This window comes from Mycobacterium sp. E3251, from assembly GCF_001666835.1.
Lineage (GTDB): Bacteria > Actinomycetota > Actinomycetes > Mycobacteriales > Mycobacteriaceae > Mycobacterium.
This window is the reverse complement of the sequence record NZ_LZJF01000120.1, coordinates 1-57,671: the sequence shown is the minus strand read 5'-3', so window position 1 is coordinate 57,671 and position 57,671 is coordinate 1. Positions and strand designations below refer to the sequence as shown.

Genomic DNA, 57,671 nt, shown 5'->3' with positions numbered 1-57,671 from the left:
TCGACACGTCCGGCCGCGGTGTGCGCCGGCGTCATGTTCGCCATCCTGCCGCGCACCACCTGGGCGGGCATGGAGGCGCGCCCCTACGCCTTCGCGGCCGCGGCGGCGGTCTGGCTGACCGTATTGCTCGTCGCCGCCGCCCGGCGCAACGGACTTCGATTGTGGGTTGGCTACGCGCTGGCCTTGATGCTCGCGATTCTGCTCAATCTGAACATGGTGCTGTTGGTACCGGTTTACGCCGTGATGGTGCCGCTATTGACGCCCGAGAAGGCGCGCAAATCCGCGGTTATTCGGTGGGCGATCACCTCATCCGTGGCGGTCGCGGCCATGGTGCCGTTCATCGTGTTCGCCCACGCGCAGGTATGGCAGGTCAACTGGATTTACCCGGTCAGCTGGCATTACGCGTTCGACATCATCCTGCGCCAGTATTTCGACCACAGCGTCCCGTTCGCCATTCTGTCCGCCGTGCTCATCGTGGCGGCGGTCGCGGCCCGGCTGGCCGGTGTCCGGCCCCCCACCGGCGACACGCGCCGGCTCCTGATCATCTGCTCCGCGTGGCTGGTCATCCCCACCGCGCTCGTGGTCATCTATTCGGCCGTCGGCGAGCCGATCTACTACCCGCGCTATCTGATCTTCACCGCGCCCGCGATGGCCGTGGTCCTTGCCCTTTGCATCGTCACGATCGCCCGCAAACCCTGGCCCATCGCCGGAGTGGTGCTGGCCTGCGCCGTTGCCGCGGTGCCGAACTACCTGTTCATCCAGCGCTGGCCGTACGCCAAGGAGGGCTGGGACTACAGCCAGGTGGCCGATCTGATCAGCTCCCACGCCGCGCCCGGTGACTGCCTGCTGGTGGACAACACCGTGCCGTGGCGGCCCGGGCCGATCCGCGCCCTGCTGGCCACCCGGCCCGCGGCGTTCCGGTCACTCATCGATGTCGAACGCGGCGCCTACGGGCCGAAGGTGGGGTCGCTATGGGACGGACACGTCGCCGTGTGGCTGACGACGGCCAAAATCAACAAATGCCCCGCGATCTGGACAATTACCAATAAAGAAACGTCGTTGCCCGATCATCAATCCGGACCGTCATTGCCGCCGGGACCTGCATTCGGGCGCGCCCCGGCTTATCGGTTCCCGAGTTATCTCGGTTTCCGCATTGTCGAACGTTGGCAGTTCCATTACTCGCAGGTGGTGAAGTCCACGCGGTGATTGCCGCTTTGCCGACGGCGTGAACCGCCAATTGTTGGGTAGTTGAACGGGTATGCAGAGTTGGCTGGCCGCGCCGCTGCTGGGCGGCAACGTACAAGGTGTCCGCCACCTCGTCGAACTGTTCGTCGCCTTCGGGTTGACCACGCTCATCGGCCTGGAACGCACCATCCAGGGCAAGAGCGCCGGATTGCGCACCCAGACGATCGTCGGGACCTCGGCGGCGCTGATCATGCTGGTCAGTAAGTACGGCTTCGCCGACGTCCTGTCGAGCGGCACGATCGTGCTGGACCCGTCTCGCGTCGCGGCCCAAATCGTTTCCGGCATCGGCTTTTTGGGCGCGGGCATCATCATCACCCGGCGCGGCGCGGTGCACGGGCTCACGACGGCGGCCGCGGTCTGGGAGTCGGCCGCGGTCGGCATGGCGGTGGGCGCCGGCTTGCTGCTGCTCGCCATCGCCGTCGTGGCCCTGCACTTCGTCAGTGCGCTGGTGTTCAAGGCGGTCGAGGGCCGCCTGACCGCCCAGCTGCGCGGCACGGTGCGGGTGCAGATCATCTACGAAAACGGCCGCGGCATGCTGCGGGAGGTGTTGCGGATCTGCGGGCAGCGCAACTGGCAGCTCACCGAGCTCGACGCGGATGCCCACGACATCGACGACGGCGAGGTCCGGGTGACGATGACGTTGTCGGGCGCCAAGATCGCGAACGCACGACAAGTCTTCGGCGACGTCGACGGGGTGGTCGCGGTCTTGCAGACCGCCGACAACCCCGACTGAGCTCAGCGCGGGCTAGCCGATCGGCAGCGCCTCGCGCACGCCGCGGGTCGCGCGGTAGGAGACCGCCACACCGGCGGCGCTCAGCGCGGTGAAAACCGTGAACAGCCAGTGCGCCGCCATCCCGTCGCCGCCCTTGGCGGTGTTGACCACCACCCCGGCCAAACCGGCGGCGATCGCCGCGGAGATCAGCTGGACGGTGTTGATGGCCGCGGAGGCGGCGCTGCCCTCGGCCGGATCGTCGACCGAGGCCATCGCGCGCGCCGACAAATGCGGCCAGGCCATACCGATCCCGGTCCCGGCCACCAGCAGCGCCACGGCCCACAGCGCGGCCGTCCAGGGCGACGTGTCGCCGCGCCTTGCCACCGCGGCCAGGGCCAGGCCGGAGGCGGCGACGATCGGCGCCGCCACGATCACCAGCCTGATCGAGCGCGGGCTCTCCAGCGACGCGCTGACGATCTCGCTCACCGTCCAGCCGAGCGCCAGCGCGGCTCCCAGGAACCCGGCCGCGATCGGGGTCAGGTGCGCCAACCGCTGCCCGAACAGCGGCACGTAGGTGTTCACCATCGCGGCGCCCATCAGCGCACCCATGGTCAGGTAGATCCACTTCAACGGCCCCGGACCGAACACGCTGGGCGGCAATATCGCCGCGTGCGTCCGCCAGTCGACGACCACGAACACCCCCACCAGCGCGATGCCTGCGGCGAGCAACGCGAACGTCGCCAGCGTGTTGTGTGGAATCTGGGCGACGCTGACCGCCAGTGCCGCCGCACCGATCAGCAGCAGCGACCGCACCGGCACCTTCTTCGACGGGATGGCGGTGCTGGGCTCGACGCGGGCCAGCGCGACCGGCACCAACATGGCCATCAGGCCCGTGAGCACCGCCATCGCCACGAAGGCCCAGCGCCACAGGCCGAGCTGCGCGAACAGGCCACCCGTCGTGGGGCCGACCACCGTCGCCACGCCCCACATCGCCGACACCAGTGCCGAGCCACGCGTCCACAGCACGCGCGGCAGGGCGGAATTGATCACGGCGTACCCGAGGCCGGCCAGCAGCCCACCGGCCACGCCCTGCAGGGCACGCCCAGCTATCAAAACCTGCATGTTCGGCGCCGCCGCGCAAACCAGGCTGGAGACACCGAACACGGCGAGTCCGGTCAGGTAGGACGAGCGCGCCCCCGCGCGCAGCAGCATCGGATTGACCATCGCCGCGGCCACCACCGACCCGACCAGGTACAAAGTCGTCACCCAGGCGTACAGCCGGCTGCCGCCGATTTCGGCGATGGTGTTCGGCAACAAGCTGGTGGTCAGGAACTCGTTGGTGGCGTACAGGGCCACTCCGCCGGCCAGCAGGATGGAAGTCCTCAGGTACCTGGCTCCCAGCAGCTGATCCCAGCCGCCGGTGACGGTCGCGGTGTCGGTCACCCCTCTACCGTATGGGGTGTCGCGAGAGTGACGATCCGAGATCCGCTGCCAGCAAACTCATTTCAGGCCGGCGGCGTCCATCCCCCGCAGTTCCTTCTTGAGGTCGGCGATCTCGTCGCGGAAGCGCGCGGCCAGCTCGAACTGCAAGTCCCGCGCGGCGGCCATCATCTGCTCGGTGAGGTCCTTGATCAGGTCGGCCAGTTCGGCGCGCGGCATGCTGGTCGTGTCGCGGCCCTCGAACACGCCGGCGCTGACGGCGCGGCCCGGCTCGCCCTGGGCGCGCCGTCCCCGGGAGGAGTTGCGTCCGGAGCCGCCGATCCCCACCTCGGTGGCCCCAGTATCAGCGGCCTCGCGATAGACCTGGTCGAGGATGTCGGCGATCTTCTTGCGCAGCGGCTGCGGGTCGATGCCGTGGGCCTCGTTGTAGGCGATCTGCTTGGCCCGCCGCCGTTCGGTCTCGTCGATCGCCTCCTTCATCGAGTCCGTGATGGAGTCCGCGTACATGTGCACTTCGCCGGAGACGTTGCGGGCGGCCCGGCCGATGGTCTGGATCAGGCTGCGCGAGGACCGCAGGAAGCCTTCCTTGTCGGCGTCCAGGATCGCCACCAGTGACACCTCGGGGAGGTCCAGACCCTCGCGGAGCAGGTTGATGCCGACGAGGACGTCGTAGTCGCCCAGCCGCAGCTGGCGCAGGAGTTCCACCCGGCGCAGGGTGTCGACCTCGGAGTGCAGGTAGCGCACCCGGATGCCCATCTCCAGCAGGTAGTCGGTCAGGTCTTCGGCCATCTTCTTGGTCAGCGTCGTGACCAGCACCCGCTCGTCGGCCTCGGTGCGCTTGCGGATCTCCCCGATCAGGTCGTCGATCTGGCCCTTGGTCGGCTTGACCACCACCTTCGGGTCCACCAATCCGGTCGGCCGGATCACCTGCTCGACGAACTCGCCGCCGGCCTGGCTGAGTTCGTAGGGGCCGGGGGTGGCCGACAGGTACACCGTCTGCCCGATCCGGTCGGCGAACTCCTCCCACGTCAGCGGCCGGTTATCGCACGCCGACGGCAGCCGGAAGCCGTATTCGACCAGGTTGCGCTTGCGGGACATGTCGCCCTCGTACATGCCGCCGATCTGCGGCACCGTGACGTGCGACTCGTCGATGACGAGCAGGAAGTCGTCCGGGAAGTAGTCCAGCAGGGTCGCCGGCGGCGAGCCCGGTCCGCGGCCGTCGATGTGCCGCGAGTAGTTCTCGATGCCCGAGCAGAAGCCGACCTGACGCATCATCTCGATGTCGTAGTTGGTGCGCATCCGCAGGCGCTGCGCCTCCAGCAGCTTGCCCTGGCCCTCCAGCTCGGCAAGCCGCGCGGCCAGCTCCTCCTCGATCGTGGAGATCGCGTGGGCCATCCGCTCCGGCCCGGCGACGTAGTGCGTCGCCGGGAAGATCCGCAGCGAGTCGACCTGCCGGATCACGTCGCCGGTCAGCGGGTGCAGGTAGTACAGCGCCTCGACCTCGTCTCCGAAGAACTCGATGCGCACCGCCAGCTCCTCGTAGGACGGGATGATCTCGACGGTGTCGCCGCGCACCCGGAACGAGCCGCGGGTGAAGGACAGGTCGTTGCGGGTGTACTGCACGTCGACCAGCAACCGCAGCAGCGCGTCGCGGGGCACCTCGGTGCCCACGCGCAGTTCCACGGAGCGGTCCAGATACGACTGGGGCGTGCCCAGGCCGTAGATGCACGACACCGAGGCCACCACGACGACGTCGCGCCGCGACAGCAGCGACGACGTCGCGGAATGCCTCAGCCGCTCCACGTCGTCGTTGATCGAGCTGTCCTTTTCGATGTAGGTGTCGGTCTGCGCGATGTACGCCTCGGGCTGGTAGTAGTCGTAGTACGAGACGAAGTACTCAACCGCGTTGTGCGGCAACATCTCTCGCAGTTCATTGGCCAGCTGGGCGGCCAGCGTCTTGTTCGGCGCCATGACCAGCGTGGGCCGCTGCAGCCGCTCGATGAGCCACGCGGTGGTGGCCGACTTCCCCGTGCCGGTGGCGCCGAGCAGCACAACGTCGCGCTCCCCCGCCCTGATGCGGCGTTCCAGCTCGTCGATGGCGGCCGGCTGGTCGCCGGCGGGCGCGTGCGGGCTGACCACCTCGAAGTGGCCGCCGACGCGCACGACCTCGTCGACCGCGCGGTATTCCGAATGGGCGAGTACCGGATGTTCCGTGGCGAAAGCCATGCCACCAGGGTAGAACCGTCCACCGACAAGTGTCCCGTGCCGGGCGAGCGCAGCCACATCCGTCACATGGGTCACCGAGTTGGAAGGACAAGACGATTCCCGAACTCGATAGCGCGGGCGATATCAAATCCGAGAAGCGCCTATTGGTTCCGACAGCCGCTATCCCGCGGGACGCGTCCAGGTCCGGGTGACGGGGTCGCACTGCAGCAGATAGCCGTCGTTAGAGGTGGTCATCGCGAACACCGAAGTGCCGGGACGGTCGCACGAGCTGCCGGAGGCGTGCACGCCCATGGTGATCGGCGCCTTGGCCCAGCTGTTGCCCTCGCAGACGATCTGCTCGCTGTTGGTGGGGTCGTAGGCCAGCTTGCCGGTGTCGCCGCACAACCCGCCGAGCACTGGCGGCGCCGGGGCCGACGCGGCCGTCGAGGTGCTGATGGCCTGGGCGGGGTCGCTCAGGTTCACGCCGGCCGGCACGTCGCCGACCCGGGTCGCCACCACCGGCACCCGCACCACCGCGCCCTGGGCGCCGCATTCGTTGCTGAGCACGGTCTCGGTCACGGTGCCGCGCAGGGTGCCGTCGGCCTGGGGCGCCAGCGACCAGGCCAGGGTCTCCTGCTGGGTGGCCCCGATCTGGCTGTTGGGTTGGGTGCAGCTCAGCCGGTCCTGCTGGGGGGCGCCCTGCCAGTAGCCGCCGACGAAGTGCAGCGTGTCCGTCTTGCCCCCGTCGGCCGTTTGGTGGGTGGCGTTGTCCAGCCGGGTCCCGGTGGCCGCGCATCCGCTGGCGGTGCACGCCGAACGGAAGGCCCACCAGCCGGTGGCGGGGCCGTCGTGGCGGATGGCGACGCCGTTGGTGGTCCGCTTGCTCTGGTCGTAGTCCAGTTTGTAGCTCCCGTTGAGCACCGGTCCGCCGGGGCCGGCCGGCGCGGCACTCGGCGCGGGGACGGACGGCTTCGACGCGAGGGCCGGGTTGGCCGGCGGGGTATCGGGCTCGAACGAGTACAGCACCGACCAGGTGGCTGCCACGGCGATGAGCATCGCGCACACCAGCCCGACCGCCCACCGCGCCCGTGCGGAGAACCGGTGGTTCATCGCCGCCGCGACGGCGCGCGGGCCGCGCTGCCCGGCCGTCAACGCCGCGGTTCGGGGACCGGCTTCGGCGACGTCGTCAGACCGCTCGCTGACGGCGGCGGCAAACGCGCGGCACCGCTCGAACCTGTCCCCTGGCCGCTTGGCCAGGGCCCGGCGGAACACCTCATCGAGATGCGCCAGCTCCGGGCGGTAATCGCTGAGCCGGGGCGGCTCCTCGTGCAGGTGCTGGCTGATCACCGCGATCGGATTCGAGTGCTGAAACGGCGGCGTGCCGGTGAGTAGATGGAAAGCCGTTGCGGCCAAGGCGTATTGGTCCGCCCGCCCGTCGATGTTGGATCCCGTCAACTGTTCTGGGGCGGCATAGGCCACCGTCCCCACCGCGACATTGGTCTCGGTGATCCCGCTGATGTCGCCCAGGTGACGCGCGACACCGAAGTCCGCCAACAGGATTCGGCGTTCCCCGCCTTCCGGATGGGTGAGCAGGATGTTGGCCGGTTTGACGTCGCGGTGCAGCAGCCCGCGGTCGTGGGCGTAGTCGAGGGCGCCCGCGACGGCCTGGACGATGCCGCACACCTCCCGGATCGGCATCCCGTCGTGATAGCGCTCTTTCACCAGCCGGGAGGCGTCGGTGCCCTCGACGTAGTCCATGGAAATCCAGAGGTGGCCGTTGAATTCGCCGCGGTCGTGCACGCCGACGATGTGGGGATGCCACAGCGTCGCGGCGAGGTCGGCCTCGCGGTTGAACCTTTCGCGGAATTCGGGATCGGCCGTGACCGCCTCCGCCAGCACCTTGATCACGTCGCGACGCGGCAACCGGGGGTGCAGTGCCAGATACACCTCGGCCATGCCCCCGGCGCCCAGCTGCCGCAGGATCGTGTAGCCCGCGAACGGTGCCCCGCCGGTTATCGACGGGCGGGACCCGTCGGCCTGCCGCGCGGCCCCGGGCTCGACGCTCGGGGTCGAGCTGACCGGAGGAACGCGGCGGAACACATGGGAGATCGTCACCGCGGGCAGCGACTGAAAGCCCGCGCGCACCGCCGCACCGGCCTGACGCGGGTTGCTCAGCAGCCGCCGCCCGGCGCCGATGCGCCGGGTAGTCCCCTTGTGTTCATCCATCTATGGCTTCGCCCCCTCGTCCTTCGCCCATCAGGGCTTCGCGATTGGGCCTGCACCCCCTTACGTCTAGATCATGCCGGATCGCGGTGGGGCATTCGTCTCCGCAAGCTATGAACCGGTTATGAGTGGCGGCCTCGAAACATAGCGAAATCACAGGCGATCCCAATAGAGACCACTCACCGGGCGCACCGATACTTGAGTGGTGACCCGACCCGCCCCGCCCATCCTGACGATTAGGCACGACGGGTCCCAACGATCCTTCGCGGCCGGCCACGAGGTGGTCATCGGCCGCGACGTCGAGGCCGACGTGCGGATCGCCGATCCACGGATCTCGCGTGCACACCTGATCCTGCGTTTCGACCAGGGCCGCTGGCTGGCAATAGACAACGGGTCGCTGAACGGCACCTATCTCAACGGCTACCGGATGCCGGTCATCGACATCCACGACGGCCAGAGCATTCACGTCGGCAATCCGCGGGGACCCCGGCTGACGTTCGCCGTCGGACCGCAGCAGGGCTACACCAACCGGCCGGGCAGGACGCGGCCGAGCCCCGAGGCCGGTCCGCCGACGCTGGCGTGGTCGGCGCTTCCCGAGCGGACGAATCCCACGCGGCCGCCGGTCCGGCCGCGACCGCTGCCGCCCAGGCCGGCGGGATCGCCGAATTCGCCGCACAGGCAGCCGATTTCGCCGCCACGCCAGGCGCCACCGCCGCCCCCGAACGTGCCGCGCGGCACACCACCCGACGAGCTGACCGTCGTGCACGCCCCGGCGCCTCAGCCGGTCGCGACGCCGCCGGCCGAACTCACCGTGGTCGACGCCAAGACGGCCGACGTGTCGAACCTCGCTACGCGGTTTGTGAAGTTGCTTTCACCGCGCTCGTCGGCCGCCGCGGGCAGCCCGGGCGCCATGACGATCGGGCGCGCCGCGGAGAACGACATCGTGGTCTCCGACGTGTTGGCCTCACGGCGGCATGCGACGTTGGTGCGGACGCCGCTGGGCACCGAAATCCGGGACAACAGCATCAACGGAACGTTCGTCAACGGCACCCGGGTCGGGTCGGCGATCCTGTCCGACGACGACGTCGTCACCATCGGCAACGTCGACCTCGTTTTCCGCGACGGCACCCTGACCCCACGCAGCGAGGCCGCGACGCGCACCGGCGGCCTGGAGGTGCGCAACGTCCGCTACGTCGTCGACAACGGCAAACAACTCCTGGACGACATCTCGCTGATCGCGCGGCCGGGCACGCTGACCGCCGTCATCGGCGGATCGGGGGCCGGAAAGAGCACCCTGGCCAGGCTCATCGCCGGCTACACCACCCCCAGCTCCGGCTCGGTTACGTTCGAGGGCCACGACATTCACGCCGAATACGCGTCGTTGCGCAGCCGCATCGGCATGGTCCCGCAGGACGACGTGGTGCACCGGCAGCTGACCATCAACCAGGCCCTCGGCTACGCCGCCGAACTGCGCCTACCGCCCGACACCAGCAAATCCGACCGGGCGAAAATCGTCGCTCAGGTCCTCGAAGAGCTCGACCTGACCAAGCACGCCGAAACCCGGGTGGACAAGCTGTCCGGCGGTCAGCGCAAGCGCGCCTCGGTGGCGCTCGAGCTGCTCACCGGCCCGTCGCTGTTGATCCTCGACGAGCCGACCTCCGGCCTCGATCCGGCGCTCGACCACCAGGTCATGATGATGCTGCGGCAGCTGGCCGACGCCGGTCGCGTGGTGATCGTGGTAACGCACATGCTGTCCTACCTGGAGACCTGCGATCAGCTGCTGCTGGTGGCCCCGGGCGGCAAGACGGCCTACTGCGGCCCGCCGGATCAGATCGGCGAGGCCATGGGAACCACCAACTGGGCGAAGATCTTCACGAAGGTGGGCGCCGACCCCGATGAGGCCAACCGGCGCTTCGTGGAGCAACGTGACGCCGAGAAGCGGCCGCAGAAACTGGTGCCGGACAGGGCCGATGAGCCCGGCGCCCTGGGCGAACCGGTGCATACCAGTGTGCGGCGCCAGATTTCGACGGTCGCCCGCCGGCAGATCCGCCTGGTGGTCGCCGACCGGGCGTACTTCGTCTTCCTGGCGTTGTTGCCGTTCATCCTGGGCTCGCTGTCCCTGACCGTTCCCGGCGGCAACGGATTCCATCTGCCCGGCGCGAACGCGGGGACGCCCGACGAGGCGGCGCAGATCCTGGCCCTGCTGATGCCGGCCGCGGCGTTCATGGGTACCGCGCTGACGATCCGCGACCTGGTCGGCGAACGCCCCATCTTTCAGCGCGAGCAAGCGGTCGGGCTGTCGACCACGGCCTACCTGCTCGCGAAGACCGCCGTGTACTGCGGGTTCGCGGTCCTGCAGTCGGCGATCATCACCGCGATCGTGGTGATCGGCAAGAGCGCGCCGGCGCGCGGCGCCGTCCTGCTCGGCCATTCCACCCTCGGGGCGACCGTCGAACTGTTCGCCACCGTCGCGGCGACCTGTGTGGCCTCGGCGATTCTCGGCCTGGCGATTTCGTCGCTGGTCCGCTCCAGCGAGCAGATCATGCCGCTGTTCGTGGTGACGGTCATGGCCCAGCTGGTGCTGTGCGGCGGAATGGTTCCCGTGACCGGCCGCCTCGGGCTGGACCAGCTGTCGTTCGGGATGCCGGCGCGGTGGGGCTACGCCGCGGCGGCGTCGACGGTCGATCTGCGGCACCTGGTGCCCGATTCGCTGCTGTCCCAGGACCGGTTCTGGCAGCACACGTCGAAGGTCTGGCTGCTCGACATGGGCATGCTCGCGGCGTTGTCGCTGTTCTATGCCGGTTTTGTGCGGTGGAGAATCCGCCTTCGGCGTTAGAGTGGCAGCATCCATCCGCCGAAGCACGAGACGTTCGACCTCATCGCCCGCACCAACACCGATCCCAAAGGCATCGTGCGGGCCGTGGACGACTATGCGGTGCATCCGTGGGGCCTCTACGTGGCCCGGCCCACCCCCGGCCGCGCCCAGTTCCACTACCTCGAGTCGTGGCTGCTGCCGTCGCTCGGCTTGCGCGCCACGGTCTTTCACTTCAACCCCGGCCATGAACGCGACCACGACTACTACCTCGACGTCGGCGAATACACGCCCGGCCGCGACGTCTGGCGTTCCGAAGATCACTACCTCGACATCGAGGTCCGCACCGGCGACGGCGCGGACCTGACCGACGTCGACGAGTTGCTGGATGCGGTCCGCCACGGCTTGCTGGCCCCCGAGGTCGCCGAGCGGGCGGTGCGGCGCGCCGTGGACGCCGTAGCGGGCCTGGCCCGCAACGGTTATGACCTGTCCCGCTGGCTGACCGGCCACGGGATGGAGCTCACCTGGCGCCAGCGGTAAGCCGCGGCGACGTTCGAACCAAGGTCTAACGGCCCTACCCCCGGCGCGCCCGCGGCCCTAATTTCGGCAGTGCCAAGCCACACCGCATAAGTCCGTCATGCGAACGGATTCGAGGAACCCGTGACCTTTTTCCAAGTGATAGCGGTCGACCTCGACGGCACGCTGACCTCCGACGGGCAGCTGTCACCTCAAACGCTGGACGCCATCTACGGGGCCCGGCGCAATGGCTTGACCGCCGTACTGGTCACCGGCCGCATCGGGGCGGAACTGCAGGCGGAATTCCCCCACATCGCCGACCATTTCGATGCGCTGGTACTGGAAAACGGCGCCGTGATGGTGGTCAAGGGGCACACCTGCAGGTTGGCCGAGCCGGTGGACAGCAGCCTCGACGGTGCGCTCGGTGAACGGTGGGTGCCGTCCCGCCGGGGCGAGGTCATGGTGGCCACCGACGGTGAGCATGCCGCGACCGTCGTGGAGGTGATCGGCGAACTAGAGCTGGACTGCCAAGTCATTCGGAACCGGTCCGCACTCATGGTGCTGCCGGCCGGTGTCACCAAAGGCACCGGCTTACGTGCGGTCCTGGCCGAACTGAATCTGTCGCCCCACAACACCGTCGCGATCGGAGATGCGGAGAACGACTTGTCGCTTTTCGGCATCGCGGAGATCGGGGCAGCGGTGGCCAATGCCATCTCGTCCGTGCGCCGGCGGGCCGACCTCGTGCTCGACGAACCGGACGGCGCCGGCGTCGCCGGGTTGCTGACCGGACCGTATTTGAGTGGGGCGCAACGCTGGTGCCCGCCGCGGCGGTGGGTCGACATCGGCACCTTCGACGACCACACTCCGACCCGGGTGCCGGGAAGCCAGGGCCGCATCCTCGTGACCGGCCCCGCCGCGTCGGGGAAAAGCTATCTCGCCGGCCTGCTGGCGGAGCGATGGATTTCTGCCGGCTATTGCGTCCTGGTCATCGATCCCGAAGGCGACCACGTGCAATTACGGGAGCTCAGCGGGGTCGAGGTGATCGATGGCCGCCAGCACCTTCCCGAACCCACCGAACTGGTCAACGGCCTCAGCCCGCGTTCCAGCGTGGTGGTGGACATGTCCGGGATCGCCGAGCCCGAAAAGGCCGAGTATTTGCACCTGCTGCGGTCGACCGCCGAGGCGCACCGCGAACAACACGGATTCCCGCACTGGGTGATCTACGACGAGGCGCACCTGCTCGGCACCGAGGAGGAAGCACGCTGGGCGCGACGCGGCGGCTACGTGTTGTCGTCGTTCGCGCCGGCCGCACTGCCCGCCCAGGAGATCGACAACAGCGACGTGGTGCTGACCCTCACCGCCAGCGCCGACGCGGCAACCCTGCCCCCGGTGCGCCGAGCCACGGTCAGTTTCGGCGGCGGCCCGTCTCGCGCGTTCACAATCGCCGACCGCCAGACCGGCCACGTAAGGCACCGCCACAAATACGCCGATGTCCGGCTGCCGGACGAGCGCCGGTTCTACTTCCACACGATCAATGGAAGGCCGGTCCGGCCGGCCGCAACGATGCATGAATTCCGTTCTGCGATAAGTCATATCGATTACCGAGCGCTGCAATACCATCTCGAACGCGGGGATTTCTCACGCTGGCTGGACTCGACCATTACCGACAGGGACTTGGCAAAGCAGGTCGCGGCCTGGGAGGACGAGGTGCTTGCCCGGCGCGCCGCCGACGTGGAACACATCCGGCACGAACTCATCCGCGCGGTGGAAGCCCGGTATCTGCTGCACGACGCGGCCGAGGGTCGCTAGCCACCCGCTCGAGGAGCGGCTAGTCCGGCGTGACCGGGAGGCCGGGGCAGACCGTGATGTAGGGGACATCGGGTGAGACCCAGTCGTTCCACTGCCGGTGGCTCATGTTCGCGGCGAGCTTGCCACATAGCAGCGAGGACCAGTCCGCCTCGGGCGGTGCGGGCCACAGCCGCAACGTCTTGTCGTGGCTGCCGGAGGCAATGCGCTGCCCGTCGGGGCTGAACGCCACACCGAACACCGCGTCGGTGTGGCCGGTCAGCGGGGCGCCGATGGGCTTGCCGGTGGCCGCGTTCCACAACCGCAGCGTCTTGTCTTGACTGCCGGACACGACGCGCTGCCCATCCGGGCTGAACGCCACGCTCCACACCATGTCGGTGTGGCCGGTCAGCGGGGCGCCAATGAGCTTGCCGGTGCCGGCATCCCATAACCGCAGCGAGGTGTCGGAGCCGCCGGACACGATGCGCTGCCCATCCGGGCTGAACGCCACAGTTCTCACCAAGCCGGTGTGGCCGGTCAGCGGGGCGCCGATCGGCTGGCCGGTGCCGGCATCCCACAATCGCAGCGTGGTGTCGAGGCTGCCGGAGACGACGCGCCGCCCATCCGGGCTAAACGCCACACCTTCTACTGCGCCGGTGTGTCCGGTCAGCGGGGCGCCGATCGGCTGGCCAGTGGCCGCATCCCACAACCGCACCGTCTCGTCGTCGCCGCCGGAGACGATGCGCTGCCCATCCGGGCTAAACGCGACGCTCCGCACCCAGTCGGTGTGGCCGGTCAGCGGGGCGCCGATCGGCTGGCCGGTGCCGGCGTCCCACAACCGCAGCGTCTTATCCCAGCCCCCGGAGACGATGCGCCGCCCGTCCGGGCTAAACGCCACGCTCCCCACCGCGTCGGTGTGTCCGGTCAGCGGGGCGCCGATCGGCTGGCCGGTGCCGGCATCCCACAACCGCAGCGTCTTATCCCAGCTGCCGGACGCGATGCGGCGCCCGTCCGGGCTGAACGCCACGCTGGTCACCACGTCCGTGTGGCCGGTCATGGACTGCTCCGCGTCTGGATCCCATAACCGCAGAGTGGTGTCGAGGCTGCCGGAGACGATCCGCCGCCCATCCGGGCTGAACGCCACGCTCCACACGTATGCGGTGTGGCCGGCCAGTGGCCTGCCGATCGGCGCACCCGTGCCGGCATCCCACACGCGCAACGTATCGTCCCAGCTCCCGGAGGCGACGCGCCGCCCATCCGGACTGAACGCCACAGACTCCACCGGGCTGGTGTGGCCTCTCAGCGGCGCGCCGACCGGCGCGCCGGTGCCGGCGTCCCACAACCGCACCGTGGTGTCGAGGCTGCCGGAGACGATGCGCCGCCCATCCGGGCTGAACGCCACAGACTCCACCGTGCTGGTGTGGCCTCTCAGCGGCGCGCCGGCCGGCGCGCCGGTGCCGGCATCCCACAACCGCAGCGTCTCGTCGTCGCTGCCGGAGACGATGCGCCGCCCGTCCGGACTGAACGCCACGCTGTTCACCTTGTCCGTGTGGCCGAGCAGGGGTGCGCCGATCGGTGCGCCGGTATCGGCGTCCCACATTCGCAGCGTGCGGTCGTCACCGCCGGAGACGATGCGCCGCCCATCCGGACTGAACGCCACACTTCGCGCCGCGTCGGTGTGGCCGAGCAGGGGTGCGCCGATCGGCTGGCCGGCACCGGCATCCCACAACCGCACGGTGCCGTCGCCGCCGCCGGAGGCGATGCGCCGCCCATCGGGGCTGAACGCCACACTCAACACCCCGCCGGTGTGCCCGGTCAGCGGCGCGCCGATCGGCGCGCCCGTGCCGGCGTCCCACAACCGCAGCGTCTTATCGCGGCTGCCGGAGACGATGCGCCGCCCATCCGGGCTGAACGCCACACTGATCACAAAGCCGGGAGTCTGGATGATCTTGGTAGTGCTCCGCTGCGCGACCACCCCGGTGAACAGCGCGCCCGTGTCGGCATTCGGGGAGATGTGCGGCGCGGCCAGGATCTGCTGCAGCGCCCGCACATCACCGCCACCTTCGACACCGGCAAGCATGGCTTGTCCTTGCGAGGTCAATTTGAGTGCTATCGCTTGGTTGCGTTGGGCTATCGCCTGATTGCGCTGAAGTAGGGCTTCTTGTCGTTGGTGATTCGCTTCTTGTTGCTTCACGACCGCGATTGACGCCGCCACCACCGCCAGGATGGTGAGGAAAACCAGTCCCGCGATGGCCGCTCGGCGAAAGCGCCGGAAGCGCCGCTGTTCACGGAGGTCGTCGCTGGCCAGCTCATACTTGGACTTCCCGTGGATGGGGGCGGCCAGATCGGTGACCTTGTCCCGGAAGGCGTGCCCGTGCGGATCCCATGGCGCGTCGCCGCTGATGTCGACATAGAGCGGTTCCGCGGGCAGCACCCCAGGAGCGGTCAGTACCGGCAACGCGACATCCGACCGGGCGGGATCAAACCGGCGGTTGTCGCCGTCCCAGCACAGGTGGCCCTCCACCACTACGACCAACAGCTGGTCGGGACCGCGTCGCTCCAACCAGTAGGCGACCTCCTGGTTGACCCAGTGAGAGCCTGCCGCCGACGACGAAAGCACCACGATCAGATAGCGCGACTGGTCCATCGCGTTGCTGACCTTGCCCCACAGGTTCGGATTGGCGGCCAGTTCGGTGCTGTCCCGAAACACCCGCAACGCGTTCAACTGGCCGACGCGACGGCCGATGTGGTGCAAGCCCTTCTGGATGCCGGCCACGGCCTCCCCGTCCTGGTGGCTGTAGGACAGGAAGGCGTCGTAGGTGAACGACGTTTCACGACGCCGAATTGGTGGCTCTGCACGTAGTGCGCTGCCGGTGGGCATTCGGACCCCCAATATCGACTGGTTGCTGCTGTATGTTCGATCGCATCGACCGATCGAGAACAGGGTCTTTCGACCCAAGTACGCCGGTCTGAGTACCTGATCAGAGGGATGCGCGACGCAAGGACGGAACATGGCTGCTCCGGAATGGGGTTTGCCCGAGGACGTTCGAAGCCTGCTGCACGACGAGCCGGTGCCCGACTGGCGATCTCCCACGCTGGCCACGCTGACCGACAAGCGGTTCTCCGATCCGCGGTGGGTCTTCGAGCGCAAGTTCGACGGGATGCGCTGCCTGGCCTTCCGGGACGGCGCCCGGGTGCGGCTGCTGTCGCGAAATCGCCAGCCGCTCAACGGGACCTACCCGGAACTGGTCGACGCGCTCGCGGCTCAGCACTCCACCCGCTTCGTGCTGGATGGCGAGGTGGTGGCATTTGAAGGCCGCCGCACCAGCTTCGCCCGGCTGCAGGGCCGCCTGGGCATCACCGACCCGGAGGCGGCCCGGGCATCGCCGGTCCGCGTCTTCTATTACGTCTTCGACCTGCTGCACCTCGACGGCAAGTCGACGGTCGGCGCGCCGCTGATGTGGCGGAAGCGGCTGCTACGCAACGCGATTGAATTCGGCGGTCCACTGCGCTACACCCCGCACCGGGTTGCCGAAGGCCTGGCCGCCTACCGCGCGGCCTGCGAGCGCGGCGACGAGGGGGTGATCGCCAAGCTGGCCGAATCGACCTACGACGGCGGCCGCTCGAAGAATTGGCTGAAGTTCAAGTGCGTGCGCGACCAGGAATTCGTGGTGGGCGGCTACACCAGCCCCAAGGGCAGCCGGGTCGAATTGGGCGCGCTGCTGCTGGGCTATTACCAGGGCCGCGACTTCGTCTACGCCGGCAAAGTGGGGACGGGCTTCGACGAGGCCACGCTGCACCGCCTGCACGAGCGGCTGTCGGCGATCCCGCGGGAGACGCCGCCCTTCACGCGTGGCCTGGTGCGCCAAGCCGGCGCCCATTGGGCGCGCCCCGAACTGGTGGTGCAGATCGGTTTCACCGAGTGGACCCGTGACGGGAAGCTGCGCCACCCGCGTTACCTCGGCGTCCGCACCGATAAGGACGCCGGCGACGTGGTGCGGGAGAGCGGGTAATGTCAGCGACTATGAGCTGCACCGGCCGCAGGCTGCTGCCCATCATCGCGGTGACGATCATCGCCGTTGGCTCCCAACTGAGTCCGGCGACCGCGCGGGCGGACCTGCACAACATCACCTACCGTGCCCGCATCGACGCGCTGACGACCGGCAGTCAGGCCACCTTCATCATCAATGGCGGTCAGACGAACACCACCAACCTTCCGTCCATGCCCGGCAACGCATTCGAGGCCAACACGGTGCTGCCCGACCCGCAGCAGGCCGGCATGCGGATAGTGCTTCGCTTCCCGTATTCGGCGAACGTGCATTGCGAGATCGACGTCGACGACAACGTTTTCACCCAGACCGACCAGGTGGTCAAACCGGCGCCCGGGAATGCCGACCCCAACAACGGCGCGCTGCAGTGCGGTGCACCACTGCCCGCCTGAGATCGATCGCCCGACCCCCACGAGGATCTCGCAGACCTTCGAGGCGTCGAAGACGAGAGCGTCGACCTGTTACCGGCTATCTAACAGGGCGTCCAGGTCGGCGATCGCGCGCAACGTGTCGTTGAGGTGGGTGCAGGTGCTGGTGCCGACGAATTCGCCGCGGATGCGGTCGCGTAACTCGGCGAGAGTCATACCGCGGATGCGGGACGCACTACCGATCGCCCCCGGGCATTCCTGCCAGGGCAACACCCGTACTTCGGCGTTCACCTCGGTGATTACCCGCCTCGAGGTGTCAAGCGTGCCGGCGACCGTGTACTCGTGCACGATCGTCTCCACCAAGTCGTCGTCCATGTGAGAGTCGCGGAAGTGGGCCTGGAAGTGCGCCGACCCGGTGTCGACTTCCGCCAGATCCAGCCGTCGGTACCTGCGCATCCCGCGCGCTCGGAGCGGCTCCACTTCGTGCAGCCCGTTCAGCGGCGGCGCCGACGGGCCGCGGCCCGTCGGGATGACATCGTGCCGTCGGGTGTACGCGATGAGCGAAGCGTCAGGTGCGAAACCGGCGCAGATGCCGGCCATCCGGTCGGCGATGCCCAGCGGCATCTTTTCTTCGACGCCCTCGATGATCGCCGCGTACTGGGTGGCGTATCCGGACACCAGCGTTGCACCGACCCAGTCGTCGAGCAGCAGATGCAGCAAGCTGGCGCGCTCTGCTTCCTCGGGGAACAGCCGGCCGACCTTCGCACGGAATCCGGCCCCGACACGACAGCCCAGCAGTGCGTCGAGACCGGCGGGGGAAGTGATGTCGTCGACGACCTGATCGGTGAGATGTGCCCGCATTCGGATCTCGCCGAGTACCTCGACGCGTCCGCCCTCGGCGCCCACCACGTCGCGTGCCCGCAGGTCGGCCAGGGAGCCGCCCGCCTCATCCGGATGGGTGTCGATGGTGCTGGTGCGCCGCCGTCGTCCGGCCGCCAGCTGCGGCGCCTCGTCCACGAAGGGCCGCCGCGGGCCCAGGATGTCGTTGACGAACGGCATGGCGGATCAGGGCTTCCAGCCAGTGGCGTCGGCCCATTCCCACGATCGCCGGTAGGCGTCACCAAACCACGGCTCTTTGGCGGTGGTATAGCGCACGGTGTCGCCGTCGGCGCCTGCATCCGCCTCCCGCTTGACCCGCCAATACTGCTCGCGCACATCGGCGTTGGCCGACAGCCAGTCGACGAACAACAGCGCGAACTGTTGGTTGGGCCAGCCATCGACCCGGATATGCACGTTGGTTGGGCGACCCGGATCGGCCGAGGCATGAAGCCGCTTGCCCCACAGCTCCGCATCGTCGCTGTGGTCGTAGCGCTCGACGGTGCTGCGCGCATCGGGCCTGGCGACGTCGGAGGTGATGCGCTCGATGCGGGGGTAGCCGGCGGCCAGCAGGGGCTCGACGAGTTCGTCGGCGGCAGCCAATGATTCGACGGTGATCTGCACGTCGATCACGTCCTTGGCGGGAAGGTCCGGCACGGCGGTCGAACCGATGTGGTCCACGCGAATCGCCCGGTGGCCACAGGCGGTCTGCAACCGGTTGACGATCCGCCGTGCCTGATCCGGCCAACTCGGATCGGGCGGCACCACCCGCGCCGGCGCCAGGGCGACCTGATGCCGAGTCAGGTTGTGCGCGAAGGGCAGTATCCGGTGGTCCCACACGTCATGGGCCCGCTGCACCAGGTCCTCCGGGGTGCCGGAGTTGTCCACCCAGATGTCGGCGACGGCACGGCGCTGCTCGTCGCTGGCCTGCGCGGCGATCCGGGCCCGGGCATCGGATTCGGGCATGCCCCGCTGATCGACCAGCCGTCGCAGCCGCACCTCGACGTCGGCATACACGATCACCACGACCGGAAACAGCGGCGCCATCCCCGACTCCACCAGCAGCGGGATGTCTTCGACGACAACCGAATCCTCGGGCACCGAGGCGATGATCTCGGCGCGGCGCTTGCCGACCAGCGGGTGGACGATGCCGTTCAGCCGTTGACGCGCCTCGTCGTCCCGGAAGGCCTTGGCGGCCAGCGCGGGACGATCCAGCGACCCGTCGGGCAGCAGTATGTCGTCACCGAACGCCTCGACAAGCGCCGCCAGCCCCTCGGTGCCCGGCTGGACCACCTCGCGCGCGATGACGTCACCGTCGACGATGACCGCACCGCATTTCGCGAAGGTGGTCGACAGCGCCGACTTGCCGGCGCCGATGCCACCGGTCAACCCGATACGCAGCATGCGTGAACGCGCTTAGGCGTTGCCGGCGAGCTTCTCCCGCAGGGCGGCCAATTGAGCGTCGCTGGCCAGCGACCCGCCGGCCGCCTTCTCCTGCGGCGCACCGCCGTTGCCCGACGACTGCTCGGCGTGCCCGGCCGCCTCGGCCGCGGCGAACTTCTCCATCTGCGCGGTGTGCATCTTGTGGCGGCGTTCGGCCTCGGCGTAGCGGGCCTCCCACTCGGTGCGCTGCTTGTCGAACCCCTCGAGCCATTCGTTGGTCTCGGCGTCGAAGCCTTCGGGGAAGATGTAGTTGCCCTGCTCGTCGTAGCTGTCGGCCATGCCGTACTTCGCCGGGTCGAACTCGTCGGTGTAGTCCTCGTTGGCTTGCTTGAGCGACAACGAGATTCGGCGGCGCTCCAGGTCGATGTCGATGACCTTGACCATGGCGTCGTCACCGACGGCCACCACCTGGTCGGGCACCTCGACGTGGCGCTCGGCCAGCTCGGAGATGTGCACCAGGCCCTCGATGCCCTCCTCGACGCGGACGAACGCACCGAACGGCACCAGCTTGGTGACCTTGCCGGGCACGATCTGGCCGATGGCGTGCGTGCGGGCGAAGTGGCGCCACGGGTCTTCCTGGGTTGCCTTGAGCGACAACGAAACCCGCTCGCGGTCCATGTCGACGTCGAGCACCTCGACGGTGACCTCGTCGCCGACCTGGACTACCTCGGACGGGTGGTCGATGTGCTTCCAGGACAGCTCGGAGACGTGCACCAGGCCGTCCACACCACCGAGGTCGACGAACGCGCCGAAGTTGACGATGGACGAGACGACACCCTTGCGGATGGCGCCCTTCTGCAGCTGGTTGAGGAACTCGCTGCGCACCTCGGACTGGGTCTGCTCCAGCCAGGCCCGGCGCGACAGCACGACGTTGTTGCGGTTCTTGTCCAGCTCGATGATCTTGGCCTCGATCTCCTTGCCGATGTACGGCTGCAGATCGCGGACCCGACGCATCTCGACCAGCGACGCGGGCAGGAAGCCACGCAGGCCGATGTCGAGGATCAGGCCACCCTTGACCACCTCGATGACGGTGCCCTTGACGGCCTCGTCCTTCTCCTTGAGCGCCTCGATGGTGCCCCAGGCGCGCTCGTATTGCGCGCGCTTCTTGGACAGGATCAGGCGGCCCTCTTTGTCCTCCTTGGTGAGAACAAGGGCTTCGACCTCATCACCGACGGAAACGACCTCGCTGGGGTCGACATCGTGCTTGATGGAGAGCTCGCGGGCGGGGATGACGCCCTCTGTCTTGTAGCCGATGTCGAGGAGCACCTCGTCCCGGTCCACTTTGACGATCGTCCCCTCGACGATGTCGCCATCGTTGAAGTACTTGATCGTTTTGTCTATTGCGGCAAGAAAGTCCTCGCTGGAGCCAATGTCGTTGACGGCTACTTGGGGCGAGGTGACGGTGGGACTCGGCATGTGGTGGGTTGCTCCGGACAGGTTGGGTCGTAGGGACAAAACTGGGATTTATCTATTGAGGTTACTCGACTGCGTACACGCTGGCCAAACCCGGGCGGCGCGCCACTTGCGCGACACCGGGTGAATGCCCACGGCGAAAGTGACCGCAACGCGAATTTCGCGATAAATTTTCTCTCCGCTAGATCATCCTCGGCGACTGACGCCCCCGTCAATGCGCCGCCGCGTCCCAGGAACGGCCGTAGCCCACCGAGACCTCCAACGGCACGTCGAGCGGATAGGCGCCGCCCATCTTCTCGCGGGCCAGCGCCTCGAGCTGGTCGCGCTCGCCCGGAGCGATTTCGAACAGCAGTTCGTCATGCACCTGCAGCAGCATCCGGGACTTCAGCCCGGCTTCTTTGATCGCCTTGTCGACCTCGATCATCGCGACCTTGATGATGTCGGCGGCGCTGCCCTGGATGGGCGCGTTGAGCGCCGCCCGCTCGGCCGCCTCCCGCACCTGGCGGTTGCTGCTGTCCAGCTCGGGAAGGTAGCGGCGGCGGCCCAGCACCGTCGAGGTGTAGCCGTCCTTGCGGGCCTGCTCCACGATGTTCATCAGGTAGTCGCGCACCCCGCCGAACCGGGCGAAGTAGGCGTCCATCTGTTCCTTCGCCTCTTCGGTGGAGATCTTCAACTGCTGCGACAGGCCGTAGGCGCTCAACCCGTAGGCCAGCCCGTACGACATCGCCTTGACCCGGCGGCGCAGCTCGCCGGTGACCTCCTCGATCGGCACGCCGAATGCTCGGGACGCGACGAACGAGTGCAGGTCCTCCCCCGTGTTGAACGCCTCGATCAGGCCCTCGTCCCGCGACAGATGCGCCATGATCCGCATTTCGATCTGGCTGTAATCGGCGGTCATCAGCTCGCTGTAGCCGTCGCCGACCACGAACGCGTCCCGGATCCGCCGGCCCGCCTCGGTGCGGATCGGGATGTTCTGCAGGTTCGGCTCGGTCGACGACAGCCGGCCCGTCGCCGCGATGGTCTGGTTGAACGTGGTGTGGATGCGCCCGTCGGAGGCCACCGAATTCAGCAAGCCGTCGACGGTCACCTTGAGCCGGGTGGCGTCGCGGTGGGTGAGCAGGTGCTGCAGGAACGGATGGCCGGTCTTGTCGAACAGCGACTGCAGGGCGTCGGCATCGGTGGTGTAGCCGGTCTTGGTGCGCTTGGTCTTCGGCATCTCCAGCTCGTCGAAGAGCACCGCCTGCAACTGCTTCGGCGAGCCCAGGTTGATCTGCTTGCCGATCACCGCGTAGGCCGCTTCGGCCGCGTCGCGGATCTGGTGGGCGAAATCGCTCTGCAGCTCGCCGAGCAGATCCAGATCGACTGCGATGCCGGTGTTTTCCATCCCGGCCAGCACCCGCTGCACCGGCAGCTCCATGCCGCCAAGCAGCGACGTGGAGTTGATGCGGGCCAGCTCCTCGTCGAGCGCGTCGGCCAGATCCAGCACCGCCACGGCCCGCAGGATCAGCGTCTGCACCGCCTGGTCGTCCGTCCCATCGGAATCGTCGAGCAGCGAAAGCTGTTGCTGCTCAGGACTTTCCGCGCGAAGCTCCCTGCGTAGGTAGCGCAGCGACAGGTCCTCGAGGGAGAAGCTGCGCTGCCCGGGCCGAACCAGGTAGGCGGCCAGCGCGGTATCGGAGGTGACGCCGGCCAGCGTCCAGCCCCGGCCGGCGAGGTCGTGCATCGCCAGCTTGGCTTCGTGCAGCGCCTTGGGTGGACCCGGGTCGGCCAACCAGGACGCCAGCGCCGCCTCGTCGTCGGGCTCCAGCGTTGAGGTGTCGATGTAGCGGCCCTCACCGTCGGCGGAGACGATGGCCAACGCGGTGGCGTCGGCGTCGTAGGCCAAATGCGTGCCGACGACGGCCAGACCGAACCGCTTGCCCGAGCTGTGCTCCGCCAGCCACACCGCCAGCTCGCCGGGCTGCAGCGCGCCCCCGCGGACGTCAAAACCGGCGTCGACCTCCGGCGCTGCCGCGGCCAGGGTGTCGAACAAGCGGTCGCGCAACACCCGGAACTCCAGGTCGTCGAACAGCCGGTGGATGTGGTCGCGGTCCCAGGGCTGCATGCGCAGCGTGTCCGGGGTCTGCGCCAGCGGCACGTCCTTGACCAGATCGGTGAGCTCGCGGTTGCGGATCACGCTGGCCAGGTTGGCCCGCAGCGCGTCGCCGACCTTGCCGCGCACCGAGTCGACGTTGTCGACCAGACCTTGCAGCGAGCCGTACTCGGCGATCCACTTGGACGCGGTCTTCTCCCCGACGCCGGGGATGCCGGGCAGGTTGTCGCTGGGATCGCCACGCAGGGCGGCGAAGTCGGGGTACTGCGTGGGGGTCAACCCGTACTTTTCGACGACGGCCTCGGGCGTGAACCGGGTGAGTTCGCTGACGCCCTTGCGCGGGTAGAGCACCGTGACGTCGTCGCTGACCAACTGCAGAGAGTCCCGGTCGCCGGTGACCACCAGCACGCGGTAGCCCTGGTGTTCGGCCTGGGTGGCCAGCGTCGCGATGAGGTCGTCGGCTTCGAAGCCCGGCTCGGCGAGCACCGTGATGCCCAGAGCGTTCAGCACTTCCTTGGTGATGTCGATCTGGCCGTGAAATTCGTCCGGCGTCGCCGAGCGATTGGCCTTGTACTCGGGGTACCGCTCGGAACGGAACGTCTGCCGGGACACGTCGAACGCCGCGGCGATGTGCGTCGGGGCCTCGTCGCGCAACAGATTGATCAGCATCGCCGTGAAGCCGTACACCGCGTTGGTGGTCAGGCCGCCGCGGGTCTTGAAATTCTCGGCGGGCAGCGCGTAGAAGGCGCGGAAGGCCAGCGAATTGCCGTCCAGCAGCATCAGCGTCGGCTTGGTCTGCTCCTCGCTGGCGATACTCACGGCTCACACTCTAGGCATCCGGTACGACGGGGCACGCGCCCCAACCACCCGGGGCCGGAACTGCAACACGTTTCAGTTTCGTATTGGGGCTGGGTAGTCTGGCCGAGTGCCAGAGGTCACCAGCCAAGAACCCGCGATCGACGGATGGTTCGCCACCGACGACACCGGAAGCGCCCACTTGATCGGCAGCAAGTGCCCCGAATGCGGCACCTATGTCTTCCCGCCGCGCGAGAACAACTGCCCCAACCCGGCCTGCGCCAGCGACACACTGGAACCCGTCGCGTTGTCGACCCGGGGAACGCTGTGGAGCTACACCGAGAACCGGTATCCACCCCCGCCGCCCTACCCCGCCCCGGATCCCTTCGAGCCGTTCGCCATCGCCGCGGTCGAGCTGGCCGACGAGGGAATCATCGTGCTGGGCAAGGTGGTCGAGGGCACGCTGGCCGCCGATTTGAAGGTCGGCATGGAGATGGAGCTGACCACCATGCCGCTGTTCACCGACGCCGACGGCGTGCAGCGCATCGTCTATGCGTGGAGGATCGCCTGATGCCCGAACCGCTTTACATCCTGGGCGCCGGAATGCACCCGTGGGGCAAGTGGGGCCGCGACTTCACCGAGTACGGGGTCGTCGCCGCGCGCGCCGCGCTGGCCGAGGCCGGCCTGGACTGGACGCAGATTCAGCTGGTCGCCGGCGCGGACACCATCCGCAACGGCTACCCGGGCTTCATCGCCGGGTCGACGTTCGCCCAGAAGCTGGGCTGGAACGGCGTGCCGGTCAGCTCGAGCTACGCCGCGTGTGCGAGCGGTTCCCAGGCGCTGCAGAGCGCGCGGGCTCAAATCCTGGCCGGTTTCTGCGACGTCGCGCTGGTGATCGGCGCCGACACCACCCCGAAGGGCGCGTTCGCTCCCGTTGGCGGAGAACGCAAGAACGACCCCGACTGGCAGCGGTTCCACCTGATCGGTGCGATGAACCCGGTGTACTTCGCGCTGCTGGCGCGCCGCCGGATGGACCTCTACGGCGCGACGGCCGAGGACTTCGCTCAGGTGAAGGTGAAGAACTCGCGGCATGGCCTGCAGAACCCGAACGCCCGCTACCGCAAGGAAGCTTCGGCCGACGACGTGTTCGCCAGCCCGGTGGTGGCCGACCCGTTGCGACAGCTCGACATCTGCGCCACCTCCGATGGTGCGGCGGCCCTGATCGTGGCCAGCGCCGAGTTCGCCCGCAAGCACCTCGGCTCGCTCGACGGCGTTCCATCGGTGCGGGCGGTCAGCACGGTCACCCCCCGCTACCCGCAGCACCTGCCCGAATTGCCCGACATCGCAACGGATTCCACCGCCGCGGTGCCCGCACCGGACCGGGTGTTCAAGGATCAGATCCTGGATGCGGCCTACGCCGAGGCGGGCATCGGGCCCGAGGATGTCAGCCTGGCCGAGGTCTACGACCTGTCCACCGCGCTGGAGCTCGACTGGTACGAGCATCTCGGGCTGTGCCCGAAGGGCGAGGCCGAGGCGCTGCTGCGCGGCGGCGCGACCACCATCGGCGGCAGGGTCCCGGTCAACCCGTCGGGCGGGCTGGCCTGCTTCGGCGAGGCCATCCCCGCCCAGGCCATCGCGCAGGTCTGCGAGCTGACCTGGCAGCTGCGCGGTCGGGCGACGGGCCGGCAGGTGGAGAACGCCACGGTCGGCGTCACGGCCAACCAGGGCCTGTTCGGTCACGGCTCGTCGGTGATCGTGGCGCGCTGAGGCTTTCAGCCTTCGCCCAGTGTGCAACTGCGGCGGCCTCATTCGGCGTGTCGTCTGCCTGAGCTCACACTCGACGGCCGCGACCTACTCGTCAGGTGTGTCGAGGGTTTCCAGGACGACTTCGGCGACCCGCTTCATCGTGGTACGGCGGTCCATGGCGGCGCGCTGAATCCACTTGAACGCCTCGGGCTCGGTCATGCCCTGCTTGGTCTGCAGCAGGCCCTTGGCGCGTTCGACGAGCTTGCGGGTCTCCAGCCGCTCGGACAACGTCGCCACTTCGCGTTCCAGCTCGGTGATCTCACTGAAGCGGCTGACCGCCAATTCGATCGCCGGAATCAGGTCGCTGATCGTGAAGGGCTTCACCAGGTAGGCCATCGCCCCGGCATCGCGGGCGCGCTCGACCAGGTCGCGCTGGCTGAACGCGGTCAGCACCACGATCGGCGCGATGCGCTTGCTGGCGATCTCGGACGCCGCGTCGATCCCGTCGCGGCGAGGCATCTTCACGTCCATGATCACGAGGTCGGGTTGATGTCGTTCGGCCAACTCGACGGCCTCCTGTCCGTCGCCGGCCTCCCCGACGATGTCGTACCCCTCCTCTCGCAGCATCTCGGCGAGGTCCATTCGGATCAGCGCTTCGTCTTCCGCGATCAGGACCCGGCGCGGCACAGCGGCGTCGGTGTCGGTCGTGGGGCCTGTCATGACGGACATTGTCTCGTGAACGTCCGAGGCCAGCGACCTCGGGGCGGTGAGATGGGTGTCTACACCGAATCCTCTATGGTGGGAGGCTGCCTCTAAGGTAGGAGGCCGGCAAGCCCTCGTATCCCAACTGGCAGAGGAAACGGACTCAAAACCCGTCCAGTGTGGGTTCGAATCCCACCGAGGGCACCACAGGCGGGACAGACAATCAACCGCCCGTCAGGGCGTACCGGTGGCCCGGATCGAGTTGCCTCGCATACCGATGCCGGCTGCCGCGACCCCGGCCCGGCATCCCCGCGAAACCGGTGCCTCCAAGCCCCAGGTTTGTTAAATGCGTGAAATCCGTGCCAAAGGTATGAACTCGCCCGAATTTAAATACCGCACGCAATAAAGGGCACAGTTGCATTCAAATAGAATCGCGCCGGTTACACGATGAATTCATGCCATTTTCGGGGCCCGTCGAGGCGCCATCCATCGACCTATGGCGCGCCGGGCGCGGCCGGGTTGCGACTGCCGCGTTAGCGGCTAATGCACACTTGTTCTTCCGAGTGCACCACGTTGACCTGCATCGGATCGTTCTGCATCGAGTCGGTGGCCACCCGCAACAACGAGCCCGCGCCGCCGCATCCGACCCCACAGGCGGGGGTTGCCGCCGCGGTGCACGCCAGCATTAGCGCGATCCCGATCCTGCTGCTGAGACTTGCCACACCGCACCCCCGCATTAGAGGAACACATGACCCACATCACAGCCCGACATATGTTTAATAACACGTCGGATAATTTTGTAAACCCCTTCAGCGGAAAATCTTTTTTTAATTTTCCGATGCCCCGAAGCGCCAGCCGTCGACGGGCATCCGGCGCGTCGTCGGGACCCATTGACTGGCCCACGAACCGAGCTCAGCGGTTACGCTTTTGAATGTGGCGGCTAAGAAGTGCAGCGCCCCACCCGTGTCAGCCGGCTCGGCGAGACGCCCGGACTGCGTAGCCGCAGTGCGGGCGCAGACCCGCGACCGTAATCAGCACTACGCCGCCAGCGCCGCCCGCCGGGCCCGGATCCTGACTATCACCTCGTGGCTGGCCGTGATGGTGAGCGTGAGCTTCGTGCTCGTGCAGATCCTGGGCGGCACCTGGCTGTGGCAGGTCAGCTCGATCAACATCCTCGGCGCGATGATCTTTGCGATGGTCCCGTGGCTGCAGCGCTTCGGCGAACTGGTTGCCCCGCTTACCTTTATGGGCGCGGCCTACGTGTCCGTCTTTGCCAGCTGCGTGGACGTGGGCACCGGGTCGGGGGCCCAGTTCTTCTTCCTGGTGGGCGCCTGCATCGTCGTGTTGTTGCTGGGGATCGAACACATCGTTCTGGCATCCGCGCTGGCTGCCGTCGCCGCCGGCCTCATAGTCGCCGTCGAGTTCCTGGTGCCGCGCGACACCGGGCTGCAGCCGGCCTGGGCCCAATCGACCGGATTCATCGTGACGGCGATTTCCAGCGTGGTGATGGTGGTCGTGACCGTCTGGTTCGCCCTGCGTGACACCGCGCGCGCCGAGGCCATGATGGAGACGCAGTACGAGCGCTCGGAGGCGCTGCTGACCAACATGTTGCCGGCCAGCATCGCCGAGCGGCTCAAGGAACCCGACCGCAGCGTCATCGCCGACAAGTTCGACGACGCCTCCGTTCTGTTCGCCGATATCGTCGGGTTCACCGAGCGGGCCAGCGGCACGGCCCCGGCCGACCTGGTGCGCTTCCTCGACCGGTTGTACAGCGCCTTCGACGCATTGGTGGACCGGCACGGACTCGAGAAGATCAAAGTCAGCGGCGACTCTTACATGGTGGTCAGCGGCGTTCCGCGCGCCCGGTCCGACCACGCGCAGGCCCTGGCGGACTTCGCACTCGACATGGCCAATGTTGCGGCCGGACTGCAGGATCCGCACGGCAACGCGGTTCCGCTGCGGGTGGGCATGGCATGCGGGCCGGTGGTCGCCGGCGTGGTGGGTTCCCGGCGGTTCTTCTATGACGTGTGGGGTGACGCGGTCAATGTCGCGTCCCGGATGGAATCCACCGACTCGGTGGGCCGAATTCAGGTGCCCGAGGCCATGTACGAGCGTCTCAAGGACGAATTCGTGCTGCACGAGCGCGGCCACATCGACGTCAAGGGCAAAGGCCTCATGCGCACCTGGTATCTGATCGGGCGCAAGGCGGCCAGCGAGACCACCGAGGAAACCACCGAGCTGCTCACGAGGGGTTCACGCACGGCCCACGTGTAGCCCAAAGTGCCCTATACCCAAGGCGGGGTTTGTGTCAGACTGCGGCCATGCAAACCACACCTGGACCTTCCCCCGCTCCAAGTTTGTTGCCGCATCTGTGGAAATCGACCCTATTGTCGGGACTCCTGTCGCTGGCCCTCGGCATTCTGGTGCTCGCGTGGCCCGGCATATCCATCGTGGTCGCCGCAACCGCCTTCGGCGTCTATCTGCTGATCACCGGCGCCGCACAGGTGTTCTTCGCGTTCAGCCTGCATGTCTCGGCGGGAAGCCGGATCCTGCTCTTCATCAGCGGTGCCGCGTCACTCATCCTGGCATTGTTGGCATTTCGCCACTTCGGTCAGGGATACGCAATCCTGTTGTTAGCCATCTGGATTGGCATCGGATTCATCTTCCGCGGCGTCGGCACGACGGTCTCTGCCATCCAGGACCCGCACCTGCCGGGGCGGGGATGGGCGATCTTCATCGGCCTGATCAGTCTGCTCGCCGGCATCGTCGTTCTGGCGTCGCCGCTCGAATCGATTGTCACGCTGGCGCTCGTGGTCGGGGTCTGGTTCGTGGTCCTCGGCATCTTCGAGATCGTGTCGTCCTTCGGCATCCGGAAGGCCTCGAAGACCCTTACCCCCTGAGGCGGCTCTGAAGTAGCGCCGCCCCGGGACCTTCTACTACACTTTGTAGTAGCCGCGTCGTGCGGCTCCGCAGTTTCGGGAGATGACAGATGAATGTCGTCGATATTTCGCGGTGGCAGTTCGGTATCACTACCGTCTACCACTTCATCTTCGTGCCGCTCACCATCGGTTTGGCGCCCCTGCTGGCGGTCATGCAGACGGTATGGGTGGTAACGGATAACACCGCGTGGTACCGGCTCACCAAGTTCTTCGGCAAGTTGTTCCTGATCAACTTCGCCATCGGCGTGGCGACGGGAATCGTCCAGGAATTCCAGTTCGGGATGAACTGGAGTGAGTATTCGCGCTTCGTCGGCGACATCTTCGGCGCGCCGCTGGCCATGGAGGGCTTGTTCGCCTTCTTCTTCGAGTCCACCTTCATCGGGTTGTGGATTTTCGGTTGGGGCCGGCTGCCGAAGCTGATCCACCTGGCCTGCATCTGGATCGTCGCGATCGGTGTGAACATGTCCGCGTTCTTCATCATTGTGGCGAACTCGTTCATGCAGCATCCAGTTGGCGCGCATTACAACCCGGCGACCCATCGTGCCGAGCTGGACAGCATCACCGCGCTGCTGGGCAATAACACTGCGCGGTGGGCGTTTACCCACACGGTCGGCGGCGCGCTGCTGACCGCCGCGACGTTCGTCGCGGCCATCAGCGCGTGGTTCCTGGTCCGTTCCCGCCGCCCGGCGACCGCCACCCCCGCCGCGGAATCGGACGCGCGCACCATGTTTCGTCCGGCGGCCATCCTCGGGTGCTGGGTGGTGCTGCTCGCGGCCGTCGGCCTGTTCTTCACCGGCGACCGCCAGGGCAAGCTGATGTTCGTTCAGCAACCGATGAAGATGGCGTCGGCGGAGTCGTTGTGCGGCACCGAGACCGACCCCGACTTCTCGATTCTCACCGTCGGCACGCACAACAACTGCGACAGCATCACCCGGGTCATCGAGGTCCCATACGTGCTGCCGTTCCTCGCGGAGGGCCGAACCAGCGGCGTGACGTTGCAGGGCGTACGCAATATCCAGCAGGACTTCGAGCAACGGTTCGGCCCAAACGACTACCGGCCCAACCTCTTTGTCACCTACTGGTCGTTCCGGGCGATGATCGGATTCCTGGCCGTTCCGATATTATTCGCGCTTGCCGCGTTGTGGCTCACCCGCGGCGGCCGGGTGCCCAACCAGCGGTGGTTCTCCTGGCTGGCGCTGCTGACCATCCCTACGCCGTTCCTGGCGAACATCTCCGGGTGGGTGTTCACCGAAATGGGGCGGCAACCCTGGATCGTCGCACCGAATCCGACCGGCGACCAACAGGTTCGGTTCACCGTCCATGAGGCCGTCTCGCACCATGCGCCCGGCATGGTGGTCACCTCCCTGGTGACGTTCACCCTCGTCTACGCGGTGCTGGCGGTGATCTGGTTCTTCCTGCTCAAGCGGTACGTCACCGAAGGGCCCCGGGAACACGACGCCGAACCGGCTGCCCCGACGGCACCCGGCGACGACGAGGTGGCGCCGCTGTCGTTCGCCTATTAAGGCCCAGCTGGAAAGGAGTTGACCGATGGGACTGCAGGAGTTGTGGTTCGGCATCATCGGGTTGCTGTTCCTCGGTTTCTTCGTTCTGGAGGGCTTCGACTTCGGCGTCGGCATGTTGATGGAACCGCTGGCCCGCGTCGGCATCGGTGAACCCGAGCCCATCCGGCGCACGGCGCTGAACACCATCGGCCCGATCTGGGACGGCAACGAGGTCTGGCTGATCGTCGGCGGCGCAGCGATGTTCGCCGCCTTCCCCGGCTGGTACGCGACCGTGTTCTCCACGCTGTACCTGCCACTGCTGGCCATCCTGTTCGGGATGATCCTGCGCGCCGTGGCGATCGAGTGGCGCGGCAAGATCGATGACACCAAGTGGCGCGGCTGGGCCGATTTCGGCATCGCGGCGGGATCCTGGCTGCCCGGGTTGTTGTGGGGCGTCGCCTTCGCCATCCTGGTCCGCGGCCTGCCGGTGGACGCCGACGGGCAGGTCAACCTCTCGATCACCGACGTGCTCAACGCCTACACCCTGCTGGGCGGCCTGGCCACCGCCGGGCTGTTTCTGCTCTACGGCGCGGTGTTCATCTCGCTGAAGACCTCCGGCGCCATCCGCGACGACGCCCACCGGCTGGCGGTCTGGCTCTCGCTGCCGGTGACCGCACTGGTTGCGGGCTTTGGGATCTGGACGCAGCTGGCCCACGGCAAGGACTGGACCTGGCTGGTGCTCGCCGTCGCGGTGGTGGCACAGCTGGCGGCGGTGTTGCTGGTGTGGCGGCGCGTGTCCGACGGCTGGGCGTTCGCCTGCACGGCCACGGTCGTGGTGGCGGTTGTGATCCTGTTGTTCGGCGCGCTGTACCCGAACTTGGTGCCGTCGACGCTGAACAAGCAGTGGAGCCTGACGATCTACAACGCCTCGTCGACGCCCTACACCCTCAAGGTCATGACGTGGGTGACCGCGTTCATGGCCCCGCTGACGGTGGTGTACCAAGCCTGGACGTATTGGGTTTTCCGGCAACGGATCTCGGCGGACCGGATACCGCCGTCCATCGGCCTGGCAAGGCGGCTGTCCTGAGCGCGAACAATCCGCCGCGCGACTCCAGAGCGCGGGGCCCGCTGGACCCGCGACTGTGGCGGGCATCGACCGCCCTGCGCCGCTACCTGGCCTCGACGGTGTGCTGCGGAGTGGTGATCTCCGGCTGCGCGATCGGCTCGGCGATCGTGCTCGCGGGCGTGGTTGCCCGCGCGGTCGGCGATCGCTCCGCGCACGGCCCGCGTGCCTGGCTCGGGCCGCTGTCGGTCCTATTGGGGCTGTGGGCCATTCGCACAGCGGCGCATTGGTTGCAGGCCCGGTTGAGTCAACGCGGCGCCAGCGCGGTCATCGCCGATCTGTCCGGTCAGGTGCTCACGGCGGTGACCGCCCGCCAGCCCGGTGAGCTCGCCGGCCAACGGGATGCCGCCGCGGTGGTGGTCACGCGCGGCCTCGACGGCCTGCGCCCCTACTTCACCGGGTATCTGCCGACGTTGCTGCTCGCCGGGATCCTCACCCCCGCGACCGTCGCCGTCATCGCTCTCTACGACCTGAAATCGGCGGCCATCGTGGCGATCACCTTGCCGCTCATACCGATTTTCATGGTCCTGATCGGCCTGGCCACCGCCGACCGGTCGGCGGCGGCCCTGGCCGCCATGACGACACTGCAGGGCCGGTTGCTCGATCTGATCGCCGGCATCCCCACCCTGCGGGCGCTGGGGCGCGGTCGGGGCCCGGAGCGCCGCATCGCCGAACTGGCCGCCGCGCACCGCCGCTCGGCCATGGCGACGCTCCGGATCGCCTTCCTGTCCGCGCTGGTGCTGGAACTGCTGGCGACGCTGGGCGTGGCGCTGATCGCGGTGGGCATCGGGTTCCGCCTGGTGTTCGGCGAGATGACGCTGGCGGCCGGCCTCACGGTGCTGTTGCTCGCGCCCGACGTGTACTGGCCGTTGCGCCGCATCGGCGTGGAATTCCACGCCGCGCAGGACGGAAGAACCGCCGTCGACAAGGCCTTCGCCCTCATCGGCGAGCCGACTCCAGCGCAGGCCCGGGACCAGACGGTCACCGCCCGCGGGGCACAGATCCGCCTCGACGGGCTCGGCGTCGCCGGTCGCGACGGCCACGCGCCGCGCGACCTCACCGCGCTCATCGAACCGGGCGCGGTTACGGTGCTGACCGGGCGCAACGGCGCCGGCAAAAGCACTACCCTGCAGGCGATCACCGGGGTCACCGTGCCGTCCTCGGGCCGGATCACCGTGGCCGGCATCGACGTCGCCGATCTGGAGCCGGGCGCCTGGTGGCGGCAGTTGTCGTGGCTGCCGCAGCGCCCGGCACTCGTCCCGGGCACGGTCCGGGACAACCTGGTCCTGTTCGGCGACCTGGACGACCTCGAAACTGCTTGTGCCGATTCCGATTTCGATAGGGTGCTGGCCGACCTGCCCGATGGGCTGGACACGGTGCTCGGCCGCGGCGGCGTCGGCCTGTCGCTCGGGCAGCGGCAACGGCTCGGCCTCGCCCGGGCGCTCGGATCGTCCGCGCCGGTGCTACTGCTCGACGAGCCCACCGCGCACCTCGATGCGCACGCCGAGGAACGCGTGTTGCGGGCCATCGTGGAGCGCGCCCGTTCGGGCGCGACCGTCGTCGTCGTCGGGCACCGCGCACCGGTTCTGGCGATCGGCGACCGGGTGGTCGAAGTGGTCGCCGACAGCGGGGCGCGTTATGTCCCGGCCTGATCCGCTGTTGGCTGCGGTGCCGCTGCTGCGGCCCCGACTCCCCCGGCTGTTTGCGGCCATCGCGCTGGGCGTGCTGTCGCTGGGCAGCGCGCTGGCACTCGCCGGTGTCTCGGCCTGGCTCATCACGAGGGCCTGGCAGATGCCACCGGTGCTGGACCTGTCGGTCGCGGCCGTCGCGGTGCGCGCTTTCGCGATTTCCCGGGGAGTGCTGCACTACTGCGAGCGACTGGTCACCCACGACGCCGCGCTGCGCGCGGCAGGCACCGCCCGGGCGGGGATCTATCACCGGCTGGCGCACGGGCCTGCGGCGGCAGCCGTCCGTCTGCACAGCGGCGAGCTCGTCACCCGCGTGGGCTCCGACGTCGAAGAACTGGCCAATGTGCTGGTGCGTGCCGTGGTGCCGATCGGGGTCGCGGCGGTGCTGGGGCTGGCGGCGACCGTGGTGGTCGCGGTCATCTCGCTGCCGGCCGCGGCGGTGCTGGTGATCTGCCTGCTGATCGCGGGCATCGTCGCACCGCGGTTCGCGGCCAGGGCCGCGGCCGGCCAGGAAAGCCTTGCCCGGCAGCATCATTCCGACCGCGATACCTCGGCGATGATCGCGCTGGAACACGCGCCCGAGCTCCGCGTCGCCGGCCTGCTCCCCCGCGTCATCGCCGAGTCGCAACGCCGCCAACGCGCGTGGGGCGCCGCGCTCGACGCGGCCGCCCGGCCGGCCGCCATCGCCGAGGCCGCGCCCACCGCCGCGATCGGGGCCAGCGTGCTCGGCGCGGTGATAGCCGGCCTCTGGCTTGCCCCTTCGGTCGCGCCAACCACGCTCGCCGTCCTGATGTTGTTGCCGCTGTCCGCGTTCGAGGCGATGACACCGTTGCCGGCCGCCGCGGTCCAGCTGACCCGATCGCGCATCGCCGCCGGCCGGTTGCTCGACCTGACGGCGAGCGACCGCCCGCATCAGCCCGAATCGCCCGCGGCCCCGCCGAACCCGCTCGCCGTGCTGTCCGCCGCCATCCGGTCCGGGCACGCCGGAGCCGCGCGCTCGAACCGCATCTCGCTGGACCTACCGCCGGGTGCCCGGCTGGCAATCACCGGCGCCAGCGGGTCCGGCAAGACCACGCTCTTGATGACGCTTGCCGGGCTGCTACCCCCGCTGGAGGGACGGGTGACGCTCGACGGCACCGATCTGACCGCCTTCCGTGAAGACGACTTGCGCGGCGCCGTCAGCTTTTTCGCGGAAGACGCGCACATCTTCGACACCACGGTTCGAGACAACCTGCTGGTGGCCCGCGGCGACTGCCGCGACGCCGAATTGGCGGACACGCTGGACGCGGTCGGGCTCGGCCCCTGGCTAGCCGGTCTGCCCGAGAACCTGTCGACGGTGTTGACCGGTGGCGCGCAGGCGCTTTCGGCCGGTCAGCGCAGGAGGCTGCTGCTGGCGCGGGCGATGCTCACATCCGCCCGGATCGTGCTGCTCGACGAGCCGACCGAACACCTCGACGCCGCCGACGCCGAACCGATACTCCGCGACCTGCTGGGGCCGAGTTCCGCTCTGATGTCGGCCGATCGAACCGTGGTGGTGGCTACCCACCACCTGCCCGAGGGCATTGGCTGTCGCGAACTGCAATTGGATGCGCTCAGAGGTGTCGCCGGCGCGGCATGAACTCCAGCGACAGCAGCACGATCAGCAACTGGACGATCTGAGTCATGGACACCAGCGCGTAGCGTCGGGTGTCCAGCGCGTGGAACTTGCGCACGTAGCGGTAGAGCGACTCGAGGGCGATCAGCGGGTCAAGAACGTGGATCAACCGATAGAAGACGCGCTGGGTGCGGCTGCGATTCTTCTCGTCGAAGATTTCCGGGAACGCCGCGAACGCGAGGGAAAGCCGTTGGGCGCCATTCTCTTTGCCGGCCATGATCATGTCGACGCTGAGGCGTTCGTCGATGCCGTTGGGGGCTCCGCGCCGGCGCCACGGCACGTCGAGGGTGATGTCGCTGCCGCCGCCGGCCGTCGCGTACCGGTGGAATGCCTGCACCTTGCCCGAGGCGTCCCGGGCGAGGATCAGCTGAATGCCGGGGAACCGGCCCTCCAGCACGCCGTCGAGGTTCATGTGGAATCCGCGCTCGGTGTGGGCCGCCTTGCTCGACGCTCGGACCACCTCGATCAGCTCGGCCAGTTGCTCATCGCCGAGTTCCTGCTCCCCCACGATCTCGGTGGTGATGCCGCAGTTGTGGGAGCGCTTCACCGCCTGGCGCAGGTTGCGGAACTTGCGTCCCACCATGTCGAAACCGGTGACGTCGACGACGACGTCGCGCCCGATCGGCACGGCGCGCAACGACTGTCCGACCACCGCGGCGTCGTTCCACAATTCGAGCCGTCGCTCGCCGCAACCGACCACCGCGATTCGCCAGCCGTGGGTGTGGCACATGGCGGCGAAGTCGGCGACCAGCTCGGGGAATCGAGATTCGTCACCGATCGGGTCACCGCCGACCACGGCGATACCCAGGCGCGTCCGGTAGGCGAGCGCGGCGCTGCCGTCCGCGGTGAAGTGGTAACTCTTGCCGGTCTGCATCGCGAAGGGCGCGAGCGGATCGTCCTGGGTGGCCTGGATCAATTTCCACACCCGGGGCAGATCCTCCGCACGCGCATGCGACGACGTCGGCCACATCAGCACCATGCCGGAGCCGGCGATGACCAGGTCGCCGAGCAGATCGAAAGACAGCACGTGCAGGCCCAGCCCGGCCAGCACGAAGAAGAAGGCCGCGACGGCGTGCGTGGCCGTAACGGGACGTCCCAGGAAGATGCCGCGTGCGATCCACGCCACGGCGACCAGGACGGTCAGCGACCAGGCCAACCGATCGGTGTAGTGCCACGCCGGGTGGTGGTGGTGGCGAACCAGGATTTCGGCCAACCAGCAGGTGGCGCTCAGCAGCGCCAGCGCACCGATCAGCCGGGCCGCGCGCGAATCGACCGACACGACCACGCGCTCCCGCGCGCGGGCCTTCGCTGAGACGTCGACCAACGGCCCGCTCACACTCACCTCCCGATGCGCTGAAATTCCAGCTGGGCGGCTGTTTGCCGCCTCTGCACCGAATACCCGGCAGCTAGAAACTTACGCGCGATACCGGCCCTGACGGGCCGATTTCACAGCGATGTCCCGCGGGTACTCCGCCCTGTCTATCGGCGGGCGGGCGGAAAGTATTTCAGCACTCCTTCTTGCACCACCGTCGCGAGGACCTGCCCGGAGCGGTCGAAGAAGTGCCCGGTGCCCAGCCCGCGCGAATCCGCGGCCACCGGCGACGACGTCGCGTACAAGACCCAGTCGTCGAAGTCGACCTGCCGGTGAAACCACACGGAATGGTTGGCGGACGCGGCGAAGATGCGGTCGAAACCCCACGACAGGCCGTGGGTGGTGATCACCGAGTCCAGCACCGTGGTGTCCGAGGAGTACACCATGGTCGCGGTGTGCAGCACGGGGTCATCGGGCATGCTGCCGCCGGCCTTCATCCAAACCCGGTTGTGCGGAAGCCGGTCGCCCTTCTCGCGCATCACCCAGGCCGGGTCGTTGGTGTAGCGCCACTCGATCGGCTGCAGCGCGTTGACGAAGTGCGGAACCGTCTCCTCGTAACCCCGGAGCAGATCGCTGATCGGCGGCTGCGTTTCGGGCGCGCCCACCTGCGGCGGATCGACGGCGTGTTCGAGGCCGCGGCCGCCGGACATGTAAGAAATCATCGCCGAGGACAACAGCATGCCGTCCTGCACCGCGTCCACGCGCCGGTTGGCGAAGCGCCGCTCGTCCCGCAGCCGGGTGACGTGGAATTCGATGTCCTTGGCGGTGTCACCGCCGTTGATGAAGTGCACCGACAGAGCGCCGGGCGGCAGGTCGTCCCGGACCAGCGAGCGGCTGGCGGCGACGAACGACTGAGCCATGAGCTGGCCACCGAAGGTTCGCATCGGGTTCTTGCTGGGATGAGACCCGACGAAACGGTCGTCGGCGACCCGAGTGAGGTCGAGGGTCGCAAGCAGTTCCTTGAAATCGGAATCCGTGCTGATCGCGGCCTCTCCTTGGCTCGAATGCTTAGACGTCGTCCTCACCGATCCGGTGCACGTGGATGAGGTTGGTCGACCCTACTGTGCCAGGTGGCGCGCCGGCCACGATCACCACCAGGTCACCGCGCTTGTAGCGACCGAGTTCCAGCAGCGACTTGTCGACCTGGCGGATCATGCCGTCGGTGGACGTCATCATCGGGACGATGAACGTCTCGGTGCCCCACGTCATGGCGAGCTGGCTGCGGACCTCGGGCCACGCGGTGAAGGCCAGCAGCGGCAGCGGGGTGTGCAGCCGCGCCAGCCGCTTGACGGTGTCGCCCGACTGGGTGAAGGCGACCAGCGCCTTGGCGTCCAGGCGCTCGCCGATGTCGCGGGCGGCGTAGGAGATCACCCCGCGCTTGGTGCGCGGCACGTGCGTCAGCGGCGGGGCGGCGGTCGAATTGTCCTCGACGGCGCAGATGATCCGCGACATGGTCCGCACTGCCGCCAGCGGGTACTTTCCGACCGACGTCTCGCCGGACAGCATCACCGCGTCGGCGCCGTCGAGCACGGCGTTGGCGACGTCGGAGGCCTCGGCACGCGTCGGCCGGGAATTCTCGATCATGGAGTCGAGCATCTGGGTCGCCACGATGACGGGTTTGGCGTTCTCCCGGGCCATCTGGATGGCCCGCTTCTGCACCAGCGGCACCTCTTCCAGCGGCAGCTCGACGCCGAGGTCGCCGCGAGCCACCATGATCGCGTCGAAGGCCAGCACGATCGCTTCCAGATTGTCCACGGCTTCCGGCTTTTCCAGCTTGGCGATCACCGGCACCCGCCGCCCGATCCGGTCCATCACCTCGTGCACCAGCTCGACGTCGGACGGCGAGCGCACGAAGGAGAGCGCGACCAGGTCGACACCGAGGTCCAGCGCGAACGTGAGGTCCTCGATGTCCTTCTCCGACAAGGCCGGTGCCGACACGTTCATGCCGGGCAACGAGATGCCCTTGTTGTTGCTGACCGGGCCGCCCTCGACGACCGTGCAGATGACATCGTCGCCGTCGATGCGGTCGATGATCAGGCCGACCTTGCCGTCGTCGATCAGCACCCGGTCGCCGACCGTCGCGTCCGCGGCCAGCTTCTTGTAGGTGGTCGACACGCGGTCGTGGGTGCCCTCGCAGTCGGCGACGGTGATGCACACGGTTTCGCCGTCGGCCCAGTACGTCGCCCCGGTGGCGAACCGGCCCAGCCTGATCTTCGGGCCCTGCAGGTCGGCGAGGACACCGACCGCGCGGCCGGTGGTGTCGGAAGCGGCCCGGACCCGCTCGTAGGCGGCTTTGTGGTCGGAGTAGTCGCCGTGACTGAAGTTCAACCGGGCGACGTCCATTCCCGCCTCGACCAGCGCCAGGATCAACTCGTCCGAATTTGTCGCAGGGCCAAGGGTGCAGACGATCTTCCCGCGTCTACTCACGCCGACCCAGCATAGTCGCGTGGGTCCGACCCGGTCCGACCAAACGGGGTGTCGTGCTGTGCGTGATTAACCACTCTGAATCGCCGGCAACAGTGGGAAGCCGGGCAGGTTACGCAGCACCGTCCAGGCGATGATGGCCAGCACCATCGTCAACCACGCCGGCGTGGAGAGCGCCGGTCTGCCGCTCCCGCGGCGAATCAGCAGCCATCCCGCCAGCATCGGGATGCCGACCAACAGAAAAACATTGTCGTTGACGGCGGCGAACAGGTCGCCGTGCAGCAGATCGTTCGTCATCCGCAGGCCACCGCAGAACGGGCAGTTCCAGCCGGTAAGCAATTTGAAGGGGCACTGGGGATACAACGAGTTCGTGTTGTGCGGGTCGACCAGGCCGACGTAGCCGAGCGCGCCGCCGAGCGCAACGGCGGTGCCGACCGCGACGTACCGGCGTGGGCGGTGACACTGTTCCGCCGCGTGCCCGGCGGAATTGGGTTGCGTCACCTGTTCAGCATGCCAGACCCGCGGCCACTAGGGGTTCGACGACCGATTCCTTCGCAGCCGCCACCGGCTGCGGGGTGTCTTATAAGGCTCGGCGGCCGAAGCCGGTTCGGCCGAGTCGTGTGGCGGCTCGGATTCTTCGTCCGCCTCGGCTTCGGGTTCTTCGGCCTCGGCCGCGGGCTCTTCCTCGTCGGCCTCTTCGGGTTCGGTTTCTTCGGCCTCGGGCTCTTCGGCTTCCGGCTCTTCGGCTTCCGGCTCTTCGACTTCGGCCGCGGGCTCTTCCGTTTCCGGCTCTTCGGCTTCCGGCTCTTCGACTTCGGCCGCGGGCTCTTCCGTTTCCGGCTCTTCGGCTTCCGCCTCGGGCCCTTCGGTTTCGTCCGGCCCGGGCTCCGTGGCCTCCGCTTTGACCGTCTCGGCCTCCGCGGTTTCCGGCTCGTCGACGGAGGCGGCCTCGCCGGTTTCCGACAAGTCGGCGGGCTTGTCGTCCTCGTCCTCGCCGCCACCTCCCGCGACCGCCACGGTCGCCGCCTCACCCGAGGCGACGGTCGCGAGTTCGCCCGCCGGCTCCGATTCCGGAGACTCCTCGGAAACGTAGTCTTTGCCGCGCAGGCTTTCCGGGGCCTCGCGTCCCTTCGGCGCCACCATGAGGTACACCACGGCCCCGATGAACACGAAAGTTGATGTGAACGAATTGATCCGGATGCCCGCGATGTGAGTGGCGGTATCGTCGCGCAGCAACTCGACACCGAAGCGCCCCACGCAGTAGCTGGCCACGTACAACGCGAACAGTCGCCCGTGGCCCAGCGCGAATCGCCGGTCCGCGTAGATCAACAGGGCGAAAACCAGGACGTTCCAAATCAATTCGTACAGGAACGTCGGCTGCACGACGAGTGCCACCTGGCCCGTCGACACACCGTCCAGCGAATGGGGGTCGATGTATCCCGACGGGTCGCGGCGGTAGAAGATCTCCAGCCCCCATGGCAGGGTGGTTTCCCGGCCGTAGAGCTCCTGGTTGAAATAGTTGCCCAGCCGGCCGATGGCCTGCGCCAGGATGATTCCCGGCGCGATCGCGTCGGCGAATGCCGGCAGCGGAATCCCGTGCCGCCGGCAGCCGATCCACGCGCCGACGCCGCCAAGGGCCACCGCGCCCCAGATGCCAAGGCCGCCATCCCAAATGCGTACGGCCGCGCTCAACCCGGCACCGCCCGGCCCCCAGTAGGTCCGCCAGTCGGTGGCCAGGTGGTAAAGCCGGCCGCCCACCAACCCGAACGGCACCACCCACAACGCGATGTCATAGATCACCCCGCGCTGCCCGCCGCGGGCTTCCCAGCGGCGGTCGCCGATCAGCAGCGCCGCGACGATGCCGGTGATGATGAACAGCGCGTAGGCGCGGATCGGCAGCGGCCCGAGGTGCCAAACGCCCTGGGGCGGGCTGGGAAAATACGTCGGCAACATCGTCATCCGGCGGACGCCTTCTCCCGGACGCCCGCGGCCAGTTCCTCGGTCAGCGCCCGCAACGCGGGCAACCCGCCCTCACCGAGCGCCGATACCAGCGCCGAGCCCACGATGACGCCGTCGGCGTAGCTGCCGATCTGCGCCGCCTGCTCTCGCGACCGCACCCCCAGGCCGACCCCGACGGGTATGTCCGACACCGCCTTTACCCGGTGCACCAGTTCGGGCGCGGCGTTCGACACCGCGTCACGCGCCCCGGTTACCCCCATCGTGGAAGCAGCGTAGACGAACCCGCGCGACGCCTCGACCGTCATCGCCAGCCGTTGCGGCGTCGACGAGGGCGCCACCAGAAAAATGCGATCCAACCGATGCTCCTCAGCTGCCGCCAGCCACTGGCCGGCTTCGTCGGGGATGAGGTCTGGAGTGATCATGCCCTGCCCACCGGCCGACGCGAGGTCCCGGGCGAAGCCGTCGACCCCATACCGCAGCACCGGATTCCAATAGGTCATCACCACCGCGCGGCCGCCGGCCGCACTGATCGCCTCGACCGCGGCCAGGGTGTCCCGCACCCGCACTCCCCCCTGCAACGCGACCTCGGTGGCCCGGGCGATGGTCGGCCCGTCCATGCCGGGATCCGAATAGGGAACCCCGACTTCGATGATGTCGCAGCCGGATTCGACCAGCGCGAGCATTCCGTCGACCGAACCCGGCACGTCGGGGTAACCGGTGGGCAGATAACCGATCAGCGCCGCGCGATTGTCTTTGCGGCACATGTCGAAGACCGGCCCGAGCCGGCTGGCTTGCTTTTGTTCCACGGTCATCGCTCGCTGGGCCCCATCAGGCCAAACCATTTCGCGGCCGTCTCGACGTCCTTGTCACCCCGGCCCGACAGGTTCACCACGATGATGGCGCCCTGCCCCAATTCGAGGCCGAGCTTGACCGCGCCCGCGATCGCGTGCGCGGATTCGATGGCCGGGATGATTCCTTCGGTGCGGCACAGCAGCGCGAACGCATCCATCGCCTCGGAGTCGGTGATCGGCCGGTATTCGGCACGCCCGATCTCCTTGAGATATGCGTGTTCGGGGCCTACCCCCGGATAATCGAGACCCGCTGAGATGGAATGGGATTCGATGGTCTGGCCATCCTGGTCCTGCAGCAGGTAAGAGAACGACCCCTGAAAAGCTCCCGGCGAACCGCCGGCGAATGTCGCGGCGTGCCTTCCCGTTTCGACGCCGTCGCCGGCCGCCTCGAAGCCGACCAGGCGCACCCCCGGGTCGTCGATGAACGGGTGGAAGATGCCGATGGCGTTGGATCCGCCCCCGACACAGGCCACGACCGCGTCGGGCAACCGGCCCGCCTGGGCCTGAATCTGCACACGCGCCTCCAAGCCGATGATGCGCTGAAAATCGCGCACCATCGCGGGAAAGGGGTGCGGCCCCGCCGCGGTGCCGAAGCAGTAGTAGGTGTTGTCGGCGTTGGTCACCCAGTCGCGAAACGCCTCATTGATCGCGTCCTTGAGCGTCTTCGACCCACTCTGGACCGACACGACCTCGGCGCCCAGCAGTCGCATCCGCGCCACGTTGAGCGCCTGGCGCGCGGTGTCGACGGCACCCATGTAGATGACACATTCCAGGCCGAGCAGCGCGCACGCGGTGGCTGTGGCGACACCGTGCTGGCCGGCGCCGGTCTCGGCGATGACCCGGCTCTTGCCCATTCTCTTGGCCAGCAAGGCCTGACCGAGGACGTTGTTGATCTTGTGAGAACCGGTGTGGTTCAGGTCTTCTCGCTTGAGGAAAATGCGCGCCGAGCCGGCATGCTCGGACAGCCGGGTGGCCTCGTACAGCGGCGACGGCCGGCCGGCGTAGTTGACCTGCAGGTCGTCCAGGGTGTCCAGAAAATCGGGGTTGATGCGTTCCTTCTCGTAGGCGGCGGTGACCTCCTCGATCACCGCCATCAACGCCTCCGCCACGTAGCGGCCGCCGTACACGCCGAAATGGCCACCCGCATCGGGTTCGTGGCGGGTGGGTTCGGCGACGGCTGCACTCGGAAGGGGAAGGTCCGGGCGGGACAGGTTGACCATCACCAAGGCTCTACGCGGGGACGGCTCATCGGGTTCAACGTTTCAGCGCCGGGGCTCTTCAACTGACTTGATGACTAGCGAGACGGTTTCGGGCAGGACGGGTGGGTACCCGCGGTGACCAGGTCGGCGACCGCGGCGCGCGGGTCACCGCTTTTGACCAGACCCTCGCCGACCAACACGGCGTCCGCGCCGGCGCCGGCATAGGCCAACAGGTCACCGGTGCCGCGGACGCCGGACTCGGCGATCCTGATCACATTGCTGGGCAGCCCGGGCGCGATCCGCGCGAAGCAGTCCCGGTCGACCTCCAGCGTGGCGAGGTCGCGCGCGTTGACACCGATTACGTTGGCCCCGGCCTTCAACGCCCGGTCGGCCTCCTCCTCGGTGTGCACCTCGACAAGGGCTGTCATGCCCAGGGATTCGGTGCGGTCGAGCATCGATACCAGAGCCGACTGGTCCAGCGCGGCCACGATGAGCAACAGCATGTCGGCGCCGTGGGCGCGGGCCTCGTGGATCTGATATGGCTGCACGACAAAGTCTTTGCGCAACACCGGTATCGAGACCGCGGCCCGAACGGCATCGAGGTCGTCGAGCGAGCCGTGGAAACGGCGCTCCTCGGTCAGAACGCTGATGATCCGGGCTCCGCCGTCCTCGTACGCCCGGGCCAGTTTTGCCGGATCGGCAATCGTCGCCAGGGATCCCGCCGACGGACTGGCGCGCTTGACTTCGGCGATGACGCCGATGCCGGGCTCGCGCAGGGCGGCCATCACGTCACGCGGCGGCGGAGCGGCGGCAGCGGCGGCCTTGATTTCGGAGAGACTGATGAGAGCTTCGCGCGCGGCAACGTCGGCCCGGACTCCCTCGAGGATGGAGTCAAGCACGGTAGCCGGACTCATGCCTGTTGCTTCCCTTCGCGCCGTTACCCATCGCCACCCCACGGCCTCCTGACGAACTCCAGCCGATCGCGACGACGTGAATGAAGGGTAGCGGCCCTCGGCTTGCGACCCGTCACCGACCCTCGGTGTCCGACCCGTGCGGCCGATCGGTGGGGTCCCGCGTTGGGTCAGCGCCCTCGTCAAGCGCGTCCCAGATCATCCGCTCCGACATTTCCGGCGTCTCCGGCTTCTCCAGCATCGCGCCATCGGTGTCCTCGCGTAGCGCATTTGAGCGGCGCGTCGCGGGCGCCGCATACTTTTCCGCGCTCAACCTGGCCGACCCGGAATCGCCGGCCGACCGAAGCAACAGGACGGCCGCGATCAGGGTGCACGCCGCCGCGGCCACCGCGATGCCCGCCCCCCAATAGCGTCGCTCGCTGCCCACCAGCGACGTCAGCGCAACGTGCGCCAGATCGGCCCCGCGCACGGCCACGTCCGGCAGCACCCACAAACTGACCCCGAGGTATCCGACCGCCAGGCTGGCCAGCGCCAGCAGCCCCGCCAGCACGCGCAGCGGCCAGCCGCGAACCGCGATCGCCGCCACGGCCGTCGCCAGCATGAGCACCGCCAGCGGCAACAGCGCCGTCGACCACGACGCGCCGGACAGCGTCACCTCGCGCGGCGGACTCAGCCCGTCGAACGACCGGATCACCACCCACGGCAACCGGGACGCCGCCCACAGCGCCGCCGCGGATCCCACCAGCAACACCTGGGCGACCCCGACGACCATCCGGGCCCGCCGAGCCGGGCGCGTCTCAGTCATGGCGGCCGGTCTCCGGCGCGGTCAACGTCTCGGCGGCGGCGATCGCGTTGAGCACCGCGCGCGCCTTGTTGGCGGCCTCGGTGTACTCGTACGGACCGTTCGAGTCGGCCACCACCCCGCCGCCGGCCTGCACATAGGCGGTGCCGCCGCGCATCAGTGCGGTGCGGATGGCGATCGCGAAGTCGGCGTTGCCGGCGAAGTCGAGGTAGCCGACCACGCCGCCGTAGAGGCCGCGACGTGTCTTCTCCACCTCCTCGATGAGCTCCATGGCCCGCACCTTCGGTGCGCCCGACAGCGTGCCGGCCGGGAAGCAGGCCGTGACCGCATCCAGCGCGGTCCGGCCCTCGGCGAGCATCCCGGTCACCGTCGACACCAGGTGCATGACGTGGCTGTAGCGCTCGATGTGGCTGTAGTCCTCGACGCGCACGGTGCCCGGGGCGCAGACCCGGCCGAGGTCGTTGCGGCCAAGGTCCACCAGCATCAGGTGCTCGGCGCGCTCCTTCTCGTCGGCGAGCAGTTCCTTCTCCAGCAGCTGATCCTCTTCGTCGGTCTGCCCGCGCCACCGGGTTCCCGCGATCGGGTGCGTCGTCGCCCAGCCGTCGTGGACGGTGACCAGCGCCTCCGGGCTGGAACCGACGACCGAAAAGTCCGTCCCGCCAATGCCGTTCGGGACGTGCAGCAGGTACATGTACGGGCTCGGGTTGGTGACCCGCAGCATCCGGTACACGTCGATCGGGTCGACGTCGGTGTCCATCTCGAAGCGCTGGGAGGGGACGACCTGGAAGGCTTCGCCCGCCGCGATCTGCTCGACGAGGTAGTCGACGATCTTCCCGTACTCCTCGACGGTGCGCTGCGAGCGGTACCGCGGCTCGGGCCGGTCGAACGTGGCGACCGTCGAAGGCAGCGGCTGGCCGAGCGCCGAGGTCATCACGTCCAGGCGCGCGACCGCGTCGTCGTAGGCCTCGTCGACCCGCTCGTCGGTGCCGTTCCAGTTCACCGCGTTGGCGATCAGCGTGATGGTGCCCTCGTGGTGGTCGACCGCGGCCACGTCGGTGGCCAGCAACAGCAGCATGTCCGGCAGATGCAGGTCGTCGACGGCCAGCTCGGGCAGGCGCTCCAGCCGCCGCACCATGTCGTAGGCGAACAAACCGACCATGCCGCCGGACAGCGGCGGCAGCCCGGGCTTGATGTCGTGGGGGGCGGCGGTGGCCAGCAGCTCGAGGGTGGCCCGCAGCGCGTGCAACGGGTCGCCGCCGGTGGGCGCGTCCTGCGGCACGGCGCCCAGCCAGACCGCTTCCCCGTCGCGGACGGTCAGCGCCGACGGCGCACCCGCGCCGATGAACGACCAGCGCGACCAGGATCGGCCGTGCTCGGCGGATTCCAGCAGGAACGTGCCCGGGCGATTGGCGGCGAGCTTGCGGTAGGCCGATAGCGGCGTCTCGCTGTCGGCCAGCACCTTGCGGGTCACCGGAACCACGCGGTGCTCGGCTGCGAGCTGACGGAAATCCTCTCGTGAGGTCGTCGCGGCGAGGTGGGCTTGCACCGAACCATCCTCGCAGATGGGCGGTGGGGGTTCGCGAGCGTAACGTGGCTGCGCTTTCCAGCCTCGAGATTCGCGGTGGCGTTACGCTCGCGGCATGAAAACTGGTGACACCGTCGCGGACTTCGAACTTCCCGATCAGACGGGGACGCCGCGCAAGCTCAGCGAGTTGCTCTCCAGCGGACCGGTGGTGCTGTTCTTCTACCCCGCCGCGATGACACCGGGCTGCACCAAGGAGGCCTGCCATTTCCGGGACCTGGCAGCGGAATTCGCCGCCGTGGGCGCCAATCGGGTCGGCATCAGTGCCGATCCCGTGCAGAAGCAGGCCAAGTTCGCCGACATGCAGAAGTTCGACTACCCGCTGCTGTCGGACACCGAGGGCACCGTTGCCGCGCAGTTCGGCGTCAAGCGTGGCCTGCTCAGCAAGCTGCTGCCGGTCAAGCGAACCACGTTCGTCATCGACACCGATCGCACGGTGCTCAACGTGATTTCCAGCGAGTTCAGCATGGACACCCACGCCGACAAGGCGTTGGAGACACTGCGCAGCCGGTCGGCGCCTACGGGCTGATCGCCAGGAAAACGTAGGCGGCGAGCAGCACCAGATGCAGCTCCCCCTGCAGCCTGGTGGCGCGCCCGGGAACGACCGTCAGCATGCTGATCACGACGGTCAGCGCCAGCAGCACCAGCTGAATGGGGCCCAGCCCGAGCACCAACGGTCCCTTGAGCCAGATGGAGGCCAGCGCGATCGCCGGGATGGTGAGCCCGATGCTGGCCATCGCCGAGCCGTACGCCAGGTTGAGGCTGGTCTGGATGCGGCCCTGGCGCGCCGTGCGCGCGGCCGCCAGGGTCTCCGGCAGCAGCACCAGCGCGGCGATCACCACGCCGACGAATGACTGCGGAAATCCGACCGCGGTCACGGCACGCTCGACCGCCGGCGATTCCTCCTCGGCCAGTCCCACCACCGCGACGAGGGCGACCAGCAGCAGCCCCAGACTCCCGAGCGCGGCGCCGCGGCTCGGCGGCTCGGCATGGCTTTCATCCTCGAACAGCCGCTTCTTCTGGCCCTTCTGCGCGACGGGCAGGAAGAAGTCGCGGTGGCGCACCGTCTGGGTGAAGGCGAAGACCAGATAGACCAGCAACGACGCCACCGCCGCGAACGTCAGTTGGCCCGGAGAGAACTCCCTGCCCACTTGGCTGGTGGTGAACGCGGGCAGCACCAGGCTCAGCGTCGCCAGCGTGGTGACGGTGGCCAGCGCGGCGCCGCTGCCCTCGGCGTTGAACAGCGTCACGCCGTAGCGCCGCGAGCCGAGCAGCAGCGACAGCCCCGCGATGCCGTTGGTGGTGATCATCGCCGCCGCGAACACGGTGTCCCGGGCCAGGGTGGCGGCCTCGTTGCCCCCGGACGCCATCAGCGAGACGATGAGCGCCACCTCGATCACCGTCACCGCGGCCGCGAGCACCAGCGAGCCGAACGGCTCACCGACCCGGGCCGCGACCACCTCCGCGTGGTGCACCGCGGCCAGCACGGCTCCGATGAGCAATGCCGCCGTCAGCGCGACCATCGCCGGGCCCAGCTTCTCGCCCCAGATCACGGCCAGCACGGCGACGGCAAGCAGCGGCACGACCGCGGTCCACGACACCCGTCTCAACATCGACCGCCATTCTCATCCACGGCTCGCGATCGGGCGACTTCGGACCTCGGTCGTGATTCTCCCGGCCCGGCGACGGCGTTGCCGCGACGTCCTTGAGCCGAAGGTCCTCGGATGTCTGCGACCAAAGCCCCTACGTTTGCCCAACGGCGTTTCATACGGTCGCAACATTCGCCTCGTGTTTACACGGGCTCGGGCCGTAGAAAACCAAGACAGCCAGATATCCGAACGCTGAACTCTCAGCGCGGCCGGAGCAAAGGGGGAAGCGATGTCAGCTACCCGAACCGCCGCAGAAAGCGGCATCGACGGTCCGATTCGAAACCATCTGCGCAGTGTGCGGACTGAGGATCGCGACGGCTGGGTTTCCAAAGCACGCTGTCGCACCGGCGACCCGGACGAGATGTTCGTTCGCGGCGCCGCCCAGAGAAGGGCCGCGACGATCTGCCGGCACTGCCCGGTAATCCTGGAGTGCGGCGCCGACGCGCTCGAAAACCAGGTCGAGTGGGGAGTCTGGGGCGGCATGACCGAACGCCAGCGACGCGCCCTGCTCAGGCAGCACTCCGACGTGGTGTCCTGGGTCGAATTCCTGGCCGCCGCCCGGCTGCGGCGTCGCACCGCGATTTAACGCCTGGGTGCCCGCTCGGGCCGCAGCAACCTATGTCTCCGGTTCCAGCAGCACGTCGGCGTCGAAGCAGCTGTGGTCGCCGGTGTGGCAGGCGGCGCCCACCTGGTCGACCGTCAGCAGCACGGTGTCGCCGTCGCAATCCAGCCGCACCGAGTGCACGCGCTGGGTGTGGCCGGACGTCGCGCCCTTGACCCACTGCTCGCCGCGGGACCGCGAATAATAGGTCGCCTCACGGGTTTCCAGGGTGCGGGCCAGCGCCGCGTCGTCCATCCAGGCGACCATCAGCACGTCGCCCGTGCCGCGTTCCTGCACGACGGCGGTGAACAGGCCGTCGGCGTTGCGCTTCAGCCGCGCGGCGATCCGTGGGTCCAGCGTCATCGCACGGTGATCCCTTCGGCGGCCATCGCGGCCTTCACCTGACCGATGGTCAACTCCCGGAAGTGAAAGACGCTGGCCGCCAACACCGCATCGGCCCCGGCGGCGACGGCGGGCGCGAAGTGTTCAGCCGCGCCGGCGCCACCGCTGGCGATCACCGGCACCGTGACCGCCGAGCGCACCGCCTGCAGCATCGGCAGGTCGAACCCGGCCTTGGTGCCGTCGGCGTCCATCGAGTTCAGCAGGATCTCCCCCACGCCCAGATCGGCGCCGCGGGAAGCCCATTCGACGGCATCGATCCCGGTCCCGCGGCGCCCGCCGTGGGTGGTGACCTCCCAACCGGACGGCGTCGGCACCGATTCCGGCGGAACCGTGCGGGCGTCGACCGACAGCACGATGCATTGCGAGCCGAACTGCCGCGCCATTTCTTCCAGTAGGTCGGGCCGAGCGATCGCGGCGGTGTTGATCGAGACCTTGTCGGCCCCCGCGCGCAGCAAGACGTCGACGTCGGCCACCGTGCGAACCCCGCCGCCGACGGTCAGCGGAATGAAAACCTGTTCGGCCGTGCGGCGCACCACGTCGAGCATGGTGGCGCGGCCCGACGACGAGGCGGTGACGTCGAGAAAGGTCAGCTCGTCGGCACCCTCGGCGTCGTAGGCGGCGGCGAGCTCGACGGGATCGCCCGCATCCCGCAGGTTTTCGAAGTTGACCCCCTTGACGACTCGCCCGGCATCGACGTCCAGGCACGGAATCACCCGCACCGCAAGGCCATTGGCGTGCGACATCTCAGAAGTCCTCCGGACGGCCCGTGCTGCGCAGGATTTCGAGTATCTCGGCGTGTGCGCGGGGTCCCGCGGCCAGTGCGGAATCCGACGCGGGGCTCCACGGCTCACCGCGGATGTCGGTCACGACACCGCCCGCCGCCCGCACCAGCGCGACGCCGGCGGCGTGGTCCCACACGTGGCCGCCGAAACTGATCGAGCCACCGAGGACTCCGTCGGCGACGTAGGCCAGGTCGAGTCCGGTGGACCCGTGCATCCGCAGCCGCGACGACACGCGGCTCAGGTTCTCTAGCACGGCGATGCGGTACCGCCCGGGGAACCGGCCCCGCGCGTCGGCGCTGAACGAGCCGGCGCCGATCAGGGCGTCGGCCAGGTCGATGTCGGCCAGCGGGGGCTGCGCGACACCGTTTTTCATCAACGGACCGTCCACCACCGCGGTGTAGCGCTGGTCGACGAAGGGCAGCCAAGTCAACCCGGCGACCGGGTCGCCGCGGTGCAGCAGGCCCAGCAGGATCCCCGCCATCGGCGATCCGGCCGCGTAGTTGAACGTGCCGTCGACGGGGTCGAGCACCCACACCCATTCGGAGTCGACGTCGGTGCCGCCGAATTCCTCGCCGTGCACGCCGATTCCGGTCGCCTCCGTCAGCGCGCCGACCACCTGCCGCTCGATCGCCAGATCCACGTCGGTGGCGAAGTCGTTGCCCTTCTTCTGGACCGCCGAATCTGCGCGGTGGCCGGCGACGAACGGCTCGGTGGCATCGTCGAGGATCGCCGACGCCTGCTCCACCAACGCGTCCAGGTCCGTCACGGCCCTACCCCGCAACCGCTGCCAGCGCCTGCGGCAGGGTGAACCGCCCGGCGTAGAGGGCTTTGCCCACGATGGCGCCCTCGACCCCGCGGTCGGTGAGGGTCGCGATCGCGCGCAGGTCGTCCAGGCTGGACACGCCGCCGGAGGCGATCACCGGGGCCTCGGTGCGGTCGGCGACGGCGGCCAGCAGGTCGAGGTTGGGGCCGCCCAGCGTGCCGTCCTTGGTGACGTCGGTGACGACGAAGCGCGAACATCCTTCGCCGTCAAGGCGTTCCAGCACCTCCCACAGGTCGCCGCCGTCGGTCTCCCAGCCGCGCCCGCGCAGTCGGTGTTGCCCCGCTGGCCTGGTTTTGTCGATTTGCACGTCGAGCCCGACGGCGACCTTCTCGCCGTGCTCGGCGATGGCGCGGGCACACCACTGGGGGTTCTCCAAGGCCGCCGTGCCCAGGTTGACCCGGGCGCAGCCGGTGGCCAGCGCCGCGGCCAGCGAGTCGTCGTCCCGGATCCCGCCCGACAGCTCCACCTGCACGTCGAGCTTGCCCACCACCTCGGCCAGCAGTTCGCGGTTCGAGCCCCGCCCGAACGCCGCGTCCAGGTCGACCAGGTGGATCCATTCCGCCCCGTCGCGCTGCCAGTTCAGCGCCGCGTCCAGCGCCGAGCCGTATTCGGTCTCGCTGCCCGCCTTGCCCTGGACCAGCCGCACGGCGCGGCCTTCGACCACGTCGACCGCCGGCAACAAGATCAACACATTCCCTCCCAAGCCGCTCGTCACAGTGCCTCAATCCAGTTGCGCAGCACGGCCGCACCCGCATCCCCACTCTTTTCGGGGTGAAATTGCGTGGCCGACAGCGGACCCAGCTCGACGGCGGCTAGGAAGGGCACCCGGTGGGTGGCCCAGGTGAGCACGGCCTCCGGCGAACCCTCCCAGCGCTGCGCGGCGTAGGAGTGCACGAAGTAGAAGCGGGTGTCGGCGTCCAGCCCCTTGAACAGGGTGCTGCCCGCACCGGCGTCGACAACGTTCCATCCCATGTGCGGGATCACCGGGGCATCCAGCCGGGTGACCTCGCCCGGCCACTGGCCGCAACCCGTTGTCTGCACACCGAATTCGACGCCGCCGGCGAACAGGATCTGCATGCCCACGCAGACGCCCAGCACCGGGCGCCCGGCGGCGACGCGGTCGGCGATGATGCGGTCCCCCTTGACTCTGCGCAGGCCGGTCATGCAGGCCTCGAAGGCGCCGACCCCGGGCACCACCAGCCCGTCGGCGGCGGCCGCCGCATCGGCGTCGGCGGTCACCTCGACCGACGCGCCCGCCCGCTCGAGCGCGCGCTGTGCCGACCGTAGGTTGCCCGAGCCGTAATCCAGGACGACGACGGATGGTTTTGTCACAGAACACCTTTGGTGGACGGCACGTCCGACACCCGGGGATCGGGCTCGACGGCCTGACGCAACGCACGCGCCACCGCCTTGTACTGCGCCTCGGTGACGTGGTGCGGGTCGCGCCCGTACAGGACGCGCACGTGCAGCGCGATGCGGGCGTTCATGGCCAGCGACTCGAACACGTGCCGGTTGATCACGGTGTGGTACGGCACCGAACTGCCCGCAATGGTTGTGTGCCGCAGGTGATCCGGCTCACCGGTGTGCACGCAGTAGGGCCGGCCGGACACGTCGACCACGGCGTGGGCCAGCGTCTCGTCCATCGGAATGAAGGCGTCGCCGAACCGGCGGATGCCCCGCTTGTCGCCCAAAGCCTGGCCGAGCGCCTGCCCCAGCGCGATCGCGGTGTCCTCGATGGTGTGGTGGCCCTCGATCTCGACGTCGCCCTTGGTGCGCACGCTCAGGTCGAAGCTGGCGTGGGTGCCCAGCGCCGTGAGCATGTGGTCGTAGAACGGCACACCGGTGTCGACGTGGACCTGCCCGGTGCCGTCGAGATCGAGCTCGATGACGATGTCGGATTCCTTGGTGCGACGCTCGATACGCGCGCGCCGAGTCGCAAGAGTGGTCACGGGGCTCCTACTGGGGTGGCTGGTGCCAATTCGGTGGCGGCGATCCGGGCGCTGGCCCGCAGGAACGCATCGTTCTCTTCGGCCAGTCCCGTAGTGGCGCGCAGGTAGCCGGCAATCCCGACGTCGCGGATCAATACGCCGGCGTCCAGGTAGCGCTGCCAGGCGGCCGGGGCGTCGGCGAATTGGCCGAACAGCACGAAGTTCGCATCGCTGGGAATCACTCGAAAACCCATGCCGGTCAGGGCCGTTGTGACCCGTTCGCGTTCGGCGATCAGCGCCGCGACGCTACTCAGGGTGTCGTCGGCGTGCCGCAGCGCGGCCCGGGCCGCGGCCTGCGTGACCGACGACAGGTGATACGGCAGCCGGACCAGCAGCATCGCGTCGATCACCGCGGGCGTGGCGATCAGGTAGCCGAGCCGCCCCCCGGCGAAGGCGAACGCCTTGCTCATGGTGCGGGTGACGATGAGCTTGGTCGGATACTCCCGCACCAGTCCGACCGCACTGGGCTCGGAGGAGAACTCACCGTAGGCCTCGTCGACGATCAAGATCCCGGGCACCGCGTCGAGCAGCCGCCGCAGCGCCGGCAGCGAAACGCTCTGCCCCGACGGGTTGTTCGGGCTGGCGATGAAGACCACGTCGGGTTGATGTTCGGCGACGGCGGCGACCGCCCTGTCAACGTCGAGGCTGAAGTCGTCGGCGCGGACACCCTCCAGCCATTCCGTACGGGTGGCGCCGGCGATGATCGGGTGCATCGAGTAGGACGGGGCGAACCCGATCGCGGTGCGCCCGGGCCCGCCGAATGCCTGCAGCAACTGTTGCAGGATCTCGTTGGATCCGTTTGCCGCCCAAACGTTTTCCACACCGAGTTGCACGCCGGTCTGCGCGGTGAGGTAGCCGGCGAGATCGCGACGCAGGTCCACCGCGTCGCGATCGGGGTAGCGGTGCAGGTCGGCGGCCGCCTCGGCCACCGATCGCACCACATCGTCCACCAGAGCCCCGCTGGGCGGGTGTGGGTTCTCGTTGGTGTTCAGCCGCACCGGTACGGCCAATTGCGGTGCGCCGTAAGGTGATTTGCCGCGGAGGTCGTCCCGCAGCGGCAGGTCGTCCAGCGTGGGGTTCTCCGTCATCGCTCGAACCTCCGCCGGATCGCCTCGCCGTGTGCGGGCAGGTCTTCGGCCTTGGCCAGCGTGACCACGTGTCCCGAGACGTCCTTGAGGGCGGCCTCGGTGTAGTCGACGACGTGAATGCCGCGCAGGAAGGTCTGCACCGACAGGCCGCTGGAATGCCGGGCGGAGCCCGCCGTCGGCAGCACGTGATTGGATCCCGCGCAGTAGTCGCCGAGGCTCACCGGCGAGTACGGACCGACGAAAATGGCTCCGGCCGAACGTATTCGCCCGGCGACCTCCGGCGCGTCGGCGGTCTGGATCTCCAGGTGCTCGGCGGCGTAGGCGTTGACCACCTGGATGCCTGCGTCGAGATCGTCGACCAGGATGATCGCCGACTGCCGGCCGCCCAGCGCGGCGCTCACCCGGTCACGATGCACCGTGGTGCGCAGCTGGGCGGCCACCTCGGCGTCGGTCGCGGTGGCCAGGTCCTCGCTCGGGGTGACCAGCACGCTGCCCGCCATCTCGTCGTGCTCGGCCTGGCTGATCAGGTCGGCGGCCACGTGCGCCGGATCGGCGGTGTGGTCGGCGAGGATGGCGATCTCGGTGGGCCCGGCCTCGGCGTCGATGCCGACGCGCGAGCGGCACAGCCGCTTCGCGGCGGTGACGTAGATGTTGCCCGGCCCCGTGATCAGGTCGACGGGCGCCAGCTCGGAACCGTCCGTGTCGGCGCCGCCGTAGGCCAGCAGCGCCACCGCCTGCGCACCACCGACGGCCCACACCTCGTCGACCCCGAGCAGCCGGGCGGCGGCGAGGATCGTCGGGTGCGGCAGTCCGTCATAGCGGGCCTGCGGCGGGCTGGCCACCACCAGGGAGTCGACGCCGGCGGCCTGCGCGGGCACCACGTTCATCACCACGCTGGACGGGTACACCGCGTTGCCCCCGGGCACGTACAGGCCCACCCGTTCGACCGGCACCCAGCGCTCGGTGACCGTCGCGCCCGGGCCGAGCGTGGTGGTGACGTCGGCACGGCGCTGGTCGGCGTGTACCGCGCGGGTGCGGTCGATCATCACCCGCAGGGCGTCCACGACGTCGGGCTCCAACCCGGCCAGCGCCGCCTGAAGCGCGGCTTCGGGCACCCGGACCGCCGCGGGCCGCACACCGTCGAACGACGCCCCGAACTCCAGCGCCGCCTCGGCGCCGCGCTCGGCGACGGCCTGGACGATCGGCCGCACCTTGGGCAGCACGCTTTCCACGTCGGCGCCGCCCCGCGGGAGCGCGGTCCGCAATCGGGCAGCCGTCAGCTCGGCGCCCCGCAGGTCGATGCGGGCCATCACGGGTGCTGAAGCGGTACTCATTGCCTCCATTGTCCCAGAGGAACTCAAGTCGATATCCGACCGGTACAGTGCCCGGGTAAGCCCCCCACAACTCAGGGAGTTGTCATGTCCGCGAAGGATCACCCCAATAACGCCCCGGGCGTCCCGATGGTGTTCCCGCCCTGGTTCGAGCGCTTCCAGATCAAGTACTTCAACCCGGCGGTCAAGCCGATCGCCCGCTTTTTGCCCGGCACGGCGACCATCAAGCATCGGGGCCGCACCTCAGGCACGCCGTACGAGACGATCATCACCCCCTACCGCAAGGGGAACGTGCTGGCGATCGCGCTGGGCCACGGCAAGACGAACTGGGTCAAGAACGTCCTGGCGGCCGGCGAGGCCGACGTGCAGTTCAGCCGCAACCGCGTGGTGCACATCACCAATCCGCGGATCCTGCCGGCCGGCACCGAGGGCCCCGACGCCGAACGTCTGCCGCGGATGGCCCGCATGCAGCTGCGGCGGATCGGCGTTTTCGTCGGCGACATCGCCTGAGGCGCTTTCGGGGGCGCCGTCGAGTGTGCGCTCACGGCGGCGACACGCCGACGGGGAGCGCCCTGGACGCACACTCGTTGTCGAGAACTACATGTCCAGGCCGACGTCGAGCGCGCGCACCGAGTGGGTCAGCGCGCCGACGGCCAGGTAGTCCACCCCGGTTGCCGCGTAGGTGGCGGCGTTTTCCAGGGTGAGCCCGCCCGAGGACTCGAGCAGCACGGCTGGGGCGCGCGCGTCGCGACGCTGCACGGCCATCTGTGTCTGCCAGACCGGAAAGTTGTCCAGCAGCACCAGTTCCGGCTTTTCGCCCAGCACCTCGTCCAGCTGTTCGAGGGAGTCCACCTCCACCTCGCACGGCAGATCCGGCGCCGCGTCGCGCACGGCGCGCAGCGCGTCCACCACCGAGCCGGCGGCCACCACGTGGTTGTCCTTGATCAGCGCCGCGTCCCCCAGGCCCATCCGGTGGTTGACGCCGCCGCCGAGCCGCACCGCGTACTTCTGCAGCGCACGCAGCCCGGGCAGCGTCTTGCGGGTGTCGCGGACCTTCGCTTTCGTGCCCTCCACCGCCTCGACCCAGGCCGCCGTCGTGGTGGCGATGCCCGACAGGTGGCACACGAGATTCAGCATGGTCCGCTCGGCGGTCAGCAGGCCTCGGGTGTCCGCGCGCACCGTCAGCACCGGCTCGCCCGGCTGCAGCCGGGCGCCGTCCTCGACGCTGTGCACCACTTCGTAGCCGCCGGCGAGGACCGCGTCGAGAACCAGCAGCGCGACCTCGACGCCGGCGATCACGCCCGGCTCCCGGGGCACCATCGACGCCGTGGCCACCGCACCGGCGGGCACCGTCGCGAGCGTGGTGATGTCGGGCCCGTAGCGCAGGTCCTCTTCCAGACCGCGCCGGATGGTGTCTTGAGCGGCGCTTCGTTCTTCGGGCAGCATCATCAGCCCACCGCCGCCAGCGCTTCCACCAGCACCGAGTTCTGGTCGTCGGCCAGCCGCAGCACGCTGCTGCGGCCCTGTTCGGGTGCGGGGTCGGGATACTCCGCGCGATGGTGGCAGCCCCGGCTCTCGGTGCGGGCGAGGGCCGCGCTGGTCACCGCGCGGGCGGCCACGGCCAGCGCGACGTCCTCGAAGTCGCGACGGCCGGCGATGCGGCGCACCCGCGCCCCAGACAGGGTGTCGGACAAGCGCTGCAGCCCGGCGGCGTCGCGCACGACCGAGGCGTCGCGGCTCATCGCGGCCTGCAAAGCGCCGCGTTCCGGGGCGGTGTGGGCGATGGGCTCGGGCTCGACGGCCCTGACGCGCCCCGCCGCCATCGCGTGCGCGGCCGCGGCTTTCCCGGCGCGGCCACCGACCACCAGACCCTCGAGCAGGCTGTTGGACGCCAGCCGATTGGCGCCGTGCAGTCCGGTGCGGGCCACCTCGCCGGCGGCGAACAGGCCGGGCAGTTCCGTTTGGCCGTGCACATCGGTGACGACGCCGCCGCAGCTGTAGTGCGCCCCCGGGACGACCGGGATGGGCTGGCGGACGGGGTCGATGCCTGCGGCGCGGCACGCGGCGGTCACGGTCGGAAACCGGGTGGCGAAGCCTTCGATGCCGCGCGCGTCCAGGAAGACGCACGGGTCGCCGGTGGCCTTCAGCCGGGTGTCGATGGCCGCGGCGACGACGTCACGCGGGGCCAGATCGCCCATCGGGTGAACACCGGCCGTCACCGAATTGCCTTGTCGGTCAAGGAGTATCGCGCCCTCACCGCGGATGGCCTCGGTAACCAGCGGACGCCGCCCGCCGGCCCCGCCGAAGAGCATCGTCGGGTGGAACTGGATGAACTCCAGGTCGCTGACCGCGACGCCGGCCCACAGGGCCAGCGCGATCCCGTCACCGGTGGAGCCCTCGGGATTGGTGGTCGCGCCGTAGAGGTGCCCGAGCCCTCCCGAGGCCAGGATCACCGCGGGCGCGTTGATGATTCCGTAGCCGTCCACGCTGCCCAGCAGGACCCCGGTGACGGCGGAATCGTCGTGCAGCACGCGCAGGGCCACATGGCCGGCGCGGATGTCCAGCGTGGCCGCGGCGTG

General features: G+C 68.6%; 48 protein-coding genes, 1 tRNA gene and 1 pseudogene (1 of these 50 running past the window's edge). 19 read left to right on the top strand and 31 right to left on the bottom strand.

Annotation, left to right across the window (positions count from 1 at the left end):
• Together A5697_RS14490 and A5697_RS14485 are read left to right on the top strand one after the other, a co-directional pair.
• Positions 1–1,206 carry the 3' portion of a glycosyltransferase family 39 protein gene (locus tag A5697_RS14490; RefSeq protein WP_068011103.1) on the top strand. Its footprint begins 366 nt before the window's first position, so 1,206 of the gene's 1,572 nt are visible here — the last part of the coding sequence; its start codon lies off the left edge, out of view; it ends in the stop codon at positions 1,204–1,206.
• A gap of 52 nt (positions 1,207–1,258) precedes the next feature.
• Positions 1,259–1,978, top strand: a complete 720-nt coding sequence (locus A5697_RS14485) for an MgtC/SapB family protein (RefSeq protein WP_068011102.1) — start codon at positions 1,259–1,261, stop codon at positions 1,976–1,978.
• A gap of 12 nt (positions 1,979–1,990) precedes the next feature.
• Here A5697_RS14485 and A5697_RS14480 read toward each other — a convergent pair whose 3' ends face one another.
• From A5697_RS14480 to A5697_RS14470, 3 genes are all read right to left on the bottom strand, one after another.
• The gene (locus A5697_RS14480) at positions 1,991–3,400 is read right to left on the bottom strand and encodes an MFS transporter (RefSeq protein ID WP_068011101.1); all 1,410 of its coding nucleotides are present in this window, start codon (positions 3,398–3,400) and stop codon (positions 1,991–1,993) included.
• 57 nt (positions 3,401–3,457) lie between these two features.
• A complete protein-coding gene (uvrB, locus tag A5697_RS14475) occupies positions 3,458–5,623 on the bottom strand; it encodes an excinuclease ABC subunit UvrB (RefSeq protein WP_068011100.1) in 2,166 nt (721 codons plus the stop codon).
• 159 nt (positions 5,624–5,782) lie between these two features.
• On the bottom strand, positions 5,783–7,828 hold the full coding sequence (locus A5697_RS14470; protein ID WP_068011099.1) for a serine/threonine-protein kinase: 2,046 nt from the start codon (positions 7,826–7,828) through the stop codon (positions 5,783–5,785).
• Between the two features lie 199 nt (positions 7,829–8,027).
• Here A5697_RS14470 and A5697_RS14465 point away from each other — a divergent pair, with 199 nt between their 5' ends.
• The 3 genes from A5697_RS14465 (at position 8,028) to A5697_RS14455 (ending at position 12,962) form a co-directional block, all read left to right on the top strand.
• Complete coding sequence (locus tag A5697_RS14465) at positions 8,028–10,661, top strand: FHA domain-containing protein (RefSeq protein WP_197501007.1); 2,634 nt, start codon at positions 8,028–8,030, stop codon at positions 10,659–10,661.
• A gap of 75 nt (positions 10,662–10,736) precedes the next feature.
• Complete coding sequence (locus tag A5697_RS14460; protein WP_068011096.1) at positions 10,737–11,177, top strand: DUF402 domain-containing protein; 441 nt, start codon at positions 10,737–10,739, stop codon at positions 11,175–11,177.
• A gap of 120 nt (positions 11,178–11,297) precedes the next feature.
• Positions 11,298–12,962: an HAD hydrolase family protein gene (locus A5697_RS14455; protein WP_068011093.1), complete on the top strand. Its 1,665-nt coding sequence runs from the start codon at positions 11,298–11,300 to the stop codon at positions 12,960–12,962.
• A 19-nt stretch (positions 12,963–12,981) separates the two neighbouring features.
• Here A5697_RS14455 and A5697_RS14450 read toward each other — a convergent pair whose 3' ends face one another.
• A complete protein-coding gene (locus A5697_RS14450; protein ID WP_068011092.1) occupies positions 12,982–15,819 on the bottom strand; it encodes a TIR domain-containing protein in 2,838 nt (945 codons plus the stop codon).
• A gap of 130 nt (positions 15,820–15,949) precedes the next feature.
• Here A5697_RS14450 and ligD point away from each other — a divergent pair, with 130 nt between their 5' ends.
• Both ligD and A5697_RS14440 read left to right on the top strand, forming a co-directional pair.
• A complete protein-coding gene (gene ligD, locus A5697_RS14445; RefSeq protein ID WP_068011090.1) occupies positions 15,950–16,951 on the top strand; it encodes a non-homologous end-joining DNA ligase in 1,002 nt (333 codons plus the stop codon).
• Between the two features lie 11 nt (positions 16,952–16,962).
• Entirely contained in the window at positions 16,963–17,379 is a 417-nt protein-coding gene (locus A5697_RS14440) for a hypothetical protein (protein ID WP_067951195.1), read from the top strand.
• A 69-nt stretch (positions 17,380–17,448) separates the two neighbouring features.
• Here the strand turns inward: A5697_RS14440 and A5697_RS14435 are convergent, their stop codons facing one another.
• From A5697_RS14435 to polA, 4 genes are all read right to left on the bottom strand, one after another.
• The gene (locus tag A5697_RS14435; protein ID WP_068011089.1) at positions 17,449–18,414 is read right to left on the bottom strand and encodes a DUF2889 domain-containing protein; all 966 of its coding nucleotides are present in this window, start codon (positions 18,412–18,414) and stop codon (positions 17,449–17,451) included.
• A gap of 6 nt (positions 18,415–18,420) precedes the next feature.
• Positions 18,421–19,635, bottom strand: a complete 1,215-nt coding sequence (gene coaE, locus A5697_RS14430) for a dephospho-CoA kinase (protein ID WP_068011087.1) — start codon at positions 19,633–19,635, stop codon at positions 18,421–18,423.
• A 12-nt stretch (positions 19,636–19,647) separates the two neighbouring features.
• Complete coding sequence (rpsA, locus tag A5697_RS14425; protein WP_067951190.1) at positions 19,648–21,090, bottom strand: 30S ribosomal protein S1; 1,443 nt, start codon at positions 21,088–21,090, stop codon at positions 19,648–19,650.
• A gap of 208 nt (positions 21,091–21,298) precedes the next feature.
• On the bottom strand, positions 21,299–23,959 hold the full coding sequence (gene polA, locus A5697_RS14420) for a DNA polymerase I (protein WP_197501010.1): 2,661 nt from the start codon (positions 23,957–23,959) through the stop codon (positions 21,299–21,301).
• Positions 23,960–24,104: 145 nt separating this feature from the next.
• Here polA and A5697_RS14415 point away from each other — a divergent pair, with 145 nt between their 5' ends.
• Together A5697_RS14415 and A5697_RS14410 are read left to right on the top strand one after the other, a co-directional pair.
• Positions 24,105–24,545 carry a Zn-ribbon domain-containing OB-fold protein gene (locus A5697_RS14415; protein ID WP_067951187.1) on the top strand — a complete coding sequence of 147 codons (441 nt, stop codon included), beginning with the start codon at positions 24,105–24,107 and terminating at the stop codon, positions 24,543–24,545.
• Positions 24,545–25,741 carry a lipid-transfer protein gene (locus A5697_RS14410; RefSeq protein ID WP_068011153.1) on the top strand — a complete coding sequence of 399 codons (1,197 nt, stop codon included), beginning with the start codon at positions 24,545–24,547 and terminating at the stop codon, positions 25,739–25,741. The genes A5697_RS14415 and A5697_RS14410 overlap by 1 nt, the downstream gene beginning before the upstream one ends.
• A gap of 84 nt (positions 25,742–25,825) precedes the next feature.
• On the opposite strand, the gene A5697_RS14405 is transcribed toward A5697_RS14410, so the two are convergent.
• The gene (locus A5697_RS14405; RefSeq protein ID WP_197501006.1) at positions 25,826–26,440 is read right to left on the bottom strand and encodes an ANTAR domain-containing response regulator; all 615 of its coding nucleotides are present in this window, start codon (positions 26,438–26,440) and stop codon (positions 25,826–25,828) included.
• 112 nt (positions 26,441–26,552) lie between these two features.
• Between A5697_RS14405 and A5697_RS14400 the strand changes: the two genes are divergently transcribed.
• Positions 26,553–26,629 (top strand) — tRNA-Leu (locus tag A5697_RS14400).
• A gap of 326 nt (positions 26,630–26,955) precedes the next feature.
• Here A5697_RS14400 and A5697_RS27770 read toward each other — a convergent pair.
• On the bottom strand, positions 26,956–27,144 hold the full coding sequence (locus A5697_RS27770) for a hypothetical protein (protein ID WP_156659506.1): 189 nt from the start codon (positions 27,142–27,144) through the stop codon (positions 26,956–26,958).
• A 211-nt stretch (positions 27,145–27,355) separates the two neighbouring features.
• Between A5697_RS27770 and A5697_RS14395 the strand changes: the two genes are divergently transcribed.
• The 6 genes and pseudogenes from A5697_RS14395 to cydC all read left to right on the top strand — a co-directional run bounded on the left by A5697_RS14395 (position 27,356) and on the right by cydC (position 35,333).
• Entirely contained in the window at positions 27,356–28,696 is a 1,341-nt protein-coding gene (locus A5697_RS14395; protein WP_068011151.1) for an adenylate/guanylate cyclase domain-containing protein, read from the top strand.
• 29 nt (positions 28,697–28,725) lie between these two features.
• A complete protein-coding gene (locus A5697_RS14390) occupies positions 28,726–29,322 on the top strand; it encodes an HdeD family acid-resistance protein (RefSeq protein ID WP_156673303.1) in 597 nt (198 codons plus the stop codon).
• An 89-nt stretch (positions 29,323–29,411) separates the two neighbouring features.
• Positions 29,412–30,884 (top strand): cytochrome ubiquinol oxidase subunit I, encoded by a 1,473-nt coding sequence (locus A5697_RS14385; protein WP_067951181.1) that lies wholly within the window; start codon positions 29,412–29,414, stop codon positions 30,882–30,884.
• A gap of 25 nt (positions 30,885–30,909) precedes the next feature.
• The gene (cydB, locus tag A5697_RS14380) at positions 30,910–31,950 is read left to right on the top strand and encodes a cytochrome d ubiquinol oxidase subunit II (protein WP_068011083.1); all 1,041 of its coding nucleotides are present in this window, start codon (positions 30,910–30,912) and stop codon (positions 31,948–31,950) included.
• A 74-nt stretch (positions 31,951–32,024) separates the two neighbouring features.
• On the top strand, positions 32,025–33,638 hold the full coding sequence (gene cydD / locus A5697_RS14375; RefSeq protein ID WP_082953397.1) for a thiol reductant ABC exporter subunit CydD: 1,614 nt from the start codon (positions 32,025–32,027) through the stop codon (positions 33,636–33,638).
• Positions 33,625–35,333, top strand: a pseudogene (gene cydC, locus A5697_RS14370) (thiol reductant ABC exporter subunit CydC). The gene cydD and the pseudogene cydC overlap by 14 nt, the downstream one beginning before the upstream one ends.
• Here cydC and A5697_RS14365 read toward each other — a convergent pair.
• From A5697_RS14365 to A5697_RS14320, 10 genes are all read right to left on the bottom strand, one after another.
• Positions 35,267–36,664 (bottom strand): bifunctional lysylphosphatidylglycerol flippase/synthetase MprF, encoded by a 1,398-nt coding sequence (locus A5697_RS14365; RefSeq protein ID WP_068011149.1) that lies wholly within the window; start codon positions 36,662–36,664, stop codon positions 35,267–35,269. The pseudogene cydC and the gene A5697_RS14365 overlap by 67 nt on opposite strands.
• Positions 36,665–36,807: 143 nt before the next feature.
• Positions 36,808–37,683, bottom strand: a complete 876-nt coding sequence (locus tag A5697_RS14360) for an acyl-CoA thioesterase II (RefSeq protein WP_068011148.1) — start codon at positions 37,681–37,683, stop codon at positions 36,808–36,810.
• Positions 37,684–37,708: 25 nt separating this feature from the next.
• The gene (gene pyk / locus A5697_RS14355) at positions 37,709–39,127 is read right to left on the bottom strand and encodes a pyruvate kinase (RefSeq protein WP_067951172.1); all 1,419 of its coding nucleotides are present in this window, start codon (positions 39,125–39,127) and stop codon (positions 37,709–37,711) included.
• A gap of 66 nt (positions 39,128–39,193) precedes the next feature.
• The gene (locus A5697_RS14350; RefSeq protein WP_067951170.1) at positions 39,194–39,625 is read right to left on the bottom strand and encodes a DUF2752 domain-containing protein; all 432 of its coding nucleotides are present in this window, start codon (positions 39,623–39,625) and stop codon (positions 39,194–39,196) included.
• Positions 39,626–39,652: 27 nt separating this feature from the next.
• Complete coding sequence (locus A5697_RS14345; protein ID WP_068011078.1) at positions 39,653–41,083, bottom strand: prolipoprotein diacylglyceryl transferase; 1,431 nt, start codon at positions 41,081–41,083, stop codon at positions 39,653–39,655.
• Entirely contained in the window at positions 41,080–41,895 is an 816-nt protein-coding gene (trpA, locus tag A5697_RS14340) for a tryptophan synthase subunit alpha (protein ID WP_068011076.1), read from the bottom strand. The genes A5697_RS14345 and trpA overlap by 4 nt, the downstream gene beginning before the upstream one ends.
• The gene (gene trpB, locus A5697_RS14335) at positions 41,892–43,154 is read right to left on the bottom strand and encodes a tryptophan synthase subunit beta (protein ID WP_068011075.1); all 1,263 of its coding nucleotides are present in this window, start codon (positions 43,152–43,154) and stop codon (positions 41,892–41,894) included. Before trpB ends, trpA begins: the two co-directional genes overlap by 4 nt.
• 74 nt (positions 43,155–43,228) lie before the next feature.
• The gene (gene trpC, locus A5697_RS14330; protein WP_055404126.1) at positions 43,229–44,047 is read right to left on the bottom strand and encodes an indole-3-glycerol phosphate synthase TrpC; all 819 of its coding nucleotides are present in this window, start codon (positions 44,045–44,047) and stop codon (positions 43,229–43,231) included.
• Positions 44,048–44,159: 112 nt separating this feature from the next.
• Complete coding sequence (locus A5697_RS14325) at positions 44,160–44,849, bottom strand: TIGR02234 family membrane protein (protein WP_068011072.1); 690 nt, start codon at positions 44,847–44,849, stop codon at positions 44,160–44,162.
• Positions 44,842–46,392, bottom strand: coding sequence for an anthranilate synthase component I (locus tag A5697_RS14320; RefSeq protein WP_067951163.1), 1,551 nt, complete (start codon positions 46,390–46,392; stop codon positions 44,842–44,844). The genes A5697_RS14325 and A5697_RS14320 overlap by 8 nt, the downstream gene beginning before the upstream one ends.
• A 94-nt stretch (positions 46,393–46,486) precedes the next feature.
• Here A5697_RS14320 and A5697_RS14315 point away from each other — a divergent pair, with 94 nt between their 5' ends.
• Positions 46,487–46,957, top strand: coding sequence for a peroxiredoxin (locus A5697_RS14315; RefSeq protein WP_067951161.1), 471 nt, complete (start codon positions 46,487–46,489; stop codon positions 46,955–46,957).
• On the opposite strand, the gene A5697_RS14310 is transcribed toward A5697_RS14315, so the two are convergent.
• The gene (locus A5697_RS14310; protein WP_068011070.1) at positions 46,947–48,041 is read right to left on the bottom strand and encodes a calcium:proton antiporter; all 1,095 of its coding nucleotides are present in this window, start codon (positions 48,039–48,041) and stop codon (positions 46,947–46,949) included. The two genes, A5697_RS14315 and A5697_RS14310, sit on opposite strands and share 11 nt — an antisense overlap.
• Before the next feature lie 265 nt (positions 48,042–48,306).
• Between A5697_RS14310 and A5697_RS14305 the strand changes: the two genes are divergently transcribed.
• A complete protein-coding gene (locus tag A5697_RS14305; RefSeq protein ID WP_067951158.1) occupies positions 48,307–48,663 on the top strand; it encodes a WhiB family transcriptional regulator in 357 nt (118 codons plus the stop codon).
• Positions 48,664–48,693: 30 nt separating this feature from the next.
• Here the strand turns inward: A5697_RS14305 and hisI are convergent, their stop codons facing one another.
• Genes hisI through hisD form a run of 8 tightly spaced genes read right to left on the bottom strand, consistent with a single transcriptional unit; the run spans position 48,694 to position 55,074 of the window.
• Entirely contained in the window at positions 48,694–49,041 is a 348-nt protein-coding gene (gene hisI, locus A5697_RS14300) for a phosphoribosyl-AMP cyclohydrolase (RefSeq protein WP_067951156.1), read from the bottom strand.
• Positions 49,038–49,823 carry an imidazole glycerol phosphate synthase subunit HisF gene (gene hisF, locus A5697_RS14295; RefSeq protein WP_067951154.1) on the bottom strand — a complete coding sequence of 262 codons (786 nt, stop codon included), beginning with the start codon at positions 49,821–49,823 and terminating at the stop codon, positions 49,038–49,040. The genes hisI and hisF overlap by 4 nt, the downstream gene beginning before the upstream one ends.
• A 1-nt stretch (position 49,824) precedes the next feature.
• Positions 49,825–50,628: an inositol monophosphatase gene (locus A5697_RS14290; RefSeq protein ID WP_068011068.1), complete on the bottom strand. Its 804-nt coding sequence runs from the start codon at positions 50,626–50,628 to the stop codon at positions 49,825–49,827.
• Positions 50,629–50,632: 4 nt separating this feature from the next.
• Positions 50,633–51,376, bottom strand: coding sequence for a bifunctional 1-(5-phosphoribosyl)-5-((5-phosphoribosylamino)methylideneamino)imidazole-4-carboxamide isomerase/phosphoribosylanthranilate isomerase PriA (gene priA / locus A5697_RS14285; protein WP_067951148.1), 744 nt, complete (start codon positions 51,374–51,376; stop codon positions 50,633–50,635).
• 20 nt (positions 51,377–51,396) lie between these two features.
• On the bottom strand, positions 51,397–52,017 hold the full coding sequence (hisH, locus tag A5697_RS14280; protein WP_068011066.1) for an imidazole glycerol phosphate synthase subunit HisH: 621 nt from the start codon (positions 52,015–52,017) through the stop codon (positions 51,397–51,399).
• Entirely contained in the window at positions 52,014–52,634 is a 621-nt protein-coding gene (gene hisB, locus A5697_RS14275; protein WP_067951144.1) for an imidazoleglycerol-phosphate dehydratase HisB, read from the bottom strand. The genes hisH and hisB overlap by 4 nt, the downstream gene beginning before the upstream one ends.
• Entirely contained in the window at positions 52,631–53,761 is a 1,131-nt protein-coding gene (locus A5697_RS14270; protein WP_068011064.1) for a histidinol-phosphate transaminase, read from the bottom strand. Before A5697_RS14270 ends, hisB begins: the two co-directional genes overlap by 4 nt.
• Complete coding sequence (gene hisD, locus A5697_RS14265) at positions 53,758–55,074, bottom strand: histidinol dehydrogenase (RefSeq protein ID WP_197501009.1); 1,317 nt, start codon at positions 55,072–55,074, stop codon at positions 53,758–53,760. Before hisD ends, A5697_RS14270 begins: the two co-directional genes overlap by 4 nt.
• Positions 55,075–55,179: 105 nt before the next feature.
• On the opposite strand from hisD, the gene A5697_RS14260 reads away from it, so the two are divergent.
• On the top strand, positions 55,180–55,602 hold the full coding sequence (locus tag A5697_RS14260; protein ID WP_067951139.1) for a nitroreductase family deazaflavin-dependent oxidoreductase: 423 nt from the start codon (positions 55,180–55,182) through the stop codon (positions 55,600–55,602).
• 87 nt (positions 55,603–55,689) lie between these two features.
• On the opposite strand, the gene nadC is transcribed toward A5697_RS14260, so the two are convergent.
• Positions 55,690–56,541, bottom strand: coding sequence for a carboxylating nicotinate-nucleotide diphosphorylase (gene nadC, locus A5697_RS14255; RefSeq protein ID WP_197501004.1), 852 nt, complete (start codon positions 56,539–56,541; stop codon positions 55,690–55,692).
• The coding region (gene nadB / locus A5697_RS14250; protein ID WP_068011057.1) for an L-aspartate oxidase at positions 56,541–57,671 on the bottom strand (1,131 nt) is incomplete at its 5' end. The genes nadC and nadB, both read right to left, overlap by 1 nt.

Coding starts and splice junctions, on each gene's coding strand:
- trpB (WP_068011075.1), bottom strand. CDS start 43,154: ATGGTCAACCTGTCCCGCCCGGACCTTCCCCTTCCGAGTGCAGCCGTC.
- cydB (WP_068011083.1), top strand. CDS start 30,910: ATGGGACTGCAGGAGTTGTGGTTCGGCATCATCGGGTTGCTGTTCCTC.
- A5697_RS14310 (WP_068011070.1), bottom strand. CDS start 48,041: ATGTTGAGACGGGTGTCGTGGACCGCGGTCGTGCCGCTGCTTGCCGTC.
- A5697_RS14440 (WP_067951195.1), top strand. CDS start 16,963: ATGAGCTGCACCGGCCGCAGGCTGCTGCCCATCATCGCGGTGACGATC.
- A5697_RS14435 (WP_068011089.1), bottom strand. CDS start 18,414: ATGCCGTTCGTCAACGACATCCTGGGCCCGCGGCGGCCCTTCGTGGAC.
- A5697_RS14315 (WP_067951161.1), top strand. CDS start 46,487: ATGAAAACTGGTGACACCGTCGCGGACTTCGAACTTCCCGATCAGACG.
- A5697_RS14270 (WP_068011064.1), bottom strand. CDS start 53,761: ATGACGGAGAACCCCACGCTGGACGACCTGCCGCTGCGGGACGACCTC.
- A5697_RS14260 (WP_067951139.1), top strand. CDS start 55,180: ATGTCCGCGAAGGATCACCCCAATAACGCCCCGGGCGTCCCGATGGTG.
- A5697_RS14345 (WP_068011078.1), bottom strand. CDS start 41,083: ATGACGATGTTGCCGACGTATTTTCCCAGCCCGCCCCAGGGCGTTTGG.
- coaE (WP_068011087.1), bottom strand. CDS start 19,635: ATGCTGCGTATCGGGTTGACCGGTGGCATCGGCGCCGGCAAGTCGGCG.
- polA (WP_197501010.1), bottom strand. CDS start 23,959: ATGCTGCTGGACGGCAATTCGCTGGCCTTCCGCGCCTTCTACGCGCTG.
- trpA (WP_068011076.1), bottom strand. CDS start 41,895: ATGACCGTGGAACAAAAGCAAGCCAGCCGGCTCGGGCCGGTCTTCGAC.
- A5697_RS14385 (WP_067951181.1), top strand. CDS start 29,412: ATGAATGTCGTCGATATTTCGCGGTGGCAGTTCGGTATCACTACCGTC.
- A5697_RS14410 (WP_068011153.1), top strand. CDS start 24,545: ATGCCCGAACCGCTTTACATCCTGGGCGCCGGAATGCACCCGTGGGGC.
- A5697_RS14305 (WP_067951158.1), top strand. CDS start 48,307: ATGTCAGCTACCCGAACCGCCGCAGAAAGCGGCATCGACGGTCCGATT.
- nadC (WP_197501004.1), bottom strand. CDS start 56,541: ATGATGCTGCCCGAAGAACGAAGCGCCGCTCAAGACACCATCCGGCGC.
- A5697_RS14470 (WP_068011099.1), bottom strand. CDS start 7,828: ATGGATGAACACAAGGGGACTACCCGGCGCATCGGCGCCGGGCGGCGG.
- A5697_RS14405 (WP_197501006.1), bottom strand. CDS start 26,440: ATGACAGGCCCCACGACCGACACCGACGCCGCTGTGCCGCGCCGGGTC.
- hisI (WP_067951156.1), bottom strand. CDS start 49,041: ATGACGCTGGACCCACGGATCGCCGCGCGGCTGAAGCGCAACGCCGAC.
- trpC (WP_055404126.1), bottom strand. CDS start 44,047: ATGAGTCCGGCTACCGTGCTTGACTCCATCCTCGAGGGAGTCCGGGCC.
- A5697_RS14450 (WP_068011092.1), bottom strand. CDS start 15,819: ATGCCCACCGGCAGCGCACTACGTGCAGAGCCACCAATTCGGCGTCGT.
- hisF (WP_067951154.1), bottom strand. CDS start 49,823: ATGTCGCACGCCAATGGCCTTGCGGTGCGGGTGATTCCGTGCCTGGAC.
- rpsA (WP_067951190.1), bottom strand. CDS start 21,090: ATGCCGAGTCCCACCGTCACCTCGCCCCAAGTAGCCGTCAACGACATT.
- A5697_RS14485 (WP_068011102.1), top strand. CDS start 1,259: ATGCAGAGTTGGCTGGCCGCGCCGCTGCTGGGCGGCAACGTACAAGGT.
- A5697_RS14325 (WP_068011072.1), bottom strand. CDS start 44,849: ATGACTGAGACGCGCCCGGCTCGGCGGGCCCGGATGGTCGTCGGGGTC.
- uvrB (WP_068011100.1), bottom strand. CDS start 5,623: ATGGCTTTCGCCACGGAACATCCGGTACTCGCCCATTCGGAATACCGC.
- ligD (WP_068011090.1), top strand. CDS start 15,950: ATGGCTGCTCCGGAATGGGGTTTGCCCGAGGACGTTCGAAGCCTGCTG.